This window comes from Pseudomonas sp. FG98, from assembly GCF_057808595.1.
Map to the genome: position 1 here is coordinate 1 of NZ_JBMDIJ010000059.1, position 40,526 is coordinate 40,526.

Annotated in this window: 34 protein-coding genes and 1 pseudogene; 14 read left to right on the forward strand and 21 right to left on the reverse strand. The window is 63.7% G+C overall.

Annotated elements, in window-relative coordinates:
• The first annotated feature begins 155 nt into the window (after positions 1 to 155).
• Together ACODSK_RS24470 and ACODSK_RS24475 are read left to right on the forward strand one after the other, a co-directional pair.
• On the forward strand, positions 156 to 713 hold the full coding sequence (locus ACODSK_RS24470; RefSeq protein ID WP_489019669.1) for a PadR family transcriptional regulator: 558 nt from the start codon (positions 156 to 158) through the stop codon (positions 711 to 713).
• Positions 710 to 1,477, forward strand: coding sequence for a siderophore-interacting protein (locus ACODSK_RS24475; protein WP_489019670.1), 768 nt, complete (start codon positions 710 to 712; stop codon positions 1,475 to 1,477). The genes ACODSK_RS24470 and ACODSK_RS24475 overlap by 4 nt, the downstream gene beginning before the upstream one ends.
• A gap of 9 nt (positions 1,478 to 1,486) precedes the next feature.
• Here ACODSK_RS24475 and ACODSK_RS24480 read toward each other — a convergent pair whose 3' ends face one another.
• Together ACODSK_RS24480 and ACODSK_RS24485 are read right to left on the reverse strand one after the other, a co-directional pair.
• A complete protein-coding gene (locus tag ACODSK_RS24480) occupies positions 1,487 to 2,137 on the reverse strand; it encodes a Pr6Pr family membrane protein (protein WP_489019671.1) in 651 nt (216 codons plus the stop codon).
• Between the two features lie 4 nt (positions 2,138 to 2,141).
• Complete coding sequence (locus tag ACODSK_RS24485) at positions 2,142 to 2,375, reverse strand: VF530 family protein (RefSeq protein WP_489019672.1); 234 nt, start codon at positions 2,373 to 2,375, stop codon at positions 2,142 to 2,144.
• A gap of 166 nt (positions 2,376 to 2,541) precedes the next feature.
• On the opposite strand from ACODSK_RS24485, the gene ACODSK_RS24490 reads away from it, so the two are divergent.
• The 3 genes from ACODSK_RS24490 (at position 2,542) to ACODSK_RS24500 (ending at position 8,703) form a co-directional block, all read left to right on the forward strand.
• Entirely contained in the window at positions 2,542 to 4,590 is a 2,049-nt protein-coding gene (locus ACODSK_RS24490; protein ID WP_489019673.1) for a TonB-dependent receptor, read from the forward strand.
• A gap of 310 nt (positions 4,591 to 4,900) precedes the next feature.
• A complete protein-coding gene (locus ACODSK_RS24495; RefSeq protein WP_489019674.1) occupies positions 4,901 to 6,238 on the forward strand; it encodes a carbohydrate porin in 1,338 nt (445 codons plus the stop codon).
• 56 nt (positions 6,239 to 6,294) lie between these two features.
• The gene (locus ACODSK_RS24500) at positions 6,295 to 8,703 is read left to right on the forward strand and encodes a glucose/quinate/shikimate family membrane-bound PQQ-dependent dehydrogenase (protein ID WP_489019675.1); all 2,409 of its coding nucleotides are present in this window, start codon (positions 6,295 to 6,297) and stop codon (positions 8,701 to 8,703) included.
• Positions 8,704 to 8,815: 112 nt separating this feature from the next.
• Here ACODSK_RS24500 and ACODSK_RS24505 read toward each other — a convergent pair whose 3' ends face one another.
• Complete coding sequence (locus tag ACODSK_RS24505; RefSeq protein ID WP_489019676.1) at positions 8,816 to 9,265, reverse strand: ubiquitin-conjugating enzyme E2; 450 nt, start codon at positions 9,263 to 9,265, stop codon at positions 8,816 to 8,818.
• Positions 9,266 to 9,442: 177 nt separating this feature from the next.
• Between ACODSK_RS24505 and lon the strand changes: the two genes are divergently transcribed.
• Positions 9,443 to 11,866, forward strand: a complete 2,424-nt coding sequence (gene lon / locus ACODSK_RS24510) for an endopeptidase La (protein WP_489019677.1) — start codon at positions 9,443 to 9,445, stop codon at positions 11,864 to 11,866.
• 188 nt (positions 11,867 to 12,054) lie between these two features.
• Positions 12,055 to 12,453 (forward strand): protease inhibitor I42 family protein, encoded by a 399-nt coding sequence (locus tag ACODSK_RS24515; protein ID WP_489019678.1) that lies wholly within the window; start codon positions 12,055 to 12,057, stop codon positions 12,451 to 12,453.
• On the opposite strand, the gene ACODSK_RS24520 is transcribed toward ACODSK_RS24515, so the two are convergent.
• On the reverse strand, positions 12,450 to 13,403 hold the full coding sequence (locus tag ACODSK_RS24520; protein ID WP_489019679.1) for an alpha-xenorhabdolysin family binary toxin subunit B: 954 nt from the start codon (positions 13,401 to 13,403) through the stop codon (positions 12,450 to 12,452). The two genes, ACODSK_RS24515 and ACODSK_RS24520, sit on opposite strands and share 4 nt — an antisense overlap.
• Positions 13,400 to 14,611: an alpha-xenorhabdolysin family binary toxin subunit A gene (locus ACODSK_RS24525; RefSeq protein WP_489019680.1), complete on the reverse strand. Its 1,212-nt coding sequence runs from the start codon at positions 14,609 to 14,611 to the stop codon at positions 13,400 to 13,402. The genes ACODSK_RS24520 and ACODSK_RS24525 overlap by 4 nt, the downstream gene beginning before the upstream one ends.
• A 234-nt stretch (positions 14,612 to 14,845) precedes the next feature.
• On the opposite strand from ACODSK_RS24525, the gene cmoA reads away from it, so the two are divergent.
• The 4 genes and pseudogenes from cmoA (at position 14,846) to ACODSK_RS24545 (ending at position 18,723) form a co-directional block, all read left to right on the forward strand.
• Positions 14,846 to 15,589, forward strand: coding sequence for a carboxy-S-adenosyl-L-methionine synthase CmoA (cmoA, locus tag ACODSK_RS24530; RefSeq protein ID WP_489019681.1), 744 nt, complete (start codon positions 14,846 to 14,848; stop codon positions 15,587 to 15,589).
• Positions 15,586 to 16,509: pseudogene (gene cmoB, locus ACODSK_RS24535) on the forward strand (tRNA 5-methoxyuridine(34)/uridine 5-oxyacetic acid(34) synthase CmoB); the annotation flags it as partial. The gene cmoA and the pseudogene cmoB, both read left to right, overlap by 4 nt.
• 163 nt (positions 16,510 to 16,672) lie before the next feature.
• Positions 16,673 to 17,347 carry a heavy metal response regulator transcription factor gene (locus ACODSK_RS24540; RefSeq protein ID WP_489019682.1) on the forward strand — a complete coding sequence of 225 codons (675 nt, stop codon included), beginning with the start codon at positions 16,673 to 16,675 and terminating at the stop codon, positions 17,345 to 17,347.
• The gene (locus tag ACODSK_RS24545) at positions 17,344 to 18,723 is read left to right on the forward strand and encodes a heavy metal sensor histidine kinase (protein WP_489019683.1); all 1,380 of its coding nucleotides are present in this window, start codon (positions 17,344 to 17,346) and stop codon (positions 18,721 to 18,723) included. Before ACODSK_RS24540 ends, ACODSK_RS24545 begins: the two co-directional genes overlap by 4 nt.
• A gap of 100 nt (positions 18,724 to 18,823) precedes the next feature.
• Here the strand turns inward: ACODSK_RS24545 and pdxJ are convergent, their stop codons facing one another.
• The 14 genes from pdxJ to rpoE all read right to left on the reverse strand — a co-directional run bounded on the left by pdxJ (position 18,824) and on the right by rpoE (position 35,788).
• Positions 18,824 to 19,567, reverse strand: a complete 744-nt coding sequence (pdxJ, locus tag ACODSK_RS24550) for a pyridoxine 5'-phosphate synthase (RefSeq protein ID WP_489019684.1) — start codon at positions 19,565 to 19,567, stop codon at positions 18,824 to 18,826.
• 44 nt (positions 19,568 to 19,611) lie between these two features.
• Positions 19,612 to 20,295 (reverse strand): DNA repair protein RecO, encoded by a 684-nt coding sequence (gene recO / locus ACODSK_RS24555; protein ID WP_489019685.1) that lies wholly within the window; start codon positions 20,293 to 20,295, stop codon positions 19,612 to 19,614.
• Between the two features lie 54 nt (positions 20,296 to 20,349).
• A complete protein-coding gene (gene era / locus ACODSK_RS24560) occupies positions 20,350 to 21,252 on the reverse strand; it encodes a GTPase Era (protein ID WP_489019686.1) in 903 nt (300 codons plus the stop codon).
• Positions 21,245 to 21,934 carry a ribonuclease III gene (rnc, locus tag ACODSK_RS24565; RefSeq protein ID WP_489019687.1) on the reverse strand — a complete coding sequence of 230 codons (690 nt, stop codon included), beginning with the start codon at positions 21,932 to 21,934 and terminating at the stop codon, positions 21,245 to 21,247. Before rnc ends, era begins: the two co-directional genes overlap by 8 nt.
• 236 nt (positions 21,935 to 22,170) lie before the next feature.
• Complete coding sequence (gene lepB, locus ACODSK_RS24570) at positions 22,171 to 23,025, reverse strand: signal peptidase I (RefSeq protein ID WP_489019688.1); 855 nt, start codon at positions 23,023 to 23,025, stop codon at positions 22,171 to 22,173.
• Positions 23,026 to 23,030: 5 nt separating this feature from the next.
• Complete coding sequence (lepA, locus tag ACODSK_RS24575; RefSeq protein ID WP_489019689.1) at positions 23,031 to 24,830, reverse strand: translation elongation factor 4; 1,800 nt, start codon at positions 24,828 to 24,830, stop codon at positions 23,031 to 23,033.
• A 216-nt stretch (positions 24,831 to 25,046) separates the two neighbouring features.
• On the reverse strand, positions 25,047 to 26,351 hold the full coding sequence (locus ACODSK_RS24580; RefSeq protein WP_489019690.1) for a hypothetical protein: 1,305 nt from the start codon (positions 26,349 to 26,351) through the stop codon (positions 25,047 to 25,049).
• Between the two features lie 16 nt (positions 26,352 to 26,367).
• The gene (locus tag ACODSK_RS24585) at positions 26,368 to 26,586 is read right to left on the reverse strand and encodes a hypothetical protein (protein ID WP_489019691.1); all 219 of its coding nucleotides are present in this window, start codon (positions 26,584 to 26,586) and stop codon (positions 26,368 to 26,370) included.
• A 61-nt stretch (positions 26,587 to 26,647) separates the two neighbouring features.
• A complete protein-coding gene (locus tag ACODSK_RS24590; RefSeq protein WP_489019692.1) occupies positions 26,648 to 27,526 on the reverse strand; it encodes an Ig-like domain-containing protein in 879 nt (292 codons plus the stop codon).
• Positions 27,527 to 27,602: 76 nt separating this feature from the next.
• Positions 27,603 to 31,664 (reverse strand): RCC1 domain-containing protein, encoded by a 4,062-nt coding sequence (locus tag ACODSK_RS24595; protein WP_489019693.1) that lies wholly within the window; start codon positions 31,662 to 31,664, stop codon positions 27,603 to 27,605.
• 232 nt (positions 31,665 to 31,896) lie between these two features.
• Positions 31,897 to 33,276, reverse strand: a complete 1,380-nt coding sequence (locus ACODSK_RS24600) for a DegQ family serine endoprotease (RefSeq protein ID WP_489019700.1) — start codon at positions 33,274 to 33,276, stop codon at positions 31,897 to 31,899.
• Positions 33,277 to 33,589: 313 nt separating this feature from the next.
• A complete protein-coding gene (locus ACODSK_RS24605) occupies positions 33,590 to 34,555 on the reverse strand; it encodes a MucB/RseB C-terminal domain-containing protein (protein ID WP_489019694.1) in 966 nt (321 codons plus the stop codon).
• 26 nt (positions 34,556 to 34,581) lie between these two features.
• Positions 34,582 to 35,175 carry a sigma-E factor negative regulatory protein gene (locus ACODSK_RS24610; protein WP_489019695.1) on the reverse strand — a complete coding sequence of 198 codons (594 nt, stop codon included), beginning with the start codon at positions 35,173 to 35,175 and terminating at the stop codon, positions 34,582 to 34,584.
• Between the two features lie 31 nt (positions 35,176 to 35,206).
• Positions 35,207 to 35,788 (reverse strand): RNA polymerase sigma factor RpoE/AlgU, encoded by a 582-nt coding sequence (gene rpoE, locus ACODSK_RS24615; RefSeq protein ID WP_003252049.1) that lies wholly within the window; start codon positions 35,786 to 35,788, stop codon positions 35,207 to 35,209.
• Positions 35,789 to 36,246: 458 nt separating this feature from the next.
• Between rpoE and nadB the strand changes: the two genes are divergently transcribed.
• Positions 36,247 to 37,863 carry an L-aspartate oxidase gene (nadB, locus tag ACODSK_RS24620; RefSeq protein WP_489019696.1) on the forward strand — a complete coding sequence of 539 codons (1,617 nt, stop codon included), beginning with the start codon at positions 36,247 to 36,249 and terminating at the stop codon, positions 37,861 to 37,863.
• Here nadB and ACODSK_RS24625 read toward each other — a convergent pair.
• Both ACODSK_RS24625 and ACODSK_RS24630 read right to left on the reverse strand, forming a co-directional pair.
• Entirely contained in the window at positions 37,832 to 38,284 is a 453-nt protein-coding gene (locus tag ACODSK_RS24625; protein ID WP_489019697.1) for a protein YgfX, read from the reverse strand. The genes nadB and ACODSK_RS24625 overlap by 32 nt on opposite strands.
• A complete protein-coding gene (locus tag ACODSK_RS24630) occupies positions 38,268 to 38,522 on the reverse strand; it encodes an FAD assembly factor SdhE (protein ID WP_003252043.1) in 255 nt (84 codons plus the stop codon). The genes ACODSK_RS24625 and ACODSK_RS24630 overlap by 17 nt, the downstream gene beginning before the upstream one ends.
• A gap of 144 nt (positions 38,523 to 38,666) precedes the next feature.
• On the opposite strand from ACODSK_RS24630, the gene ygfZ reads away from it, so the two are divergent.
• Complete coding sequence (gene ygfZ / locus ACODSK_RS24635; RefSeq protein ID WP_489019698.1) at positions 38,667 to 39,596, forward strand: CAF17-like 4Fe-4S cluster assembly/insertion protein YgfZ; 930 nt, start codon at positions 38,667 to 38,669, stop codon at positions 39,594 to 39,596.
• Positions 39,597 to 39,655: 59 nt separating this feature from the next.
• Positions 39,656 to 40,465 carry an HDOD domain-containing protein gene (locus ACODSK_RS24640; RefSeq protein ID WP_489019699.1) on the forward strand — a complete coding sequence of 270 codons (810 nt, stop codon included), beginning with the start codon at positions 39,656 to 39,658 and terminating at the stop codon, positions 40,463 to 40,465.
• Positions 40,466 to 40,526 lie beyond the last annotated feature (61 nt).

Sequence of the window (40,526 nt, forward strand, 5' to 3'; positions counted from 1 at the left end):
GGCGGTGCATCATTTTGTGGTGATCTGAAGTTGTGTAGATACCCATGCAGCGATGGGGACCTGAAAAACACCACACCTTTCGGCACCCAGGCTTGCAATAAGATATATCTTGAGTAATATCTTGCGACATATCGTAAGACTCAAGAGGCAACCCCATGCGCGATCACTCCTGCGGCCCCCGCGAATCCGAAGGCTTCGAACGCCGTCGTGAGCGCGGCGACCGTGGCCCGCGGGTATTCGCCCCGGGCGATCTGAAACTGCTGTTGCTGGCCATGCTGGCCGAGCAGCCCTGCCACGGCTACGACCTGATCCGCCAGATCGAGAGCCTGTTCGACGGCAACTACAGCCCGAGCCCCGGCGTCATCTACCCGACCCTGACCTACCTTGAAGAGAGCGAACTGATCACTGGCGAAGTCCATGGCAGCAAGAAGCTCTACCAGGCCACCGAGGCCGGGCGCGAGTCGCTGAAGGAACAGGCCGTGGCCCTGGACGGCGTGCGTACCCGCATCGAGGTGAGCAAGCGCTCGCTGCGCGGCCATGACCGTCCGCCGGAGATCCACGAAGCCGTACACAACCTGCGCCATGCCCTGCAGATGCACAGCGGGCGCTGGAACCCACAAGAAATAGAGCGGGTACGCAACCTGCTCAACGAAACCGCGAAAGCCATCGTTGCCGGACCTGTTACCTCCCCTTCCCAGGAGCTTTCCGAATGACTTCGAACGAAAACACCATCCACCGCGTCATGCACGAGATCAAACACCGCCAGTTGAGCGTGCTGCGGGTGGTCGATCTCACCCCGCGCATGCGCCGCATCACCCTCGGCGGTGCCCAGTTGCAGGGCTTCATCAGCCTGGGCAGCGACGATCACGTCAAACTGCTGTTCGCCAACAACGCCGCGGAACAGGCGGCCATGGACGCCCTCGACCTGCCCAAGGAAGGCGTCAAGCCGACCATGCGCGAGTACACCCCGCGGCGCATCGACCTGGTCAACAACGAACTGGATCTGGACTTCGTCCTGCATGGCGACGGCCCTGCCTCGACCTGGGCGGCCCAGGCCAAACCCGGGCATACGCTGAACATCGCCGGCCCGCGCGGCTCGCTGGTAGTGCCGGATATCTTCGACAGCTACCTGCTGGTGGGCGATGAAACCGCCATCCCGGCCATCGGCCGCCGCCTCGAAGAACTGTCCGCCGGGCGCAAGGTGCTGGTGGTGATCGAGATCGAGGATGCACAGGAGCGCCAGCCGCTGCCGAGCAAGGCCGATGTCGAGGTGATCTGGGTCGAGCGGCACCAGCAGTCGGTGCTCGACGTACTGGCCGACCTGCAACTGCCGGCCGGCGAGCTGTACGCCTGGGTCGCGCTGGAGAAGGCCCTGACCCGCAAGGCCAAGGCGCTGCTGCTGGAAGAGAAAGGCGTGGCGGATGACCGGCTCAAGGCCGCCGCCTACTGGCGCCTCGATCCGAACGACGACGAGTAAGCCCCGCCCTCAGGGCTGCGTCCTGGCCTTGGCCAGGCGCCTGCCCTGCCAGCGGTCGAGGCCGATGACGCACAAGCCGAGGCCGACGAACGCGACGAGCATCACCAGTGCATTAAGCAGCACCCGCGGATAGCCCAGCGCGGTCACATCGATAAAGGGATAGGGGTAGAACCCGACCCACTGTCCACGTAACAGCGCATAACCGAAATACGCCAGCGGATACAGGGTCCAGGCCAGCAAATGGTCGAGCCGCAGGCTGCCCTTCCGCACCCGCAACCACCAATACACGGCGAACAGCGCCGGCATCACGTCGTGCAACAGCCCGTCCGCCAGCCATTGCCAACCCTGGGGTTGCCAGAGATGGCGCAGCAGCAGGCTGTAGGCAATCGCCACAAAGAGAATGCTCGCCAGCACCCCGGAAGCGACCCAGGGCGCCAGCCAGAATCGCCGCGCCGACGACTCGCGAGCGAACGCGTCGGCGGTGAGCACGGAGGCGACAAGGATATTGCTGAGCACGGTGAAGAAACCGAAGAAGTTCACCAGACCGCCCAGCAGGCTGGCCTGGTCCTGCCAACGGGCGATCAGGATCAGGTACATCTGCACCGCCAGGCCGAACCAGCCGAGCACGGCGGCGGCTCCGGTCCAGCGTTGCGCCGTCATCGGCCTACTGCCCGCGTTTGATGTCACGCAGCATCTTCAGATACAGGCCTTCGACCTTCTCCCGTGCCCAGGGCGTCTTGCGCAGGAAGGTCAGGCTCGACTTGATGCTCGGGTCGCTCTTGAAGCAGCGGATATCGATGCGCTGCGCCAGCCCGGGCCATTCGTAATGGGCCACCAAGGCATTGAGGATCTGTTCCAGGGTCACGCCATGCAGCGGGTTCTTGTCAGTGGCAGTCATGCCAGGGCTCCAGACAAACGAAGGTGCGCACCTTAGGCCGCTTTCGGCCCCGGGGCAAATGCTTCCAGCAAGTCTAGCCAGCGGGATCGCCCGGCGCAGGGATTGCATTTTGATTTCACTGAAATGTTATAGTGTAACCATTCATGACCTCTGCCAAGGACCCCGCATGCGTTACCTCCCCCTTCCCCTCTCGCCCCTCGCCGTCGCCCTGTGGCTGGCGTCGTCGCCCAGCCAGGCACTGGAACTGGAGCCACAAGTGATCACCGGCAATCCGCTGGGCAACGCACAACTGGCCACCCCGAGCACCGTCCTCGAAGGCGATCAACTGCTGCTGCAACAGAAAGGCAGCCTCGGCGAAACCCTCAATGGCGAGCCCGGCGTGTCGTCCACCTGGTTCGGCCCGGGGGCCAGCCGGCCGATCATCCGTGGCCTGGATGGCGACCGCATTCGCCTGCTGCGCAATGGCGTCGGCGCGCTGGATGCCTCGTCGCTGTCCTACGACCATGCCGTGCCGCTGGACCCGGTGAACGTCGACCGGGTGGAAATCGTCCGTGGCCCGGCCGCCCTGCTCTATGGCGGCAGCGCCATCGGCGGGGTGGTCAACACCTTCGACAACCGCATCCCCACCGAGGCCATCGAAGGCATCCATGGTGCCGGCGAACTGCGCTATGGCGGCGCCGACACCACCCGCAGCGCAGCGGGCAAGCTGGAGGCCGGTGATGGTCGCTTCGCCCTGCACCTGGACGCCAACAGCCGCCAGTTCAACGACCTGCGTATCCCCGGCTACGCCCAGAGCTCGAAGGTCCGCGATGCCGACGAACCGGGCAGCCGCCATCGCCTGGAAAACAGCGACGGCCGCCAGGACGGCGGTGCCATCGGTGGTTCCTACACCTGGGAGCACGGCTACACCGGCGTGTCCTACAGCCGCTACGACGGCAACTACGGCTCAGTGGCCGAATCCGGCGTGCGCCTGGCGATGGAGCAGGATCACTACGGCTTCGCTTCGGAAATCCGCGACCTGGAAGGCCCGTTCAGCTCGGTGAAGGTCGACCTCGGCTACACCGACTACAAGCACAGTGAGCTGGAGGAAGGCGAAGTCCACACCACCTTCAAGAACAAGGGCTACGAGGCCCGGGTCGAGGCCCGTCACCAGCCGCTGGGGCCGGTGGAAGGGGTGATCGGCGCGCAGGTCAACCGCAATGAATTCTCCGCCCTCGGCGAAGAAGCCTTCGTACCGCAGACCGATACCGACAGCGTCGCCCTGTTCGTCCTCGAACAGTGGCAGGCCACCGAGCGCCTGGCCCTGAGCCTGGGCGGCCGCCTGGAACATACCAAGGTGGATCCGGACGCCAAGGGCAACGAGCGCTTCGCCGAGGCCGACAGTTCCAGCAGCTTCACCGCGGCCAGCCTGTCCTCCGGCGCGGTGTACCAGTTGACGCCGATCTGGTCGCTGGCCGCCAGCCTCGGCTACACCGAGCGCGCACCGACCTTCTACGAGCTGTACGCCAACGGCGCCCACGTCGCCACCGGTGCCTATGAAGTCGGCGATCCGAACCTGTCGAAGGAAAAGGCCATCTCCGGCGACCTCGCCCTGCGTTTCGACAACGGCACGCACAAGGGCAGCGTCGGCGTGTTCTACAGCCACTTCCGCAACTACATCGGCCTGCTGGCCAGTGGCGAACTGCGTGAAGGCCATGACCATGGCGATGACGACCATGATGATCACGACCATGACCACGACGCCGACGGCATCCCCGAGTACCTGTACAGCGGCGTGCGTGCACGCTTCTACGGGATCGAGGCGCAGGATCGCTGGCAACTGCTGGAAAACCGCTATGGCAGCTTTGCCCTGGAACTCTCCGGTGACTACACCCGGGCGAAGAACCTCGACACCGGCGAAGACCTGCCACGCATCGCCCCGCTGCGCCTGAACAGCGGCCTCGTGTGGAACCTGGATCGCTGGCAGGCGCGGGTCGACGTGCAGCATGCCGCCTCGCAGCATCGCAAGCCGGCCAATGAAACCAGCACCGATGGCTACACCACGTTGGGGGCCAGTGTCGGTTATCGCTTCAACGTCGGTGAGAGCGAGTGGCTGGCGTTCGTGCGCGGGGAGAACCTGACCGACCAGACCGTGCGCTATGCCAGCTCGATCCTGCGGGATGTGGCGCCGGCGGCGGGGCGCAGTGTGGAAGTGGGGCTGCGTACCACCTTCTGATCCGTGGTGCCCTCAATCGCCGGCAATCGGATCGCCGCCCGGCCGGCTCCCACAGGGTTGCGGATGCGCCGCGAAACCTGTGGGAGCCGGCATTGCCGGCGATAAGGCCCTGATGATCGACACAAGATTGTTACCAATCCCACAAAACTTCCTAACCACACTCAACCTTTTCAACCCAAGCAATCCTCTATATCCTCCCCGCCCCAAGCTGAAACGCTTAATCACCCTGAATTTGCACAAGAATCCTGGCGAAACCCCAACGCCGGGATATCTGCCGTTTTTTTTGACCATCACAAGATAGCGCTATCTCATGCCTCGCCACCCTGCTTTCCCACTCCTCGCCGCGCCGCTGCTCTGCGCTTTTGCCGCACCGACCCAGGCCACTGCCCTGTTCGATTCCGACTCGCCCTGGATGCTCGGCGACTGGAACGGCAGCCGCAGCGAGCTGGCCGCCCGCGGCTACGACTTCAGCCTGGACTACACCGGGGAGATGGGCAGCAACCTGCACGGCGGTTACGACCATGACCGCACGACCCGCTACAGCGATCAGTTCGCCTTCGGCAGCCACCTGGACCTGGAGAAGATCCTCGGCTGGGACGATACCGAGTTCCAGCTGACCATCACCGAGCGCCACGGCAACAACATCAGCAACGACCGCATCACCGACCCGCGGGTCGGTGGCTTCACCTCGGCCCAGGAAGTCTGGGGCCGCGGCCAGACCTGGCGGCTGACGCAGATGTGGATCAAGCAGAAGTACTTCGACGGTGCCCTCGATGTGAAAGTCGGCCGCTTCGGCGAGGGCGAGGACTTCAACAGCTTCCCCTGCGACTTCCAGAACCTGGCCTTCTGCGGCTCCCAGGTCGGCAACTGGGTCGGCGACAGCTGGTACAACTGGCCGGTCAGCCAGTGGGCGGCGCGGGTGCGCTACAACCTCACCCCCGAGCTGTACGCCCAGGTCGGTGCCTTCGAGCAGAACCCGTCGAACCTGGAGCGCAATAACGGCTTCAAGCTCAGCGGCAGTGGCACCCAGGGCGCGATGTTCCCGGTTGAACTGGTCTGGAGCCCGGCAATCAGAGGCCTTAAAGGGGAATATCGGGCGGGCTACTACTACAGTAATGCCAATGCCAAGGATGTTTACCGCGACGACAACGACCAGTCCGCCGCACTGAGTGGCCAGAACTACCGCAGCCGTTCGAGCAAGCACGGTTTCTGGCTGGGGGCACAGCAGCAGGTGACGTCGTTGGCCAGCGACCATTCCCGTGGCCTGAGCGTTTTCGCCAATGCCACGCTGCACGACAAGAAGACCAATGCCATCGACAACTACGTTCAGGCAGGTGTGGTGTACAAGGGGCCGTTCGACGCCAGGGCGCAGGACGACATCGGTTTCGCCCTGGCCCGCGTGCACGTCAATCCCGCCTACCGCAAGAACGCCGAAGCGCATAACCGCGCCGCCGGCATCGACGATTACGACAATCCCGCCTTCCTGCCGGTCCAGGACACCGAGTACAGCGCCGAGCTGTACTACGGCATCCACCTGGCCAACTGGCTCACCCTGCGCCCGAACCTGCAGTACATCCGCCATCCGGGCGGGGTACACGAGGTGGACGACGCGCTGGTCGGCGGCTTGAAGATCCAGAGTCATTTTTAAGAGCCACGTTTAAAGGCCCAGTGGGCCCACGCTTTCAAACTGAGGGGGAACATTCAATGAGTGCAGACGGAACCCGCTGGCTACCGAGACTGCTCGGTGTGCTGCTGTTGCTGATGGGCATGGCCCTGGTGGCCGGCGGCATCAAGCTGATGCAACTGGGCGGCTCGCTGTATTACCTGATTGCCGGCATCGGCTTCGCCGTTTCCGGGATCATGCTGCTGGCCCTGCGCAAGCATGCCCTGGGCCTGTATGGCCTGGTGCTGCTGGGCAGCACGGCATGGGCACTGTGGGAGGTGGGCCTGGACTGGTGGCAACTGGTACCACGCCTGGCCCTGTGGTTCGCCCTTGGCGTGGTCCTGCTGCTGCCCTGGGCGCGGCGCCCGCTGCGTGGCCTGGCCGGCAAGCCGGCGCGCATCAACCTGGCGGTGCTCGGCGTTGCGGTGGTTGCCTCCGGTGCCACCGCCATCGCCAGCCAGTTCACCCATCCGGGCGAGATCAAGGGCCAACTGGGCCGTGACACCACCACGCTGTTCAACACCGCCCCGGATATGCCCGACGGTGACTGGCAGGCCTACGGTCGTACCGAATTCGGCGACCGCTACTCGCCGCTGCGGCAGATCACCCCGACCAACATCTACCAACTGGAAGAAGCCTGGAGCATCCGCACCGGCGACATGCCCAGCGCCGACGATCCGGTCGAGCTGACCAACCAGAACACCCCGCTGAAGGTCAACGGCATGCTCTACGCCTGCACCGCGCACAGCAAGGTGCTGGCCCTGGACCCGGACACCGGCGCGGAAATCTGGCGCTTCGACCCGCAGATCAAGAGCCCGGTCGGCAGCTTCAAGGGCTTCGCCCACATGACCTGCCGCGGCGTCTCGTATTACGACGAAAACCAGTACGTCAACGCCGACGGCAGCCCGGCGCCGAAGATCTCCGAAGCCGGCCAGGCCGTGGCCCGCGCCTGCCCGCGGCGTCTCTACCTGCCCACCGCCGACGCCCGCCTGATCGTGCTCAACGCCGATAACGGCAAGGTCTGCGACGGCTTCGCCAACCAGGGCACCATCGACCTGACCCAGGGCATCGGCCCGTTCACCGCCGGTGGCTACTACTCCACTTCGCCAGCAGCGATCACCCGCAGCCTGGTGATCATTGGCGGCCACGTCACCGACAACGAGTCGACCAACGAACCGTCCGGCGTGATCCGCGCCTATGACGTGCACGACGGCCATCTGGTGTGGAACTGGGACAGCAACAACCCGGACGACACCAAGCCGCTGGCTCCGGGCAAGACCTACAGCCGCAACTCGGCGAACATGTGGTCGCTGGCCAGCGTCGACGAGAACCTGGGCATGGTCTACCTGCCGCTGGGCAACCAGACCCCGGACCAGTGGGGTGCCGACCGCACGCCGGGCGCGGAGAAATTCAGCGCCGGCATCGTCGCCCTCGACCTGGCCACCGGCAAGGTGCGCTGGAACTACCAGTTCACCCACCACGACCTGTGGGACATGGACGTCGGCAGCCAGCCGACCCTGATCGACCTGAAGACCGCCGACGGCGTCAAGCCGGCGCTGATCGCCCCGACCAAGCAAGGCAGCCTGTACGTGCTCGACCGTCGCGACGGCAGCGCCATCGTGCCGATCCACGAGATCCCGGTGCCGCAAGGCGCGGTGCCAGGCGACCACACCGCGCCGACCCAGGCCCGCTCCGAGCTCAACCTGCTCGGTCCCGACCTGACCGAACAGGCCATGTGGGGCGCCAGCCCGTTCGACCAGATGCTCTGCCGCATCCAGTTCCGCCAGTTGCGCTACGAAGGCCAGTACACCCCGCCGTCGGAGCAGGGCTCGCTGGTCTATCCGGGTAACGTCGGCGTGTTCAACTGGGGCAGCGTCTCGGTGGATCCGGTGCGCCAGTTGCTGTTCACCAGCCCGAACTACATGGCCTTCGTCTCGAAAATGGTGCCGCGTGCCGACGTGGCCGAAGGCAGCAAGCGCGAAAGCGAAACCAGCGGCGTGCAGCCGAATACCGGCGCGCCGTACGCGGTGATCATGCATCCGTTCATGTCGCCGCTGGGCGTGCCTTGCCAGGCGCCGGCCTGGGGCTATGTGGCGGGGATCGACCTGCTCAGCAACAAGGTGGTGTGGAAGCACAAGAACGGCACCAGCCGCGACAGCTCGCCGATCCCGATCGGCCTGCCGATCGGCGTACCGAGCATGGGCGGTTCGATCGTCACTGCCAGCGGCCTGGGCTTCCTCAGCGGCACCCTGGACCAGTACCTGCGCGCCTATGACGTGAATACCGGTGAAGTGCTGTGGAAAGCCCGCCTGCCAGCGGGTGGCCAGGCGACGCCGATGACCTACACCGGCAAGGATGGCAAGCAGTACGTGCTGGTGACGGCTGGCGGGCATGGGTCGCTGGGGACCAAGATGGGCGATTACATCATCGCTTACAAATTGCCTAACTGATTGCTCTTGAGGGCCTCATCGCTGGCTTCAAGCCAGCTCCCACAGAATCGGTGCATGCAGTACCTGTGGGAGCTGGCTTGCCAGCGATGGGGCCCTCAAAACCAGCACAAGGCTACATGGCAAACTTCCGCGTCCACTCCCGCGCCGTCTTGTCGAACTGCACCCGCGCCCGCTGGTACTCCAGCACCGCTTCCAGGTTCAGCGCGCCGCGTGGATCCGGATCGCAGAGCAACGAAGTGATGCTCAGCAGCACCTTCGACAGGGTCAGCGCCGGGGTCCAGTTTTCATCGAGAATCTCCAGCCCGACCCGCCCGTCGCTGTCGATGTTCGGATGCCAGACCGGCGTCTTGAAGGTAATTGCCGGCGGCTTCGTCGGGTAGTCCTTGGGAAACTGCACGTCCAGGAAAAATACCCCGCCCTCGTAGGGCGTATCCCGCGGCCCCATCAGCGTGGCCTGCCAATGGAAGAAATCCTCGCCCAGCGGCCCCGCCGAGCAGTTGGCCGGCGGATCCTTGCTGATGTCCTGCAATTCCCGGTTGATGCGCTTCAGTGCAACGTCCATTGGCAACTCCCTAGACCCTGATGGGCGACAGCCACTACAGTAGCATTTGGCGATCACTGTCCCGTACATGCACTAAGCTGCATCTTTCATACGGCCTTCCCGACAAAAGCCGTCAGGCATTGAAACCACCCTCCTACCGCCCCATCTAAGCACCATAGTCATTCACGCAGGTGCCCCATGAGCGACCAGCAGGATCTCCCGGAACATCCCGACGAATACGCCGAAGTAGAACATCTCGACGACAGCGACCCGACCGGCCGCACCCTCGCCCTGCCCGGCCAGCAACTGCCGGACAAGGTCTACGTGATCCCGATCCACAACCGCCCGTTCTTCCCCGCGCAGGTGCTGCCGGTGATCGTCAATGAGGAACCCTGGGCAGAAACCCTCGACCTGGTGGCCAAGACCCCGCACCACAGCCTGGCCCTGTTCTTCATGGACGAGCCGCTGCAGGACCATCGCCATTTCGACACCTCGGCCCTGCCGCTGTACGGCACCCTGGTCAAGGTGCACCACGCCAGCCGCGAGAACGGCAAGCTGCAATTCGTCGCCCAGGGCCTGACCCGGGTGCGCATCCGCACCTGGCTCAAGCACCATCGCCCGCCGTACCTGGTGGAAGTCGAATACCCGCACCAGAGCCCCGAGCCCACCGACGAGGTGAAGGCCTACGGCATGGCGCTGATCAATGCGATCAAGGAACTGCTGCCGCTCAACCCGCTGTACAGCGAAGAGCTGAAGAACTACCTGAACCGCTTCAGTCCCAACGACCCGTCGCCGCTCAGCGATTTCGCCGCAGCCCTGACCTCGGCCACCGGCGTGCAGCTCCAGGAAGTGCTGGACTGCGTGCCGATCCTCAAGCGCATGGAAAAAGTCCTGCCGATGCTGCGCAAGGAGGTCGAGGTCGCGCGCCTGCAGAACGAGATTTCCGCCGAAGTGAACCGGCAGATCGGCGAGCACCAGCGCGAGTTCTTCCTCAAGGAGCAGCTCAAGGTCATCCAGCAGGAGCTGGGCCTGACCAAGGACGACCGCAGCGCCGACCTCGAACAGTTCAAGCAGCGCCTTGAAGGCAAGACCCTGCCGCCCACCGCTCAGAAGCGTATCGACGAAGAGCTGGGCAAGCTGGCGATCCTCGAAACCGGATCGCCGGAGTACGCCGTCACCCGCAACTACCTGGAATGGGCCACCGCCCTGCCCTGGGGCGTGTATGGCAGCGACAAGCTCAGCCTCAAGCACGCGCGCAAGGTCCTCGACCAGCACCATTCCGGGCTGGATGACGTCAAGGACCGGATTCTCGAATTCCTCGCCGTGGGCGCCTACAAGGGCGAGATCAGCGGCTCCATCGTCCTGCTGGTGGGCCCGCCCGGGGTGGGCAAGACCAGCATCGGCAAGTCCATCGCCGAGTCCCTCGGCCGGCCGTTCTATCGCTTCAGCGTCGGCGGCATGCGCGACGAGGCCGAGATCAAGGGCCACCGCCGCACCTACATCGGCGCCCAGCCGGGCAAGCTGGTGCAGGCACTGAAGGATGTCGAGGTGATGAACCCGGTGATCATGCTCGACGAGATCGACAAGATGGGCCAGAGCTACCAGGGCGACCCCGCCTCGGCGCTGCTGGAAACCCTCGATCCGGAGCAGAACGTCGACTTCCTCGACCACTACCTGGACCTGCGCCTGGACCTGTCCAAGGTGTTGTTCGTGTGTACCGCCAACACCCTCGACTCGATCCCCGGGCCGTTGCTCGACCGTATGGAAGTGATTCGCCTGTCCGGCTATATCACCGAGGAAAAACTGGCCATCGCCAAGCGCCACCTGTGGCCCAAGCAACTGGAAAAGGCCGGGGTGGCCAAGACCAGCCTGAGCATCAGCGACGCGGCGCTGCGTACGGTGATCGAGGGTTACGCCCGGGAAGCCGGGGTACGCCAGTTGGAGAAACAACTGGGCAAGCTGGTGCGCAAGGCAGTGGTGCGCCTGCTCGACGAGCCGGACGCAACCATCAAGATCGGACCGAAGGACCTCGAAGCGGCCCTGGGCATGCCGGTATTCCGTAGCGAGCAGGTCCTGGCCGGCAAGGGTGTGATCACCGGACTGGCCTGGACCAGCATGGGCGGCGCCACCCTGCCGATCGAGGCAACCCGCATCCATACCCTGAACCGTGGCTTCAAGCTCACCGGGCAACTGGGTGATGTGATGAAGGAGTCTGCGGAAATCGCCTACAGCTATGTCAGCTCGCACCTGAAGCAGTTTGGCGGTGATCCGACCTTCTTCAACGAGGCCTTCGTCCACCTGCACGTGCCTGAGGGCGCCACGCCGAAGGACGGCCCGAGTGCCGGCATCACCATGGCCAGCGCCTTGCTCTCGCTGGCGCGGGACCAGGTACCGAAGAAGGGTGTGGCGATGACCGGCGAGATGACCCTCACCGGCGCCGTGCTGCCGATTGGCGGGGTACGCGAGAAGGTGATCGCGGCGCGGCGGCAGAAGATCTTCGAACTGATCCTGCCGGAGGCCAACCGCGGCGACTTCCAGGAACTGCCGGAGTACCTGAAGCAGGGCCTGACCGTGCATTTCGCCAAGCGCTTCGGGGATGTGGCGAAGGTGTTGTTCAGCTGAAGCCTCCGGCCCGTCAGCCAAACACTGTGGGAGCGGGTTTACCCGCGATTGCGTCGGTGGCGCCACCATCGTAATCGCGGGTAAACCCGCTCCCACAGTACCGCGCTGAAGAATGCTCCCGGTAGAACTGCGGCACTCTTCCGGTTTAAGCTCCGGTCGCATGTCAACACTGCGCTCCGGAGTGCTTCATGAAGATCCGCCGTACCGCCCTGCTGTCGGGCTTCAGCCTGCTTGCCGCCTGCTCCCACGACACCACCCGCACCGAGCCGGTGGTGGTGGAAAAACAGAGCCAGTGCCCGATCGAACTGAATGTCGGCCAAGCCCTGACCCTGTCCCTGCCGAGCAACCCCAGCACCGGCTACCGCTGGCTGCTGCAGAACCCGGCCAACGCCATCCTCAACAGCCTCGGCCCCGAGGTCTACAGCAGCAACAACAATGACGGCATGGTCGGCAGCGATGGCCTTTCCACCTGGCGCCTGCGCGCCAAGGCCGCCGGTGAAGGCCATCTGGTGCTGGTCTACCAGCAGCCCTGGGCGCCCGAAGAACCGCCGGCGCGGAGCTTCGATTGCGTGATCAGGGTCAACTAGACCGCTTCATAGCGCCGGCGTACCGCCAGCAAATACTCCTCCATCGTACTCAGGGCAGCGGCCATGGCCGGGAGGTCGGTCTGCGCCCTGATCACCTTGATCTGCTCGGTCCAGCCCTGGGCCAGGGTGACCGCCTGCTCCAGCCACTGGTCACGCATGCAACCAAGGGCCTCGACCTTCGGCAACTGATCCAGCTCGCGCTGCAGCGATGCCCGCCGGGTTTCCCAGTCAAGCAGCTCGTTGGCCAGCACGTTGGCTTCGGCCACCTTGCGCGAGCGCAGCTTGACCACCTCGGAAAACTTGCGTCCTTCGAGCTGCCCCGCAAGCTTGTCGGCGAAGACCCGCGCCGCCGCGATCAGCGTCAGCGGATCGACGGCCTTGACCAGCGTCTTCTGCACCAGGATCACTTCTTCTTCGGTCGGGATCAGGCTCTTGAAAATCGACAGCAGGTCAGGTGCTTCGAAGGCGCCGATCACCTGGTCCATCGCCGCCAGTTGGCTCTCGAGATCGGCGATGCGCGCGTTCTGGTTGGCGATCGATGCACTCAGGCCATCGTGTTGCGCCACCAGGGTCTCGATCCGCTCGCCCACCGCCGGCAACCTGGCCTTGCCCAGCGCAGCCAGGGCATCGGCGATATCCTGGCCCTTGCTTTCCAGGCGCTGCCGGTCACGCAGGGCGTCCTGTTCGAGGATCGCGGCCTGGCCAGGGCTCTCCACCAACTGCAGGGCGAGGTCACCCCATTTGTGGTTAGTCAGCAATACCACGGCGCTGAGTACCCGCTCGGAGAGCAGGCGGTCGACGTCCAGCAAGCGGGTCGACAGCCCTTCCAGTTGCTCGCGAAGGGCCGGCAGCAGGGCCGGGGTAGTGCTGTAGAGCTGCTTGAGAAACGCTTCCTTCAAGTCGTTCATCCGACTGATGTCGGGTAACGAATCCGGGTTGGGCTGACTCATGACGAGGTTCCTTCCTTGCTGATTTCATCCATGGTTTCGTTGAAGATCTTCGACAGTTGCGAGGAGATGTCGCGAATGCTGTGCCACGGACGCAAGACCCGTTCGAAGCGCAGGATGAAGGTGGCCAGTTCGATATCGGTCGTGATCAGGCCCAGTTCCTCGCCGGACTGTTCGAGATAGACGCCGAGCATGTGCCAGACATCCTCGAGGTTCTTCGCCGCCGTCTGCACCTCGGTCAGGCGGAACTTCAGGTCGGCGATCTGCAGGCTGGTGTTTTCGAACACCCCGACCATCGGGCTGATGGTCGCGATCTGCCTCACCAGCGTCTCGCGCTCGCGGCGCAGGCGCTGGTTGTTCAGGCGTACCGTCTCGGCCTGGGCGCCGTACACACCACCGGTGATCGCCACGCCGATGGGCCCGAAGGCCAGTCCGGTGAAGGCCAGCCCTACCAGCTTCTGGTAGGTGGCATCCATCTTCTCGATCTCCTTGTCCAGCGGCACGATCTTCGCGCGCAGGCCATCGATGACCTTCTCCGGGCTGACATCCTTGATCTGCCGGTTCAGCGCGTCGGTTTCCGGGCGCAACTGGCGGACCACCGCGTCGGTGAACCACTGGGCGCGCTCCTTGATCGCGGTGATGCGCAACTTGACCTCGGCGACGTCCTCGCTGATCAGGTCAAGGTAGTTGCCCAGGCTGGCGATCTGCCCGCGCTCGCGCTCGCCGATCTGGCTGAAGCCGACCCGCTCCAGCGACACCTCGTCCACCACATCGCCCAAACGGGCTTTCAGGGTGCGGAAGGCTTCGGTGGCCGCGAGCTTTTCAATCAGCGCGCCGCCCTCTCCGATAAAGGTGCCGGCGAACAGATCGAGGCGGGTGCCGAGGGTCTTGGTTTCCCGTTCGAGCACATCCCAGGCACTGACGTGGGTACGCAGGTTGGTATAGAGGCGATCGACGTGGGTGACGTCGATGCCGAGCAGGGAGAAGTCATGGCTGCCGTTGATTTCCTCGACGCTCTTCGGCAGGCGCAATACGTAGTGCGCGTAACGCTTGATGCTTCTCAGGTTGTCCGCAGTGAAAATCAGCGCCGGTTGCATGCGGCTGTTTTCGGCACGGCTGGAGATGACATCGAAATACTGCTTGGGTACGAATTCGGCACGCTGCTGGGCATCCAGCACCTGCAGCGATTCGTTTTCTTCTTGGCTGGTCATGGTGTTGTCCTGTGCAAAGGGTCCTTCCCGGACCTGAGCGCTGCCCCGTCCGGCAGGGCAGGTGAACCAACCTACGCCGTAGCCGCCAGCGGCGAAGTCGTCGCCAGTCGCTGCGCCATGGCGGAAAGCTCCGACTGGCAGGAGCGAAGCCGGGCATCCGTCCGGCAACACATAGGCATGGCTTCCTCACTTGGCTAGAATGTCGCCCCGTTTCGACCATCCCGTGTACAGACCGTGAGCCAAGAACCCGACCGTCTATTCGCCGCCGCGCTGGATCAGGTGCCCGACTTCACCTTCAACGAAGATGTGGTGCGGGTGTTCCCCGACATGATCAAGCGTTCGGTGCCCGGCTACCCGACCATCGTCGAGAACATCGGCGTGCTCGCCGCCCAGTTCGCCCGCCCGGACACCCTGCTCTACGACCTCGGCAGTTCCCTCGGTGCCGTGACCCAGGCCCTGCGCCGCCACGTGCGTAGCGATGGCTGCCGGGTGGTGGCGGTGGACAATTCGGCCGCCATGGTCGAGCGCTGTGGCGAGTACCTGAAGGCGCAGGACGCCATGTACCAGGAGTTGCTGCCGGTGCAGGTGATCGAAGCCGACATCACCGCGCTGGAGCTGCAACCGGCCTCGGTGGTGGCGATGAACTTCACCTTGCAGTTCATCGAACCGGCCGCGCGCCTGGCCCTGCTCGGCCGCATCCGCCAGGCCCTGGTGCCGGGTGGTGCGCTGATCCTCTCGGAAAAACTGCGCTTCGCAGATGCCGACGAGCATGCCCTGCTCACCGACCTGCATATCGCCTTCAAGCGCGCCAACGGCTACAGCGAGCTGGAAATCGCCCAGAAACGCAGCGCCATCGAAAACGTGATGAAACCCGACAGCCTCGAAGAACACCGGGCGCGCCTGCAGGCTGCGGGCTTCTCCAAGGTGGTGCCGTGGTTCCAGTGCCTTAACTTCGCCTCCCTGATTGCCCTGCCATGATCGATCTGTCCCCTCTGGTCCGCCGCTTGGCGGGCACCCCGCTGGCTAGCTGGTCGCAAGGCCTGCAAGCCCAACTCGATGCCAAGCTGGAAAAAGGTCACGGCGACCTGGAGCGCTGGCAGAGCGCGCTGGACCGCCTGCCTCCGCTGATGCCGAGCGACGTCGACCTGGTCAACGGCCTGCGCCTGGACTTCGCCTGCGACGACGCCACCCGCGAGCAGGCACGCGCCGCCTTGATGGGCCTGTCGCCCTGGCGCAAGGGTCCGTTCGACCTGTTTGGCGTGCACGTCGACACCGAATGGCGTTCGGACTGGAAATGGTCGCGGGTCGCCCCGCACCTCGACCTGCGCGGCAAGCGCGTGCTGGATGTCGGCTGCGGTAATGGCTACTACCAGTGGCGCATGCTCGGCGCCGGGGCTGACAGCGTGATCGGCATCGATCCGAACTGGCTGTTCTTCTGCCAGTTCCAGGCGGTGCAGCGCTATCTGCCGGAACTGCCGGCCTGGCACCTGCCCTTCGCCCTGGAAGACCTGCCGGCGGCGCTGGAAGGCTTCGACACGGTGTTTTCCATGGGCGTGTTCTACCACCGCCGCTCGCCGATCGAGCACCTGCTGGCGCTGAAGGATTGCCTGCTCAAGGGCGGCGAGCTGGTCCTGGAGACCCTGGTCATCGAGGGCGACGAAAACCAGGTGCTGGTGCCGGAAGACCGTTATGCGCAGATGCGCAACGTCTGGTTCCTGCCCTCGGTGCCGGCGCTGGAGCGCTGGTTGCGGCGTGCCGGATTCAGCGATGTGCGCTGTGTGGATGTCAGCACCACCAGCGTCGAGGAACAGCGCAGTACCGAGTGGATGAAATACCAGTCGCTGAGCGATTTTCTCGATCCGGCGGATCACGGCCGCACCATCGAAGGCTTGCCGGCGATAGGGCCCTCGAAGTCACCTAACGGCCGGATGGCTGAAACATTACAAATCGGTAACCTTCCCCTCCTCGGCAACACCCTGTCATACCATTCCCCTCCCGCAGCTTGACCCTGAAGTCACTTCAGGCTTGAGAATCGCGCCTCCTTTGCCGCCGAGCCCATCCATGCGCCTACTGATCATCGAGGACGAAGTCCGCACCGCCGCCTATCTGCAACAGGGCCTCAGCGAAAACGGCTATGTGGTCGACTGCGCCCACACCGGCCCCGACGGCCTGCACCTGGCCCGGCAGCAGTCCTACGACCTGGTGATTCTTGACGTCAACCTGCCGGAGCTGGACGGCTGGAGCGTGCTGCAACAACTGCGCGCGCAGTCGGCCACGCGGATCATGATGCTGACCGCCCACGGGCGCCTGTCCGACCGGGTCAAGGGCCTCGACCTGGGGGCCGATGACTACCTGCTCAAGCCCTTCGAATTTCCCGAACTGCTGGCCCGGGTGCGCAGCCTGCTGCGTCGCAGCGAACAGGCATTGCAACCCGCCACCCTGAAAGTCGCCGGTCTGGAACTCGACCCCGGCCGCCACCGCGCCTGGCGCAACGGCCAGCGCATCGACCTGACCGCCAAGGAATTCGCCCTGCTCCATCTGCTGATGCGCCAGAGCGGCGAGGTGCTGTCACGGACGCAGATCATCTCGCTGGTCTGGGACATGAATTTCGACTGCGACACCAATGTGGTGGAAGTCTCGATCCGCCGCCTGCGGGCCAAGATCGACGATCCTTTCGACAACAAGCTGATCCATACCCTGCGCGGTGTCGGCTACGTGCTGGAAGCCCGCGAATGAAACCGATGCGCCTGTCGCTGCGCCTCGGCCTGGGGGTGATCCTGATGGGCGCGGCGCTGGTGCTGCTGCTCGCCGCCCTGGCGGTGTTCGCCCTCGACCGCGAGCTGGACCGGCGCGCCCGCGACCACCTCGAACGCAAGATGGAGCAGATCGAACATAGCCTGAATGTCGACCTCAAGGTCACCGACCTGAGTGCCCGCGCCCATCCGTTGCTGGATGTGGTGATGGGCCATGACAACCTCAGCCTCAGCGTGGTCGAGCACAGCGCCCGGCATCCCGCACGGCTGAGCCTGGGACCTTCGCTGGAGGCACCAGCCGAGCCGATCGCGGTGGGTCCGCGCCTGGCATTCACCGAGTGGAACGACAGCCAGAACAACCAGTTGCTCAGCACCGCGCGCAGCATGCGCCTGCAGGACGGCACGGCGGTCCAGGTGCTGTTGACGGTCAACCGCAGCGAAGACCTCGACCTGCTCCACGCCTACCTGCGCTCTACCCTGCTCGCCTTGCCCCTGTTGTTGCTGCTGATCGGCGTCTGCGCCTGGAAGCTGGTCCAGGGCGGGCTGGCACCGCTGCGCCGCTTCCGGCGGATCGCCGAACAGGTGTCGGCCCAGGATCTCGCCCACCGCCTGCCGGAAACCCGCCTGCCGCAGGAGCTGCAAGCCCTGGCGCGGAGCATCAACGTGATGCTCGACCGCCTGGAAAACGGCGTCGGCCAGCTCGCCCAGTTTTCCGACGACCTGGCCCACGAACTGCGCACGCCGATCAGCAACCTGATGGGCAAGGCCCAGGTGACCCTCAGCCGCGAACGGCCGCCGCAGGACTACAAGGTGGCGCTGGAGGACAGCATCGAGGAACTGACCCGGCTGAACCGCATCATCACCGACATGCTGTTTCTCGCCCAGGTCGAGCAGCCGCAGGCTGCGATGCAGTTGCACCCGGTGGCGCTGGGCGAAGAAACGCGGCGGGTGGCCGAGTTGTTCGATCTCAGTGCAGAGAGCAAGGGCATTGAGCTGAAGGTGCGCGGCTGGGGCACGGTGCGCGGCGATCGGCTGATGATCCAGCGGGCGCTGTCGAACCTGTTGAGCAATGCGATCCGCCACAGCCCGGAGGGGCAAACGGTGAAGATCGGCATCGAGCCACGGGACGAGGGGCTGGCCTGCTGGGTGGAGAATGGCGGCAAAGGGATTGCCGCGGAGCACCTGCCCCATCTGTTCGAGCGTTTCTACCGGGTGGGTTGCGGGCGTTCGCGGATGGATGGCGGGACCGGACTGGGGTTGGCGATCGTCAGGTCGATCATGCAGGTGCATGGGGGGCGGGTCGAGGTGGCAAGCGCGGTGGATGGGCCGACGCGGTTCAGTCTGGTGTTTCCTCAGTGACCGTTAGGGCCTCATCGCCGGCAACGCCGGCTCCCACAGGGTTCGGCGGTGTACGCAATACTTGTGGGAGCCGGCGTTGCCGGCGATGAGGCCCTAAAGATCAACGCCGGCTGGCTGCCAGAATCAACGCCTTCATTTCCGCCACAGCCCCCTTGAAGCCGACAAACAGCGCATGGGCCACCAGCGCATGACCGATGTTCAGCTCGTTGATGCCCTTGATCGCCGCCACCGCCTCGACGTTGTGGTAATGCAGGCCATGCCCGGCATTGACGATCAGGCCCTGGCCCAGGCCAAAGGCCACGCCATCGGCAATACGCTTCAGCTCGTCGGCTTCTTCCGCCGGGGTATGGGCATCGGCATAACGCCCGGTGTGCAGTTCGATGGCCGGTGCGCCAACGCGGCGCGACGCCTCGATCTGCCGCTCGTCGGCATCGATGAACAGCGACACTTCCGAGCCCAGCTTCGACAGGCGCTCCACCGCCGCCTTGATCCGTGCTTCCTGGCCGACGACGTCGAGACCGCCTTCGGTGGTCAGTTCCTGACGGGTTTCCGGTACTAGGCAGATGTGCGCCGGGCGGATGCGCTCGGCAAACGCCATCATTTCCTCGGTGACACCCATCTCGAAGTTCATGCGCGTCTGCAGCACGTCCTTGAGCACCAGCACGTCGCGTTCCTGGATATGCCGGCGGTCTTCGCGCAGGTGCACGGTGATACCGTCGGCACCCGCCTCTTCGGCGTCCAGCGCGGCCTTGACCGGGTCGGGGTATCGGGTGCCACGGGCCTGGCGCAGGGTGGCCACGTGGTCGATGTTGACGCCGAGAAGGATGCGGTTGCTGTGAGTCACGAAGAAGCTCTCCTGAAGATTGAGCCCGACAGCATACGTCGTGCTCAGCGCTTGCGAAACAGTTCCCGGCTGACCAGCGGACGACCGCCCAGGTGCACCGCCAGGGCCTGGCGCATCAGGCGCTTGGCCGCACTCAGGGCGCCGGGAGCGTCCCAGTCGGCCTCGGCCATGGCCGCCAGCTCGCTGCCGCTGAACAGGCCGGGTTGCAACAGGTAGACCCGCTCCAGCCCGGCATCCACCTGCAAGCGATACCAGGCGTCCGCCACCAGCGGGTCGCCGTTGATGTCCTGGTCGAGGGCGAAGGCATAGCCCAGTTCGTCCAGCAGGCGCCATTCGAAACTGCGCAGCAGCGGCTCCAGGGCGCGGCCTTCGGCCAGGGCCTGCAAGGTCGCGGCGTAGTGGGCGAACAAGGCGGGATGGGGATCTTCGGCCGGCAGCAGGCGGATCAGCAGTTCATTCAGGTAGAGCCCGCTGAACAGCGCGTCGCCATGCAGCCAGGCGGCCACCCCGACGCTGTCGAGGCGACCGACGTTCTTCAGCTCGCCGCGCCCGCGCAGCTCGATTTCCAGCGGCAGGAACGGCCGCGCCAGGCTGCCGCCCTTGCCACGGGCCCGGCGCATGACCGCTCGGAACCGTCCCTGGGGCGTGAGAAAGTCCACCAGGGCACTGGTTTCGCGGTAGGCACGGTTATGCAGAACGTAGGCCGGCAGGGCCTCTGGCTGGTCCATGATGGCGTTCGCAGAAAAGTCGGCCCGACACCGGACGGTATCGGGCCTGGGGAGTTACAGGTCGCCGTAGCCCAGGGAACGCAGGGCGCGCTCGTCGTCGGACCAGCCGCCCTTGACCTTGACCCAGAGGTTGAGCATGACCTTGGCGTCGAACAGCACTTCCATATCCTTGCGCGCCTCGGAACCGATGCGCTTGATGCGCTCGCCCTTGTCGCCAATGATGATTTTCTTCTGCCCGTCACGCTCGACCAGAATCAGCGCGTGGATATGCAGGACATGGCCCTGCTGCTTGAATTCCTCGATTTCCACGGTGATCTGGTACGGCAGCTCGGCGCCGAGCTGGCGCATGATCTTTTCCCGCACCAGTTCGGCGGCGAGGAAACGGCTGCTGCGGTCGGTGATCTGGTCTTCCGGGAAGAAATGCTCGTTTTCCGGCAGGTGCTTGGCGATCAGCGCTTCGAGGGATTCGAGGTTATGCCCCTGCTGCGCGGAAATCGGCACGATCTCGGCGTTCGGCAGTTGCTCCTGCAGCCATTGCAGGTGCGGGATCAGGTCGGCTTTCTCTTCGATGCGGTCGGTCTTGTTGATCGCCAGGATCACCGGGCCCTGCACGTACTGCACGCGCTCCAGGACCAACTGGTCCTCGTCGGTCCAGCGGGTGCGATCGACCACGAAGATCACCACGTCGACGTCCTTCAACGCCGCCGAGGCGGTCTTGTTCATGTAGCGGTTGAGCGCCTTTTCGTTGCTCTTGTGCATGCCCGGGGTATCGACGTAGATCGCCTGGATATCACCTTCGGTCTTGATCCCGAGCATGTTGTGCCGGGTGGTCTGCGGCTTGCGCGAGGTGATCGCCAGCTTCTGCCCGAGGATATGGTTGAGCAGCGTCGACTTGCCGACGTTGGGGCGGCCGACGATGGCGACGTAGCCGCAACGGGTAGTGTTCTGTTCAGTCATTGCCATTCTCCACGCCCAGGGCGATCAAGGCCGAAGCGGCAGCAACCTGCTCGGCGATACGCCGGCTGACACCCTGCCCCCGGCTTTTTTCGGTCAACAGGGTTACTTCGCACTCGACGAAGAACGTCCGGCAATGCGGCTCGCCCTGGATATCCACCACTTCATAGCGGGGCAGTTCGCAGGCCCGGGATTGCAGGAATTCCTGCAGGCGGGTCTTCGGGTCCTTGTTGGTGTCCACCAGGGTCAGGCTGTCGAACTCGCCAGCCAGCCAGGACAGCACGCGCTCGCGGGCGGTCTGCATGTCGGCATCGAGGTAGATCGCGCCGATCAGGGCTTCGAGAGCATCGGCAAGGATGGATTCGCGGCGGAAGCCACCGCTTTTCAGCTCGCCGGAACCCAGGCGCAGGTAATCGCCAAGGTCGAAGCCGCGGGCCAGCAGGGCCAGGGTCTCGCCTTTTACCAGCCGCGCACGCAGGCGCGACAGCTGGCCTTCGCGGGCTTGGGGGAAGCGTTCGAAAAGGGCTTCGCCGGCGACGAAGTTGAGGATGGCATCACCGAGGAATTCCAGGCGCTCGTTGTTGCGTCCGGCATAGCTGCGGTGGGTCAGGGCCAGCAGCATCAGCTCCTGGTTCTTGAAGGTGTAGCCGAGCTTGCGCTCCAGGCGACTCAGGGAAGGGCTCACAGTGACCCCACGCGCAGTTCGTGGTGGTTCAGCGGCGACGCCGGGGCGCCGGTGCCGTTCGGTTCAGTCCGGCCGGCGGCCGTCGAGATCAAAGCCTTGTTCAAATGCGGATCCTGAAAAACGTATTGGATTCATTGCTGCTCGCCTGGATGGCTGGGAACCGCGTCCGGCCCCTCGTTACAGCCTATGCCAGAAAAGCATTCGGCGCCGTCCGGGAGGACAGCGCCGTGAAGGTGCTACTTGATCAGCCCTACCCGCGACAGGCTCGGGAAGTGGCTGAGTTTCGGCTCGGGCCAGCTCATCCATACGGCAAAGGCCTTGCCGACGATGTTCTGGTCCGGAACCATGCCCAGCAGCTCCTTGGGAATCGACGGATCGTCCCAGTAGCGGCTGTCGTTGGAGTTGTCGCGGTTGTCGCCCATCATGAAGTAGTGCCCGGCGGGCACGGTCCAGGATTGGTCAGGCGGCATGCGGTAGCGACTCATCTCCTTGCGGATCAGGTGCTCGGCCTCGCCGAGTTTTTCCTTGTACAGCTCGGCGCTGCCCAGGGTGCCCGGCTCGGCGCCGACCAGTTGCTCGGCGATCGGCTGGCCGTTGACATACAGGCGCTTGTCGCTGGTGTAGCGCACCTGGTCGCCCGGCAGGCCGACCACGCGCTTGATGTAGTTGACGTTCGGGTCGCTGGGGTAGCGGAACACCATCACATCGCCGCGCTGCGGGTCACCGACCTCGATGACCTTCTTGTCGATCACCGGCAGGCGGATGCCATAGGAGAACTTGTTGACCAGGATGAAATCGCCCACTTCCAGGGTCGGCTTCATCGACCCCGAAGGGATCTGGAACGGCTCGACCAGGAACGAGCGCAGCACCAGCACGATGAACAGCACCGGGAAGAACGACTTGCCGTACTCGACCAGCAACGGCTCCTTGTTCAGCTGTTCGACCACCGCCATCTCGGGCTGGCTGACGCTGCCCTGATAGGTGGCGATGGCAGCCCGCCGACGCGGGGCCAGGAACAACAGATCGATCAACGCCAGCAGCCCACAGACAGCGACTGCGATGACCAGCAACAGCGGGAAATTTAGTGACATAGGACCTAGCTATCCAACCGGAGCACGGCGAGGAAGGCTTCTTGTGGGATTTCCACGTTGCCGACCTGTTTCATGCGTTTCTTACCAGCCTTCTGTTTCTCCAACAGCTTGCGCTTACGGCTCACGTCGCCGCCGTAGCACTTGGCCAGTACGTTCTTTCTGAGCGCCTTGACCGTGGTCCGGGCAACGATCTGGCCGCCAATGGCTGCCTGAATCGCCACATCGAACATCTGCCGAGGAATCAGTTCCTTCATCTTCTCGGTCAACGCGCGGCCTTTGTAGTGCGCGTTGTCGCGGTGCACGATCAATGCCAGGGCATCGACCTTGTCGCCGTTGATCAGTACGTCGAGCTTGACCAGGTTGGCCGACTGATAACGGTCGAAATGGTAATCCAGCGAAGCATAGCCGCGGCTGGTGGATTTGAGACGGTCGAAGAAGTCCAGCACCACTTCGTTCATCGGCAGGTCGTAGCGCACCTGCACCTGCGAGCCGAGGAACTGCATGTCGCGCTGCACGCCACGCTTCTCGATGCACAGGGTGATGACGTTGCCCAGGTGCTCCTGGGGCACGAGGATGGTGGCGGCGACGATCGGCTCGCGGAAGTCTTCGACCGAGGAGATGTCCGGCAGTTTCGACGGGTTGTCGACGTAGATGGTTTCGCCGGTCTTGAGCTTGACCTCGAAGATTACGCTTGGCGCGGTGGTGATCAGGTCCAGGTCGTATTCGCGCTCCAGGCGCTCCTGGATGATCTCCATGTGCAGCATGCCGAGGAAGCCGCAACGGAAGCCGAAGCCCAGGGCATCGGAGCTTTCCGGGGTGTACTGCAGCGACGAGTCGTTCAGGGTCAGCTTCTGCAACGCATCGCGAAAATCTTCGAAATCGTCGGAACTGACAGGGAACAGGCCGGCATAAACCTGCGGCTGGATCTTCTTGAAACCGGACAGCACTTCGACTTCAGGGGTCGAGGACAGGGTCAGGGTGTCACCAACCGGTGCACCGTGGATGTCCTTGATGCTGGCGATGATGAAGCCTACTTCACCGGCCTTGAGGTCGGCGGTCTGGGTATGTTTCGGGGTGAAGACACCGACGCTGTCGACCAGGTGGATCTTGCCGGTGGACTTGACCAGGATCTTGTCGCCCTTCTTGACCCGGCCGTGACGCACACGAACCAGGGAGACGACGCCCAGGTAGTTGTCGAACCAGGAGTCGATGATCAGCGCCTGCAGCGGTGCATCGATTTCGCCTTCCGGCGCCGGGATGGTCTGCACAAGGCGCTCGAGCACCTCGTTCACGCCCATGCCGCTCTTGGCCGAGCAGGCCACGGCGTCGGTGGCGTCGATGCCGATGATCTTCTCGATCTCGTCCTTGACGCGGTCCGGATCGGCCTGTGGCAGGTCCATCTTGTTCAGCACCGGCATGACTTCCAGGCCCTGCTCGATGGCGGTGTAGCAGTTGGCGACCGATTGCGCCTCGACGCCCTGTCCGGCGTCGACCACCAGCAGCGCGCCTTCGCAGGCGGCCAGCGAGCGGCTGACTTCATAGGTGAAGTCGACGTGGCCGGGGGTATCGATGAAGTTCAGCTGGTAGGTTTTGCCGTCGCCCGCCTTGTAGTGCAGGGTGACGCTGTGGGCCTTGATGGTGATGCCGCGCTCGCGCTCCAGGTCCATGGAATCGAGGACCTGCGCCTCCATCTCACGGTCGCTCAGGCCACCGCACATCTGGATGAACCGGTCAGCCAGGGTCGACTTGCCGTGGTCAATGTGGGCGATGATGGAGAAATTGCGGATATGACTCAAATCACTCACGGATCAACACTCAAAAAGGCCGCGGGCCGGACGCCCGCCGAAAAATAGCCGGGAATTGTACCTGAAGCCAAAGGGTTATGGGAGAATCCGTTCGCCGCGACATCGACGTCGCGACGACCGCCCGGATTGCCCGGGAAGACGTCGCCCGGCCCCGGCATGCCTTGCAGAAAAAGGCGTACTGGCAGGGCCGGCGTCGATAGTCGCTGTCAGGTGAAGCTATTGAAATGCCTGGTCCAGCGGGTCATAGCGGTAAACCTGCTCCGCGGTCGCACTCAAATCAACCCACACGAACGGCAGGAAACGACCGGTAGCCTGCATGTAATCCCGCTGGATGAACTGCGCCGGCCCGGGGGTCTCGGTCACGACATTCTGCCAGAAGGCCTCCAACGGCAAGCGCTCCGGAATATCCAGCGGCCAGGGCGCGATGATGACTTCATTCCACACATCATTGGCCACACCATGACGCACCTCGTTGTTCAGGTGGAATGGCTGGGGCTCCGCCCCCAGGCTGCAATCCGTAGCGAACTCTCCGTCGGGATAGAAACGCCGGTAGTCCTCCAGGGTATGAATGCCCTTGAGGCTGCAATCGGGCTTGCAGCGGTCGGGTGAGCCGGTCAAGCCATCACCCGCATAGGCACAGCGCAGGGTTACCGGGTTGCTCACCGGTACCTGCAACTCGTGGAAAATGAAACCGGTGCCGTACATGGTCCGGTGTATTCCCAGATCCGCGCGATGATAGGAAAAGGACACGCCGTTGTCCGCAATGGCATCCGGGAAGGGGTTCCAGGAACTGGGCCGCTCCGACGACACGCCACGTATCAGCACGCCATTGCAGTTATAGGCGGCCGAACCATCGGCACAAGTCGCCGAGGTATCCCGAAAGCGCTGGTTCAGCCGATCAGCCACCTGATAACCAAGGTAGAGCTGCTGATCAAGGTCGAAAGAGAACGACAACTGTCCCCCTTCGTCGGTCTGCATCTGCAGCACCGGCAACCACTCGCCGGTCGCCTGGAACCAGGCCCTCTGCTTGACCAGGGCCTGGGCCAATGCTGTGTGCCGCGCAGCATCGTGATACACGGCCAGAACCGGCAATTGCCCGGGCGGCAAGTCTTCCCAATTGCGCACCAACAACTCCGGCGGCCTGTCCATGCCATCGTCGCCCAGCAACTGGTAGTCCTTGCCCTGGCCAATGGCAGTGAAGCGGTCGGCGAAGATATAGCCGCTGGCCTGGGTCAGAGGCCCCGAGGCGATATCCCGGCGCAGGTAGTCGAAACGCTCGGCGCCCCGCTCGATGGCCTCCGGCCCGTGGCTCCAGAAGGGCGCCGGATCGTCGGGGGCCACCTGCTTGAGCATCACGCCACTACAGTAATACGCAGGATGCTCACCCACGCAGTGATCGGGCGTGCTGCTCCACGCCTGGTTGAGCAGTTGCGCCACCTCCGCGCCATTGAGCGCCAGGGCCTGTCGGCTACCCAGGCAGACGCAGAGAATCAATAGCAAACGCCACAATAATCCACTCATCTCTCACTCCTTTCGCTCAATAGCTCTGGTCCGCGGGCACATAGACGAACTTCGAGCCGGCCACCGCGCTCAGGTCGACCCGCACGATGGGCATGAAGCGCCCGGTTTCCTGGAGAAAGTCGTTCTGGATGTAACGGGCATCCGGCAAGCCGGCGCCGTGGGCCTGGAGCCCGTCGAGCCCCAAAAACAGGCAAAGCGCTAGCGTGCCGCACAAGTGCAGCCAAAAATTTTTCATGTTTCTGCCTCCCGGATCCCCGCCGTCAGTTCACGACGGGACCCGCGACAAGGGTGAAAGGTCAGCCGGGCAATACGCCTGCGGCCTGCAGCAGGGTGGAGACGTCTGCCCCTTGCAGCTCACCAGTGTTCAGGTCAAAGGTGCTGGCGGTACCGGCACCCAGGATCGAACCCCACACTGGGTAATCCGGCAGGTTCAGGTAGAAGCCGATCGGTAGCGGGTAGAACGACGTGAGCCGGGAGAAATCCGCCAGCGTGGGCAGGGTCAGGCCGGTATCGCGACACAACTGGTCGGCCCCGGCCCAGTCGGCCGCACTGCTCAGCACATGAAACTCGTCGATCCCCTTGACCGTCAGCTGGTAGCTGACCGGCCCCGAGGGCCCGCTGGCCGTGATGCTGGACTGGCCGTTGGCCAGGGCCGTGACCATGCCATTGCTGTCCACCAGTGCCACTTTCTGATCGCTGCTGCTGTAGCCCGTCGCACCGGGGTAAACCCGCTGCATACGGGTGAAGTCCGGCTGCTGCTGCGGAGGGCGGGCCTCCGAATGGGTATAGGCGACCATGTAGTTGTGCGCGGACAGATCGAAGTCGACAGCCCCGCCGAAGCTCTCGCCCAGCTTGAAGGCCAGGGGAAGGGAGCTACCGACATTGGTAATGCTGTAGCTCACCGTCACGTCCTTGCCGAGGTTGTCCATCAGGACATCCTTGGGAATAGGCAGGGAAATGGGGCGACCATGGGAACTGAGCGGCCATTCGATGTCGTACAGAACCGCTCCCCCATCCTCGCGCAGATAAAGGGTCAGGGTTTCCCCTCCCCACTCCGGAAGCAGCTCCAGCACGTGCGCCTCCGTACCGCTTTCCGGCAAGCTGCCGGGATCCATTTCACCATTGACGACGCCGTCCACACTGGGCGCGGCCAGATCTTGCCTGATCGAGTTCATGATGTTGCATCCTCGTTGCGCTCCCCTGCCACCACGCGGCAACAGGGGAGCCAGCACAATGAATTACCCGGAAACATCAGTTCCTGGTAAGCCCCTCCACAACCTCGGAGGCTTCGACTCCGTTGGCGCCTGCCGGGACGATGCGTCCATGGGTGACCCTGCCGTGCAACCGGTGCTGCTCGTCACTGCTGTCGCCACCACCGCCCTTGACCCCCCAGGTGATCACCGCACCGTCCCTTCTGAGTGCGGTAAAGCCATGACTGTTGGCATAGATGGCCTGGATATCGTAAAGCTGGGGACCCACCTCACTGAGATCCCCCCCCGTCACCGCGGACCCCCAGGCCACGACCAAGCCATTTCTGCGCAGCGCGGCAAAACTCCACGCACTACCCACCACCTGAACAATGTCGGAGAGGTCTAAAATGTTTTTCGGAATTTTCCCGCCGTTATCGTTGTTCAGTGGCCAGCCGACCACACGACCGGTGCTCAGCCTGGCGCAGAACGCATGCCAGGTGCTGCTGACTTCCACCACGGTCTTCAGGGCCTCGATGCTGTCCGGTACGGTACCGCCGTGGGTACCAGCTCCCCAGGCCCTGACTTCACCGGTGTCCAGCAGGATGCTGAAGGCTTGCGCGGTGGCAGCCCCCAGGGCCTTGACGTTGTTGTAGGGAAGGATGCTCGAGTGCACCGAGCCGCCATAGCTGGAGTTCCCCCAGGCGATCACATGCCTGCCCGTCGCGTTACTACGCAAGGCAGCAAAGGCGCCATAGTTGCCGCAGACCTGCACGATGTCATCGTGCACTTCCTGCCCAGGTTCCATTAACCCACCGTTGGTAGGATCCCCCCAGACCACCACATGCCCCGTAGCACGCCGCGCGGCGAAGGCCAGTGCCGCGCCATATACCTCCACGTAGTCACGGTGATCCAGCGCCGGCCCTGTCACCGGGACGCCGTGGGTCTTGGCCCCCCAGGCATACAGGCTGCCATCACTCCTGATAGCCGCAAACGCCCGGGCATTGCTGCGCACCTGAACAAAATTGCCGTTCAGGTCCGGACCATTCCCGCCACCACCACCTACACCCCAGCAAACCACGTTGCCGTCCCGCAGGCGGGCCGCGTAGGCATTGCTGGTCGCGGAAATCTCCTCGACGTTCTTGATGTTGATCAGCGAGTCCAGATCGCCGCCGTAGGTGTTATGGCCCCAGGCAACCATATCGACCTCGATCTCGCCGCCGACCGTGACGCCGTCACGCATCGCGGCGAAAGCCGCCATGCCGGTGGCGGTGGTGTCGACACCATTGCCGATGACATTGGCCGGCTGAAGCATCCAGGTCTCGGTTTCGCTACGCACATAGAGCTTCAACCAGGGCTTGTTGTCGAACCAGTGGGTCCTGGCTGTCCATTGAGCGCTGTCCTCGTAACGCCACTCGGCGAGCAGCGGAGCCAGGGTCGTGGCATGCACAGCACTGATCATCCGGGGCGCGCCGGAGGCCCGATAGGTGCTGATATTGAAACGTGCCCCCATGACCAGTAACGGCCCGGAACCGATCTCTCGATTCACCAGGTAGCTCACCTTGTCGGACGGCTCGATCGGACCGCCGGCTGCGCGCTGGATTTCATAGGCAAGGTCAATGCGGGTACCGGTACTGGCGTTGATCACCGCGTACGGCACAAGCACGCTGACAGGCTGACCCGCACCTCCTGGAGGGATGCGGTGCTCTATGGTCGTACTCCCACCGGAGACACTGCTCATCACCAGTACGCTCACCACATCGTCAACCTGGAACTGCGCTGATGCATCGATACGCACGGTCGCGCCCTTCAACACGTCGTCCGGATTGAGTTCGTCGCCCTCGGCCTCGACGAACTCCGGAAGCGGCAACAGGACGCTCTGTACCCGCAGAGTAATCGCGTTCGACTCCGGCACGCCGCCGTCCTGGCGGAAGACCTTGTACGAGACCACCACATTGCCGTCCGCGTTGGCGATCACGTACTGGTAATCGACGATCAGATCAAACGGATCACCGACATCACCCGGAAATACCTGCTCGGACACCGTGGTACTGCCACCGGGCTTGTCACCCTGCCAGCTCACCTCTACATCGTCGCCGTGCTGGAGGTTGGCCTCGATAGGAATACGCACCGTCGCACCGCCCCGCGCATCAGCCGGATTCAGCACATTGCCTTTGGCTTCGACCACTTCGGGATCCGGCAACGGTGCGGCCTTGGCACCGACGGTGAACTTGGCAGGTGCCGACAGTCGGGTCGGTTCACCAGGGTGCTCCACCCTATACGCCACCTCGATGTCTTCGCCCAAAAACTCCTCGACCAGCGCACGGTCCATGTAGAACACCACGGTCTGACCTTCGATCGGCTGGCTGATCGGCAGGAAGTCGCTGTGCTGTCCGCCACCACTGGCACGCCAGGAAAGATGGAGGACCTGATCGGCCTGCATGCCCGGGTAGGGCAGGATGACGATTTCCAGCTGGTCGACGATATCGTCGGGATCGAGTGCTCCGCTGTCCGAAGGCGGACGGGTAAACGGTGCAGGCAATTCGAACTGGGCCTCACCGACCATGAGCAGCTCGCGATCGGACTCGAGCGGAACAGTACTTCCATACTTGATCAGCCGGTAGTAGACGCTGACGCTGCCGCCATTGAGCGGCGCAATCAGCCTCTCGCCGGGAATGGTAACGGTGACCGGCTTGCCGGCGTTGCCCCCACTGATATTGCGCCTGAACTCTTCCAGCAGCGGCGTGCCGTTGGAGCGCGTGCCCAGCCAGATGATGTCCAGGGTGTCCCCGCCTCCCAGCGCATCGCCGTCCACCGTGACCGTGACGCTGTCCAGGGTCGGATCGAGGGTGCCATTGACCATATCGGAGACGACTGGCTTGGGCAGGCGCTGCTCGGCGCCCTGGAAAGTGGCGAAGGCGCGCTTGGAAGCCGCAATCTCACTGCCGTCGCGGGTCACCACATAGGAAACCACGCCACGCCCCTGGGCCAGCGGCAGCAGAGCGGCGTTGGGAATATCGAAGACCAGTACGCTTGGCACCCTGCTGACCCTCAACGGCGCCAGCTCGGGACTGATGACCTGGCCTTGGGAGGTAGTGCCGATCCAGGTCAGTTCGACATAGTCCCCCGCCGCCACTCCCGTGCCATTTACCAGTGAGACGAAGACCTCCAGATCGGCATCGCCAAGCACATCGAGGTCGATCAGGTCGGGGGCGGGCGTGTCCGGATCCGGGTTCTGGATGTAAGGCCCCTGGAGCAACCCTTCGCCGACCTCGACAATCACATTGGTGCGCTCCGACCACGCGCTGGCCTGGTTGTGCACCTCGTCCCAGATCCAGTAGATCACCACCAGATCGTCACTGTCGCCAGCGGCCAGGATCGTCTGTTCGGTCACCAGGATATCCAGCGAGCCGGCATCGACCTCGGCCTGGGTCACCTCGTGTTCGACGAACTCGCCGCCCCAGCTCAGCCGGACCGTGTCGTACACGCGCATGTTGGGGTAGCGCTCGATGGTGACATTTACCCCTTGCTTCGCCGCATCGCCGTCGATGATCCCACTGGCCGGCAGATCGACAATCGGTGGCCGCAGGTTCTGGTGCCCGGGCTTGTCGGGCTCGGGGTCTGTACCGCCGGGGAATACCGTGCGGGTGAAGATGTTGATCGGCAGGGACTCGTCCTGGTTGCCGCTGCCGGCACGGGTGACGATGTAGTACAGCGAATGCAGTCCGTCCGGCACCCGATTGACAGGGACGTACATCGAGAAGATGTCGTCATCCAGGTGTTCTTCGCCGATGCCGCCGGTGGCCACGGGGGTGCTGTCATCTCCCCAGAACACGCGGATCCAGTCGCCTTCGCGCATGTTCAGATAGCTCAGGATGCCGATCAACAGCCCCGAGGCATGGGAGTGCAGTCTGGCGTGGTTCAGTCCGCAATCGGCGCCTTCGGTCTTCATGTCCTCGATGACACCGGAGATGACTACCGGGTCGAAGGCCCGAATGCCCGCCTCTTGAGAAGAAAGCTCCGCAGCGGCACGGGCGCGAATCCTGTCGCTGAACAGTCGGGCGCGTTCGACGAGGGTTCCACTGGGCTGGGCGAGGGGGTTGGTACTGTTGTCTTGGGTGGTCATGAGTATTCTCCAGATCATGTCGAACCCGATGGCCGTACGCGTAGTACGGACTAGGTTGAACAGATTGAAGAACCAAGAGCACAGGGCGCACAACTGACAGAAATATCAGGTAGGCGCCGCCGTTTCGGGGAAACCCAATGGATTCAAGGCCCTGCGACAGGCGTGAAAACGCAGAATCTTGCGGGCACGAAAAAGGGCAGCACCAGGCTGCCCTTTTTCGGATTGCCGAAGGTTATTCGGCGAGCTTGAAGGTGATGAAGCTGGCACGACCCTGACGCAGAACGCGCATGGATACCGAACGGTTCTTCGGCAGTTCCTTGGCGATTTCGGTGAACTGCTTGGCCGAGGTGATCGCCTGGTTGTTCAGGTGGCTGATCACGTCGCCCGGACGCAGGCCGATCAGGGCCGCCGGGCCGTCCTGGACATCCTTGATGACCACGCCGCCTTGCAGTTCGAGGGTTTTCTTCTGCTCGGCGGTCAGGTCCGATACGCTCACGCCAAGGCGGTTGCTGCTGCGCTCGACAGCGCCGCCCGGGGTGGTGGTGACTTCCTGGTCTTCATCCGGCAGCGCGCCGATGGTGACATCGAGGTTCTGGCGCTTGCCGTTGCGGATGATCTCCAGCTTGGCCTTGGCACCGTCCTTCAGGCCACCGACCAGATGCGGCAGGTCGGCGGACATGACGATCGGCTGGCCGTTCATGCTGAGGATCACGTCGCCCACCTGCAGGCCGCCCTTGGCTGCCGGGCCGTCTTCCAGGACCTGGGCTACCAGGGCACCGGCCGGCTTGTCGAGACCGAAGGATTCGGCCAGGTCCTTGTTGACCTCCTGGATCACCACGCCGAGCCAGCCGCGGCTGACCTTGCCGTCTTTCTTCAGCTGGTTGGAAACGTCCAGGGCAACGTCGATCGGGATGGCGAACGACAGACCCATGAAGCCACCGGAGCGGGTGAAGATCTGCGAGTTGATGCCGACCACTTCACCGTTCATGTTGAACAGCGGGCCACCGGAGTTGCCCGGGTTGATCGCCACGTCGGTCTGGATGAACGGCACGTAGGTGTCGTTCGGCAGGGTGCGGCCCTTGGCACTGACGATACCCTTGGTCACCGAGTGATCGAAGCCGAACGGCGAGCCGATGGCCAGCACCCATTCACCGACCTTCAGCTTCGACGAGTCGCCCAGTTTCACCGTCGGCAGGTTCTTGCCGTCGACCTTGAGCAGGGCCACGTCGGTACGTGGATCGGTGCCAACCAGCTTGGCCTGCAGCTCGCTGCGGTCGGACAGGCGGACGATGATTTCGTCGGCATCGGCGATCACATGATTGTTGGTCAGCACGTAGCCGTCATCGGAGATGATGAAGCCCGAGCCCAGCGACTGCGCTTCGCGCTGGCGGTCGCCGCGGGGGTTGCGCGGCTGCTGCGGAATGCTGCGCTCGAAGAACTCGCGGAACATCGGCGGCAGGCCTTCCAGGTCGGGCATCTGGCCCTGGGCATACTTGCGATCCGGCAACTTCTGCTTGGTACTGATGTTCACCACCGCCGGCGAGGCCTGCTCGACCAGGGTGGTGAAGTCCGGCAGGGCTTCGGCTTGCGCAGTGGCCATCTGGCCGAGCATGAACACGGCGGCAAACAGCGATAGGTAGGATTTCAAGCGTGGTATTGACATACGGCTCCCGTCACAACGAGCGTGGTTAAGCAGTAGGGACCTGCCAATGAAAAAGGCCCGGCGGCAACCCGAAGGCTACGACCAGGCCTGGAACATCGGCATTTCTTGAGGCTGCAACAGCAGGAAAGGCCAGACCCGCAAGGGTCTGACCTATAGAAAAATCTGGATGAGTTTGCAAACTTGAAGGCTTACCAATCATGTCAGCGGCTCTGGGACATGCCTTTCATCCTTTGTCGTCCATGTACGGTGCAACTCCCAAACGTTACTGGCTTGCCTGGGCGTCCTGCGGGCGCATCGACAGGGCCACATGTTCGGCGGTACCGATGGGGATCTCCCCCACCACCGTCACCATCATTTCACCCTTGGGCGTGGTCAGTTGCCGCGAGACTGCAACGGTCGGGCCCAGTTGGGTACGTGTGTCGAAACCGCCACCGCCGTCCAGCGCCTCGAGGAACACCGAGAAGCGCGCCAGGCCATCGTCGTACATCAGGCTGCTGACGCTGTGCTTGCCGTCGGCATCCTTGCGCACGCTGCTGCTGACCAGTTCGAAGCCCGGTGGCAGCCACTCCGATCGCCAGCCGGCGACCGCTTCGTTGACCTGTCCGTCGGCCTGGGCCACGGGACGGCAGTTGCTGCTGGCCTTGAGCTCGGCATCGTCGGGAAGGTCACGGGTATCGAAACGGGTGAACTGGAAGCGTTCGAGCAACTGCTCCTTCTCATTGATCAGCAAGGATTTCAGCGGTAGCGCGGTTTCCTTGTCCAGATGCAGCTCGAAGGCATAGCGGTGCTGGTCACGCGGACGCAGCGTGACGATCACCACATCGCGTCCGGCTACCCGGGAATACCCGGCGACACTCAGGTCGTACCAACTCATAAGCTTCAGGGGATCGAGCACTCGCGCCGACGACTGTGTCGCATTGCCCACTCCGGCAACCAGGGCTCCGCTTACGCACTGGGTCTGGCCATCCACGCGCACGACTTCCTGGGCAGGGCCGTCGAGCTGCAACAGCCGCTCGCTGACTTTGCCGTTCTGGACGCGATGCCAGATATCGTGGGTGGAAAAACTGCCGTTGCGTTCGTAGACGAAGGTTCCTTGGTAACTCTGCTCGCGCTCAGCTCGCGCCAGGCGGTTGAGCCAGTCAGCGGCTTCTGTAGACGAGTTGGCGGCATGGGCCGGCAAGGTCAGGCAGCCGCTGAGCAAGAGCGGTATGAGAGGTAGCGCGCGCATGATCCTCCTTAAGGTGTTCCCCGGTCTTAGCGGTTTTCCAGGCTGGCGGCGCGGGCGTATGGCAGCGCGCTTTCAGTGCCCTTCACGGCAGCTTCCTGGGCGTGTTGGCGCAGGTAGCCGGGCAGACGCTGGTCCTGCCAGCCGCTCTGGCCTTGCAGAACACCGTTGGCCATCGGGCCTGGAGCCTGCTCGGAGCTTTCACTATAGCCTGCCAGCACGGCCGGGCCCTGTACCTGCGGAGCCGCCAGGCCTTGCTGGGCCGGTTGCTGGGCGGCCAGTTGCGCGCCGGTGATCTCGTCCTGGTTGTACAGGCGAACACCTGCCAGCACCGCCAGGGTGACCGAGGCCGCCACGGCCAGGCGACCTACGCTGCGCCATGGTCCGCGAGAGACCTTGGCCGGCGCGGCCTCGTCGGCGAGCGCCGCAGAGACTGCCGAGGCGATGTCCAGCTTGGGCATCACCAGTTCCTTGTGCATCGCTGCGCGAGCGATCTGGTAACGGGACCAGGTTGCACGGGTTTCGGGGTCGTCCGCGGCATTCAATACCCGACGTAACTCCAGTTCGTCCGCTTCGTTATCCATCACCGCGGACAGCGATTCCTGCAAAGCTTCACGACTCATGGCGGTTCCTCTCTTGGCTGTCGCCGCTGTCTCAGGTTTCCTGCAACAACGGCTGCAGGGCTTTGTCTATGGCCTCCCGAGCGCGGAAAATCCGAGAGCGCACGGTACCCACCGGACACTGCATGACGCTGGCAATGTCCTCGTAACTCAGACCATCGAATTCACGTAAAGTTAACGCCGTACGCAAATCTTCTGGCAGTTGCTGGATGGTTCGATGGACAGTGCCTTCGATCTCATCGCGCAACAGCGAGCGTTCGGGGGATTCGAGATCCTTGAGGCCATGATCGCCGTCGTAAAACTCTGCATCCTCTGAACTCACATCGCTGTCCGGTGGCCGCCGACCGCGGGACACCAGATAGTTTTTCGCCGTGTTGATGGCAATCCGGTACAGCCAGGTATAGAACGCGCTGTCACCACGAAAATTGCCAAGAGCACGGTAGGCCTTGATGAACGCTTCCTGCGCAACATCCTGGGCCTCATGGGTGTCGTGCACGAATCGCACGATCAACCCGAGAATCTTGTGCTGATACTTCAGCACCAACAGATCGAAAGCTCGCCTGTCGCCGCGCTGCACGCGCTCGACCAGCTGCTGATCCTCTTCCTGGGTTAGCATGAACACTCCTCGGTGAACCTGGAGGAGTGTCGCTTTGGCCATCGTTCAGGCTTGCAACCATAGACTCGGGCTTTGTGCAAAAGTTCTCCCCCTCCAGACAAGTTTCCTGCGGCCCTTGAGCGGCTCGCACGAAAAACGCAGCGCGGTCCTGGCCGGCTGCGTCGATAAATCAGTCTTCTATACATGAGCAACGGCTGAAACCGGCTGTTGCCTCCCGTCATCACGGTTCCTGACCTACAGGCAACTCCCTATGGATATTCACAATTCCAGGAAAGTTCCCACATGCAGCAGGCAGAACTGTGTCGTGACATGGAAATCAAGGCGTCGGGACTGCTATAAAGGCAGCCCACCGAGATTCACGATAGTTTCACAATGCCATAAACGCTTGACCATTGTGCCGATACCACTGCCCTTATTCCAGTGTCCTACGTGGTCGCCCCGCGCGGAAATTCCAAGACATGAGCCAACAATTCCAACATGACGTCCTCGTGATCGGCAGCGGTGCCGCGGGCCTGAGCCTTGCGCTGAACCTGCCCTCGCACCTGCGCATCGCCGTCCTGAGCAAGGGCGATCTGGCCAACGGTTCGACCTTCTGGGCCCAGGGCGGCGTCGCCGCCGTGCTCGACGATGCCGACACCGTGCAATCCCACGTCGAAGACACCCTCAACGCCGGCGGCGGCCTGTGCCACGAAGACGCGGTGCGCTTCACCGTCGAGCATAGCCGCGAAGCCATCCAATGGCTGATAGACCAGGGCGTGCCCTTTACTCGCGACGAACACGCCAGCGTAGACGACGGTGGTTTCGAATTTCACCTGACCCGCGAGGGCGGCCACAGCCATCGGCGCATCATCCACGCCGCCGATGCCACCGGTGCCGCGATCTTCAAGACCCTGCTCGACCAGGCCCGCCAGCGGCCGAACATCGAGCTGCTGGAACAGCGCGTGGCAGTGGACCTGATCACCGAACGCCGCCTCGGCCTCGACGGCGAACGCTGCCTCGGCGCCTACGTGCTCAACCGCGCCAGCGGCGAAGTCGACACCTATGGCGCACGCTTCACCGTGCTGGCCACCGGCGGCGCAGCCAAGGTCTACCTCTATACCAGCAACCCTGACGGTGCCTGCGGCGACGGTATCGCCATGGCCTGGCGCGCCGGCTGCCGGGTAGCCAACCTGGAATTCAACCAGTTCCACCCGACCTGCCTGTACCACCCGCAAGCCAAGAGTTTCCTGATCACCGAAGCCCTGCGCGGCGAAGGCGGCCTGCTCAAGCTGCCCAACGGCGAACGCTTCATGGAGCGCTTCGACCCGCGCGCCGAGCTGGCCCCGCGGGATATCGTGGCCCGCGCCATCGACCACGAGATGAAGCGCCTCGGCGTCGACTGCGTGTACCTGGACATCAGCCACAAGCCGGCGGACTTCATCAAAAGCCACTTCCCCACCGTCTACGAGCGCTGCCTGACCTTTGGCATCGACATCACCCGCCAGCCGATCCCGGTGGTGCCCGCCGCCCACTACACCTGTGGTGGCGTAATGATCGACCAGGACGGCCGCACCGACGTACCGGGCCTCTACGCGATTGGCGAAACCAGCTTCACCGGCCTGCACGGCGCCAACCGCATGGCCAGCAACTCGCTGCTGGAATGCTTCGTCTATGGTCGCTCCGCCGCCGCCGACATCCTTGCCCAACTGGACCAGGTGAGCATGCCCCAAGCCCTGCCCTGCTGGGATGCCAGCCAGGTTACCGACTCGGACGAGGACGTGATCATTGCGCACAACTGGGACGAACTTCGGCGATTCATGTGGGACTACGTGGGCATCGTGCGCACCAGCAAGCGCCTGCAGCGGGCCGAGCACCGGGTGCGCCTGCTGCTCGACGAGATCGACGAGTTCTACAGCAACTACAAGGTCAGTCGCGATCTGATCGAATTGCGCAACCTGGCCCAGGTAGCCGAGCTGATGATCCTCTCGGCCATGCAGCGCAAGGAGTCCCGCGGCCTGCATTACACCCTGGACTATCCGGAGATGTTGCCCGAGGCCCTGGACACTATCCTGCAGCCGCCCACCTTTTCCGACTGAACTTCAAGCGCAGCCGCAAGCGCCGGTGCTGCACCGGCTCCAGCGCGTCATGACCGATGCACTGGCTGCGGGCGAACCACTGCCCCGCACGACGAAAGCGCAAAATGACCAGCCCCGGCAGCGCCATGCTGTCGGGGCGCATCTGCACTGCCTGCCAGCCACGGGCGGCACTCCACAATTGCCAGCCGCTGGCATCGCGGCGCAGGCCGGTAATGGCGTGGGGATGGGTGAGCAGGATGCGCCGGGGAATGACCCAGCAGGCATGGCCCAGGCACAGCGCCAGGCCGACAAGGAATAAAGACAGGGGAATCGCCAGCTGGCTCAGAGCCGCGACGGCCAGCGCCAGACAGGCGAGATAGAGCGCCAGCAGGACCTTCGAGCCCTGCCAGCGACACTCGAAGCGATCACTTGGGCTGGACACGGTCCAGGATGATGCGAACCATGCGTTGCAGCTCCGGATCTTCCGATTCGGTGCGCTCCATGAACCAGCCGAACATGTCCTGGTCCTCGCAACTCAACAAACGCACGTACAGCTCGCGATCCGTCTCGTTCAGGGTCGGGTAGACCTCCTGGGTGAAAGGTACCAGCAGTACATCCAGTTCCAGCATGCCGCGGCGGCTGTGCCAGAACAGGCGGTTGAGTTCAGTTTGTTCGACCATGGGGCCCTCCTCGAATAGGCGGCCAGTATACAGACGCAACCGCCGATGGGCACACGGCGTTGGTCGAGTGAGCCGTGAGGCTGCTACCTATTTTGCCCATCGCACTCTATGATGGCCGCCAGTCTTGATTACCTGCGATGAACCATGGCCGATTCCGCTTTTTTCTGCACCCTGTCCCATGAAGGCGTCCTCGCCGTCCGCGGTTCCGACGCCGGCAAGTTCCTGCAAGGTCAGCTGACCTGCAATATCGGTTACCTCAACGACCAGACCTCCAGCCTCGGCTCGCGCTGCATGCAGAAGGGCCGGATGCAATCGAGTTTCCGCATCCTGCCGCAAGGCGATGGTTTCCTCCTGGCGATGACCCGCGAGCTGCTCGAACCGCAACTGGCCGACCTGAAGAAATACGCCGTGTTCTCCAAGGCCAAGCTCACCGATGAAAGCCCAGCCTGGACCCGCTTCGGCCTGACTGGCGGCGACGCTGCCCTGGCGGCCCTGGGCCTGGAAGTTCCCACCGAAGCCGGTGCCACCGTGCGCCACGACGAACTGATCGCCATCAACGTATCCCCCGCCCGCGTCGAACTCTGGGCCCCTGCCGCCCAGGCCGATGCCGTGCGCGCGCAATTGGCTGCCCACCTGCCCGAAGGTGAGCTGGACGACTGGCTGCTCGGCCAGATCCGCGCCGGTATCGGCCAGGTCATGGAGCAGACCCGCGAGCTGTTCATCCCGCAGATGATCAATCTGCAGGCCGTCGGTGGCGTGAGCTTCAAGAAAGGCTGCTACACCGGGCAGGAAATCGTCGCGCGCATGCAGTACCTGGGCAAGCTCAAGCGGCGCCTGTACCGCCTGGCCCTGGCCGAAGGCGAAATGCCGGCGCCGGGTAGCGAGATCTTCTCGCCGACCCACGCCTCATCGGTCGGTGAAGTGGTGATCGCCGCCCGTGGCGAGCTGCTTGCAGTGCTGACCGCCGACTCGGTGGAAGACGGCAACCTGCACCTGGGCAGCCTCGAAGGTCCGCGCCTGAACCTGCTGTCCCTGCCTTACGAACTGGATCGCGACCGCGAGATCCAACGCTGAGCCCGCCCTGCCCCGCCGCATGCCGGCGGGGTCATCCCTGAACGCGGGAGAAAGACACGATGAACACGCTGGCCAGGATGGTGCAAACGCAGTTACTGCGCGCCATCGACAACGACGACCTGGTCCTGCCGACCTTGCCCGAGGTCGCCATGAGCATCCGCGAAGCCGCGGAAGACACCGAGATCAGCGTCGCCACCCTGAGCAAGGTCATCGGCCGCGACGCCGCCCTGGCCGCGCGCCTGATCAAGGTGGTCAACAGCCCGCTGCTGCGGGCGATTACCGAAGTGACCGACCTGCAGACGGCCATCACCCGCCTGGGGGTCAACTACAGCTGCAACCTGGCGATCGGCCTGGTGATCGAGCAGATCTTCCACGCCCGCTCGGACGCGGTTGAACAGAAAATGCGCGAAATCTGGGCGAAAAGCCTGGAAGTTGCCGGTGTCAGCTATGAACTGGCCGCACGCTACAGCGACCTCAAGGCCGACCAGGCGGCTCTCGCAGGGCTGGTGCACCAGATCGGCGTGCTGCCGATCCTGACCTATGCCGAGGAACACAACGAGCTGCTCTCGGACCCGGTCTGCCTGAACCATGTGATCGAGCAGATCCACCCGGCGCTGGGGGACAAGATCCTCAGTGTCTGGGAGTTTCCGGAGCAACTGGCCAACCTGCCGGGGGAAGTCCAGGACCTGGACCGGCATTCGTCAAAGTTGGACTACGTGGATATCGTGCAGATTGCGCGGGCCCTGTGTGACAACACCGGACGCGAACGGCCGGTCACTGTGCTGCCGGCCTACCGGCATCTCGCAGTTCCGGCGACCGGCCTGTTCTCCGAGGATGACCTGCTCGATGCACGGCTGATGTTCAGGTAAAAACCTGAGGGCCTCATCGCCGGCAATGCCGGCTCCCACAGGTTATTGTGTGCGCCTCTGA

Coding starts and splice junctions, on each gene's coding strand:
- ACODSK_RS24470 (WP_489019669.1), top strand. CDS start 156: ATGCGCGATCACTCCTGCGGCCCCCGCGAATCCGAAGGCTTCGAACGC.
- ACODSK_RS24475 (WP_489019670.1), top strand. CDS start 710: ATGACTTCGAACGAAAACACCATCCACCGCGTCATGCACGAGATCAAA.
- ACODSK_RS24480 (WP_489019671.1), bottom strand. CDS start 2,137: ATGACGGCGCAACGCTGGACCGGAGCCGCCGCCGTGCTCGGCTGGTTC.
- ACODSK_RS24485 (WP_489019672.1), bottom strand. CDS start 2,375: ATGACTGCCACTGACAAGAACCCGCTGCATGGCGTGACCCTGGAACAG.
- ACODSK_RS24490 (WP_489019673.1), top strand. CDS start 2,542: ATGCGTTACCTCCCCCTTCCCCTCTCGCCCCTCGCCGTCGCCCTGTGG.
- ACODSK_RS24495 (WP_489019674.1), top strand. CDS start 4,901: ATGCCTCGCCACCCTGCTTTCCCACTCCTCGCCGCGCCGCTGCTCTGC.
- ACODSK_RS24500 (WP_489019675.1), top strand. CDS start 6,295: ATGAGTGCAGACGGAACCCGCTGGCTACCGAGACTGCTCGGTGTGCTG.
- ACODSK_RS24505 (WP_489019676.1), bottom strand. CDS start 9,265: ATGGACGTTGCACTGAAGCGCATCAACCGGGAATTGCAGGACATCAGC.
- lon (WP_489019677.1), top strand. CDS start 9,443: ATGAGCGACCAGCAGGATCTCCCGGAACATCCCGACGAATACGCCGAA.
- ACODSK_RS24515 (WP_489019678.1), top strand. CDS start 12,055: ATGAAGATCCGCCGTACCGCCCTGCTGTCGGGCTTCAGCCTGCTTGCC.
- ACODSK_RS24520 (WP_489019679.1), bottom strand. CDS start 13,403: ATGAGTCAGCCCAACCCGGATTCGTTACCCGACATCAGTCGGATGAAC.
- ACODSK_RS24525 (WP_489019680.1), bottom strand. CDS start 14,611: ATGACCAGCCAAGAAGAAAACGAATCGCTGCAGGTGCTGGATGCCCAG.
- ACODSK_RS24540 (WP_489019682.1), top strand. CDS start 16,673: ATGCGCCTACTGATCATCGAGGACGAAGTCCGCACCGCCGCCTATCTG.
- ACODSK_RS24545 (WP_489019683.1), top strand. CDS start 17,344: ATGAAACCGATGCGCCTGTCGCTGCGCCTCGGCCTGGGGGTGATCCTG.
- recO (WP_489019685.1), bottom strand. CDS start 20,295: ATGGACCAGCCAGAGGCCCTGCCGGCCTACGTTCTGCATAACCGTGCC.
- era (WP_489019686.1), bottom strand. CDS start 21,252: ATGACTGAACAGAACACTACCCGTTGCGGCTACGTCGCCATCGTCGGC.
- lepB (WP_489019688.1), bottom strand. CDS start 23,025: ATGTCACTAAATTTCCCGCTGTTGCTGGTCATCGCAGTCGCTGTCTGT.
- ACODSK_RS24580 (WP_489019690.1), bottom strand. CDS start 26,351: ATGAGTGGATTATTGTGGCGTTTGCTATTGATTCTCTGCGTCTGCCTG.
- ACODSK_RS24585 (WP_489019691.1), bottom strand. CDS start 26,586: ATGAAAAATTTTTGGCTGCACTTGTGCGGCACGCTAGCGCTTTGCCTG.
- ACODSK_RS24590 (WP_489019692.1), bottom strand. CDS start 27,526: ATGAACTCGATCAGGCAAGATCTGGCCGCGCCCAGTGTGGACGGCGTC.
- ACODSK_RS24595 (WP_489019693.1), bottom strand. CDS start 31,664: ATGACCACCCAAGACAACAGTACCAACCCCCTCGCCCAGCCCAGTGGA.
- ACODSK_RS24600 (WP_489019700.1), bottom strand. CDS start 33,276: ATGCTCGGCCAGATGGCCACTGCGCAAGCCGAAGCCCTGCCGGACTTC.
- ACODSK_RS24605 (WP_489019694.1), bottom strand. CDS start 34,555: ATGCGCGCGCTACCTCTCATACCGCTCTTGCTCAGCGGCTGCCTGACC.
- ACODSK_RS24610 (WP_489019695.1), bottom strand. CDS start 35,175: ATGAGTCGTGAAGCTTTGCAGGAATCGCTGTCCGCGGTGATGGATAAC.
- rpoE (WP_003252049.1), bottom strand. CDS start 35,788: ATGCTAACCCAGGAAGAGGATCAGCAGCTGGTCGAGCGCGTGCAGCGC.
- nadB (WP_489019696.1), top strand. CDS start 36,247: ATGAGCCAACAATTCCAACATGACGTCCTCGTGATCGGCAGCGGTGCC.
- ACODSK_RS24630 (WP_003252043.1), bottom strand. CDS start 38,522: ATGGTCGAACAAACTGAACTCAACCGCCTGTTCTGGCACAGCCGCCGC.
- ygfZ (WP_489019698.1), top strand. CDS start 38,667: ATGGCCGATTCCGCTTTTTTCTGCACCCTGTCCCATGAAGGCGTCCTC.
- ACODSK_RS24640 (WP_489019699.1), top strand. CDS start 39,656: ATGAACACGCTGGCCAGGATGGTGCAAACGCAGTTACTGCGCGCCATC.